Genomic DNA, 55,241 nt, shown 5'->3' on the forward strand with positions numbered 1-55,241 from the left:
GCGCCGGGACGATCGTCTCGCCCTCCTCGTACGCGAACGTCTCGCTCAGCACCGCCGCCAGCGGCACCGCGCCGGCGCCCTCGACCAGCGTCTTCGAGCGTTCGAGCAGGTAGGTGAGTGCCAGCGCGATCTCGTTGTCGGAGACGGTCACCACCTCGTCGACGCGCTCTTGGATGATCTCCCACGGCTTCTCGCCGACCGAGCGGGTGGCGATCCCGTCGGCGATCGTGTCGACGGCGTCGAGTTCGTGTCGCGTCCCTTTCTCCAGCGAACGAGCGACGCTCGAGGCGCCCTCGGCCTGCACGCCGATCACGCGAACGTCGTCGAGCGTGGCCTTCAGCGCGGTCGCGACCCCGGAGATCAGCCCGCCACCGCCGATCGGAACGACGACGGTGTCGACCTCGGGACACTGTTCGGCGATCTCGAGGCCGATCGTCCCCTGCCCGGCCATCACGTACTCGTCGTCGAACGCGTGGACGTACGTCCGGTCCTCGAGCTCCTCGATCTCGTGGGCGCGGGCCTGTGCCTCGTTGTAGTCGGCGCCGAAGAGGATCACCTCGCCGCCGTAGCTTTCGGTGGCGTCGACTTTCGCGATCGGCGCGTGCTCGGGCATCACGATCTTGGCGTCGACGCCCGCCCGGGACGCCGCGAGCGCGACGCCCTGTGCGTGGTTGCCGGCGCTGGCGGTGATCACGCCGGCCGCCTTCTCCGCCTCCGAGAGGGTCGCGATCCGGTTGGCCGCGCCGCGGATCTTGAACGAGCCGGTGCGCTGGAAGTTCTCGAGCTTCGGGCGTACGTCCGCGCCGGTCATCCGCGAGAAGCTGTGGGAGTACTCCAGCGGCGTCGTCCGCGCGACCTCGTCGACGCGGTCGCGTGCCGCCTCGATATCGGCGAGCGAGAGCATACCCTCGACGGTCCCACGGCTGGCGCTAAGGCGTTTCGATGCGGAAGGGGAAAGGGGGAAACGCACGCGTCACCTGCGTGCACTCACTCCTTGGACAGCCCCGGGCATAAGGCTACCCCGACCGCGGTGAAAGTGAAAACGGGCGCCGTGTGTCGGTCGGGGGCGAGTGTCACTGCGGCCGAACGTGCACGTCGTGTCGACGGACGTACGCGCGAACGCGGTCGGCGAACGCTCCGTGCTCGTCGGGCGCGGGCCACGTCACCTCGTCGCCGACGCCGAGTCGCTCGGGGTCGCCGACGTACACCGCCGCCGTGTCGGCCAGTCCCGACCCATCTTCGTCGGCGTCCCGTAAATCGGCGTGCTCGACCGGGACGGACACCCGGACGTAGAGGCCGTCACCCACGCCCTCGTAGGCGTCGAGGGCATCGATGTCGTCGGTCCGGAGCAGCCGCCCGCCGGTCTCGCCGCCGGGGGCGAGCGTGGGGTAGTCGCCCTGCACGGGGTGGAGCCCCGACAGCACCGCCGAGCCGAGGAAGGCGTAGGCGTCGACGACCGACGCGACCCGCTCGGGCTCGGTGAGGGTGCCGTAGACGAACACGTCCATACGATCCGTTCGGCGCGCTCGCTTAAGAAGGAGGGGCCGAGATGGGGTTTCGGAAAGCGGTCGGCGCGAAGCGGACGCGGCCCTGTGCCGCGTCTCAGCGCGAGGGACGACCGAGTGAACGCAGTGAACGAGGGAGTCGGTTGGGGAGGCGTGTGGGCTGTGCTGTCGGGGAGGACTGAAAGGGGCTGTCGTCTGGACGAACCCCGACGAAGCAAGGACCGCAACGAAGTGAGGACCGCAGCGAGTCGCGGGAGTCCAGACGACAGGGGCTTTCACGGTGTTACTGACAGACTACTCGACCACCACAAAACGAACACAGAGACCGAATCCCGAACACAATCGCTTTCCCCGTACCCCGACCACGCAGACCCATGCGCGTCAGCGAGGGCGACGTCGACGTCGAGGCGCCCGACCCGCGGGACGGCAGCAGCGAGGGCGCCGGCGAGGACGTGTTCTTCAACCCCGAGATGGAGCTGAACCGCGACCTCACCGTCGCGGTCCTGCGAGCCTACGCCGAGCGAACGGAGGCCGGCGCGGCGAACGTCAGCCGCGACGGGACGGAGGCCGGCGCGGCGAACGCCGAGCAGTCCGAGAACGCGGACGACGACCGGACGCTCTCCTACCTCGACGCGATGACCGCCACCGGCGTCCGCGCGGCCCGCGCGGCCGAGGCGGGGTACGACGTGACCGCCGCCGACGTGGATCCCGACGCGGTCGAACTCGCCCGCGAGAACCTCGCGCTGAACGACCTCCCCGGCGAGGCCGTCCAGTCCGACGCCAACGTCCTCATGCACTCCGAGCGGTTCGACGTGGTCGACCTCGACCCGTTCGGGACGCCGATGCCGTTCGCCGACGCCGCGGTCGCCGGCACCCGAAAGCTGCTCTGTGTGACCGCGACCGACACCGCGCCGCTGTGTGGCGCCCACTTCGACTCCGGCGTCCGGAAGTACGACACCGTCCCGCGAAACACCGACTTCCACCGCGAGATGGGGCTGCGGGTGCTGATCGGCGCGTTCGCTCGCGTCGCCGCCCGCCGGGACGTGGCGGTCGAGCCGATCGTCTCCCACGCGACCCGGCACTACGCCCGGACGTACCTCGACCTCACCCACAAGGCCACCGCCGCGGACGAGGCGCTGCAGTGGCTCGGCTTCGTCTACCACTGCGAGGACTGCCTCTACCGCGAGCACGAGTTCGGGCGGATCGCCCACCCGCCCGAGGACTGCCCGAACTGCGGTTCCGCACGCTGCTCGGCCGCCGGGCCGATCTGGCTCGGCCCGATCGCCGACGGCGAGTTCGTCGATTCGGTCGCCGACGAGGTGACGCCGAACATGGGCGAGTGGAAGCGCGTGAGCCGGCTGCTCGACACGCTCGGCGCGGAGTTGGACACGCCGACCCACTACGACCAGCACCGCCTCTGCAAGCAGTGGGGCGCGCCGGCGAACAAGCTGGAGACGTTCCTCGACGACCTCCGCGAGGCGGGCTACGACGCGAGTCCGGCCCACTACGGCGGAACCTGCTTCAAGACCGACGCCGACGTGGAAGAGATCCGCGAGGCGGCGGAGCCAGCCCCGGCGAGCGACCGGGAGTGACGACGGTCACGACCACGGAGCCCATGCCAGGGGTGTGGGAACCGACCATCGACACCGAGTAGCGCTCACTCCCGCGGATTGACGGTCTCGTGGATTCCCAGCACCACCGCCGGGACCACGAGCATGAACACGTGCTCCTCCAGCGGGATCCCCAGCAGTTCGATCCCGGTCCGCATCGGGATCGCGAACACGCCGACCTCCAGCGTGTACCAGTCCCAGACGTACGCGATGGGGTACAGCGCCGGGATCGTCCGGGCCGCCCGGCGCAGCGCACCGTCGCCGGCCCGGAGCAGCAGCGCCAGCGCGAGCGCGCCGAAGACGACCTCCGTCGCGAGGTACGTGTACGGCCCCAGCGCGGTGATGTCCGGCAGAGGGACGCCCGCGAGCGGTTCGAAAAAGACCGCGACCAGCAGGACTGCGAGGAACAGGTACGCGCCCCTGACGAGCAGCATCGTCGCCGTCGTGGGGTCGCGCCGGACCGCGACGGCGGCGACCGCGCCGAACACCAGACTCGCCGCGGGCGCGCTCGGCGGGAGAACGCGGGTGATCGACAGCGGGACCACCGCGAACAGCCCCGCCGCGAGCAGCGCGACCGCGAGCGAGCGCGACCGGGCGGGCCCGAGCGCGACCGCGACCGTTCGCTTGTCGATCGAGCGATCGTACTCGTAGTCCTGCGCGTCGTCGACGATCTTCACGCCCGCGAGGATCGTGACGAGCACCGCCGCGAGCGCGAGCGTTCGAGGTGCGAGCGTCCCCGTCTGGGCCGCGTACCCCGTGAGCAGACAGAGGCCGATTCCGACGGGGTAGCCCAGCGTCGTCGTCACGGGGTTGGTGTCGAACTGCGGCGCGTGGAGGTAGCCGATCGCCCACATCGGCGCCGCGAGCGCGACGGCGGCGGGGTGAGCGAGCAGCGCCAGTCCGAGAAGACAGCCGAGGAAGCCGACGGTCGACACCGCGAGCCCGAGCCGACAGCCCAGCACGGTCAGCGGATGGTCGTCGTCCTCGCCGCGGCGGTGGAAGTCGACGTAGCCGTCTTTCACGTGGGCGGTGTAGACGGCGAAAAAGGCGGCGCTGGCGCCGACCAGCGCGATCGTGGGATCGAACGGCCCGGCGAGCGCCGCACCGAACAGCGCCGTCGCCACCGGCGGCAGCATGAACACGGGATGGACCTGCGAGGCGTACGCGCCGAGGAGGGCGGCGGGACCGCTCCCGTGGCGAGCGATGGCCATGTGGTGTGTTGGACCGGACCACGCATAAGTGAAACGACGGGTCGTGACCGAAGGCGCCGCTCCCCCGGGGTTCTTGTGTCACCCTCGTGTATTCGGTGGCAGTGCTATCGCGCCTCCGTACCGCGTACGAGACGACCAAACGCGTCGCCGTCGTCGCGAAGGAGCAGGAGCTCACGTTCCTGGCCGCGGCGGTGGCGTACTACGCGTTCGTCTCGCTGATCCCCGCGGCGGTGCTGGCGCTGATCGTCGCCGCCACGTTCGGGGGCGAGCAGTTCGCCACGGTGCTGCTGGAGTCGACCAGCCAGTTCCTCACCGAAAGCGGGCAGGACGTGCTCACGACCGCGCTCACCGCCAGCGACGGGCGAGGGAGCGCGACCGTGCTGGGGCTTGCCTTCCTCCTCTGGGGGACGCTGAAAGTGTTCCGCGCGCTCGACACCGCCTTCGGCGACGTGTACGGCACGGAACAGCAGGACACGCTGCTCGATCAGGTGATCGACTCGTTCGTGGTGGTGCTCGGCATCGGCGCCTCGATGGCGCTGATGTTCGCGCTGGCCGGCGCGTTCGCGGCGTTCAACCTCGGCGTCGTCGTCGAGGCGCTGGGCGTGCTCACGCTGCCGATCCTGCTGACCGCGGCGTTCCTCCCGATCTACTACCGATTTCCGGACACGTCGGTCACGGTCCGGGAGGTGCTGCCCGGCGCCGTCGTCGCCGCCGTGGCGTGGACCGCGATGCAGGCGGGGTTCCAGCTGTACGCCAGCGTCGCGAGCACCTCCGCCTACGGCATCGTCGGCGGGGTGATCCTGCTCGTGACGTGGCTCTACCTCGCCGGCGCGGTCGTGATCCTCGGCGCCGTGATCAACGTCGTGCTCGCCGAGAACCGCGAGCCGGGGGCGGGCGCCGGCGCCGGGGGCCCGACGGCGGGCGACCGGCAGTTCCAAGGGGAACGGGAGCCAGCCTCGGAGTACATGGCAGAGCGCGAACCCCGCGGCGCGCCCGACGTCGCCGAACTCGCGGAGGAGGTCGACGAGCTCCGGTCCGAGCTCGACGGCTTCGAGGACGACGTCCAGCAACGGACCGTCGACAAGCCCCAGCTGGAAGAGGATCTCAAGGCGTACGTCCGGGCTCGGATGCGACAGGGGAAAGCCCGAGGCTGGGGGCCGTACCTGATCCTGCTGTACGGCGTCGCACTCAGCCTCGGCGCGTTCTACTGGCTCTCGGACTGGGCCGCGGTCGCGGCGATGCTGGTCGCCTTCACCTCGACGCTCGGCCTCTACGTGCTGTTCGTCCTGTTCGGCGGCGTCATCGGCGCCGCGAGAACCGCCGGCGGCATCGCCGAGCGCCTGCGATAGATGCACGGCTGGGGCGTCACGGAGGCGCTCGCCGGCCTCCCCGACTGGGTCGCACTCCTCTTTGCGCTACTGACCCAGCTCGCCGACGCGTGGTTCGTGTTCGGCGGGCTCGCCCTCCTCTACCTGCTCGCCGACGAGCGACTCGCGAGCGAGCCGCGGCGGGCCGGCGCGACGCTGATCGCGCTCGCGATCTGTGCGCTGGCCGCCACGGTCGCGTTCAAAACCGCCTTCGGCGTCCACCGCCCCGCCGGCGCGAGGACGGCGACGCCGCCGGGGTGGCTCCCCGCGCTGTTCGACGGCGTCTACGCCAGCATCGCGACCGGCGACGGGTTCGGCTTCCCCAGCGGCCACGCCACCTCGAGCAGCGTCGTCTACGGCGGCCTCGCGCTCGCGCTGGACCGGCTCTGGACCCGCCGGAAGCGGCTCGTCGCCGCCGCGGGCGTCGTCGCCGTCGTCGCGCTCTCCCGACTCGTAATCGGCGTCCACCACCTCCCCGACGTGCTGGCGGGGGTCGTCGCCGGCACCGCGGTGCTGCTCGCCGTGTGGCGGGTCGCCGACGGCCGGGCCGACCGGGCGTTCCTCGCCGCGGCGGCGATCGGCGCCGTCGCACTCGTCGCCGCGACGATCTTTGCACCGAACCACCCCGACGAGGCGCTGAAAGCCGGGATCGCCGTCGGCGGGGGTGTCGGCGCGGCCGTCGTGTGGCGCCGAGTCGGCGGCGAGTATCCGTCGCTCCCGGCTCGGGTCGCGCTCCCGGCCACGCTCGTGCTGGGCGCCGCGTGGGGCGGGATCTACGCCGGGGGGTTCCCGCCGCCGGCGGCGGTCGTCGGCTCGGCGCTGGTCGTCGGCGGTATCGTCGCGCTGCCGTGGGCGGTCGCTCGGCGCTAGTCGAGCGATTTCTCCATCACGACCTCGTCGTACTCGCGGAAGGAGAGCGGGTAGTCGTCGACGATCTCGTAGCCGTGGGCGTGGTAGAACTCGGGGAGGAACGGGTGTTCGCCGGGCGTCGTGAGCCGCATCGTCGCCGCGCCCGCCTCGCGGGCCGCCCGCTCGGCGCGTTCGAGGAGTCGGCTCCCGATCCCCTCCCCCTTCCAGCGCTCGCGAACGCCGAGGCGGCTCAGTTTCGCGACCGAGTCGTCGACTCGTTCGAGGCGGACGCCGCCGATCACCTCGCCCGCCTGCTCGGCGACGAACACGCGGTGCTCGCGGATCCACTCGGTGACCTGCTCGGGCGTGGCGGAGCCGGCTTTCGCGGGGAAGCCGAGTTCGCTGTTCGCCGCGTAGGCGTCGCGGTACGCCTCGGCCAGCGCGGCGGCGTCGACGTCGCCGACCGCCGCTTCACGGACCGTAACGTCGCCCATGCGTTAGAAGTTGGCTGGGCAGCACCCTGAATCCAGCGACGCGCTGGAAGGAAAGTGTCGTGCGTGGAGCATCCGCGAGCGAAGCGAGCGGTTCACCGCCGGAACGGGGTGAAACCCCGTGGAGGCGGGTTTTGGCATCAACGGGTTTTGCCGGGGTTCGACCGAGCGAAGCGAGGGAGGACCCCGGGAAAAGAGGTTGAGGTTTAGAACTTCTCGAGGTAGCGGTCCAGCTCCCAGTCGGAGACGTCGACGAGGTACTCCGCGAACTCCGCGTTCTTCGCCTCAACGAACTTCGGCCCGACGTGGGGGCCGAGCGCCTCGTAGATCGTCTCGTCGTCCTCGAGGGCGTCGACGGCCTCGCCGAGGTTGGTCGGCAGCGTCTCGATGCCGTACTCCTCACGCTTCTGCTCGTCGAACTCGTAGATGTTCTCGCGGATCGGGTCGGGACAGTCGAGCCCTTTCTCGACGCCGTCCAGCCCCGCGTGGATCAGCACCGCGAACGCGAGGTAGGGGTTACACGACGGGTCGGGGAAGCGCGCCTCGATGCGGGAGGAGGCGGGCACGCGCGCGGCCGGCTTGCGGATCAGCGCCGAGCGGTTGCGGTCGGACCACGCCACGTAGACGGGTGCCTCGTAGCCGGGGACGAGGCGCTTGTAGCTGTTCACGGTGGGGTTGGTGACCGCGGCGAGGGCGGGCGCGTGTTCGAGGATTCCCGCGGTGAACTGCTTCGCCGTCTCGCTCAGGTCGAACTCGTCGTCCTCGTCGTGGAACGCGTTCTCGCCGTCCGCGAACAGCGAGATGTGGGTGTGCATCCCCGAGCCGTTGATCTTCGGGATCGGCTTGGGCATGAACGTCGCGTGGAGGTCGTGCTGGGCGGCGATCGCGCGGACGACCGTGCGGAACGTCGCGACGTTGTCCGCCGTCGAGAGCGCGTCGTCGTACTCGAAGTTGATCTCGTGCTGGCCCTCGGCGACCTCGTGGTGGGACGCCTCGATGTCGAAGCCCATCTCCTCCAGCCCGTAGATGATGTCCCGGCGTACGTCGCTGGCGAGGTCCTTCGGCGCCACGTCGAAGTAGCCGCCGGCGTCGTTGGTCTTCGTCGTCGCGCGGCCCTCCTCGTCCTCCTCGAACAGGAAGAACTCCGGTTCGGGCGCGGCGTTGACCTCGTACCCCATCTCCTCGGCGCGCTCCAGCGCGTTCTTCAGCACCGCGCGCGGGTCGCCCTCGAACGGCTCGCCCGTCGACGTGTCGATCACGTCACAGATGAGTCGCGCGGAGGTGTCGCGCCACGGGAGGACCGCGAACGTGCTCGCGTCGGGCTTGAGGCGCATGTCCGACTCCTGAATGCGGACGAACCCCTCGATCGAGGAGCCGTCGAAGTAGATCCCCTCGGTGAACGCCTTCTCCGCCTGATCGGCGGGGACGGAGACGTTCTTCACCGTCCCGAGAATGTCCGTGAACTGGAGTCGCAGGAAATCGATGCCTTCGCGGTCGATGCGTTCGAGAACGTCGCGTTCCTCCTCGGTGAGGCCGCCATCAGGAGCCGGGTTTTCCGTCATGCTCTATCGGCTACTACGCCCCATACTACAAGAATATTCCCCTCCCACCAGAATACTGCCGAGGCCTTACTCAGATAATTGGATGTTCGTAAAGTTCTTCCCCGGTGCGGGCGGAGTGGAGTACCATGACGTACGAAAACCTCGATGCGCGCCTCATCAACTCCCTGCTGGGCAACGGTCGCGCGAGCCTCCGCAGTCTCGGCGAGGAGCTGGACGTGTCGGTCACGACAGTGTCGAACCACCTCCAGGATCTGGAGGATCAGGGCGTGATCGAGGGGTACAGTCCCGACGTGAACTATCAAGAGCTGGGGTACGACGTGACGGCGATCCTCCAGCTCAAAGTCGAGGGAACGGCGCTGCCGGAGATCACCGACCGGCTCGCGGATCTCCGCGGGATGGTGTCGGTGTACGAGGTGACCGGCGATCACGACGTCGTCGCCGTGGGGAAGTTCGAGGACACCGACGAGATGAACGACCGGATCAAGCGGGTTCTGACCGACGACGAGGTGCGGGAGTCGAACACGTCGGTCGTGTTGAACGCGGTCGTCGAGGACCAGCAGTTCGAGCTGGACGTCGACGAGGAGGAGTGAGTCAGTCGGTCCGGCCGTAGACCAGTTCCGTCCGCGTTTCGAGCGTCGCCGACCCACCGAGCCAGCCACCGCGGACCGGTGCCGACCCGGCCGTCCGGGCGAGCAGGTCGCCGTCGGCCGGCTCGGCAGGCATCGAGAGCGTGGACCGGAAGAACAGCGTCACGGCGTTCCCGCGGTTCCCCTGTCCGCGGTCGACGTGGACGGTCCAGCTCCGCTCGCCCGCTACCGACTCGCGTTCGAGCGTGAGCCAGCCGTCACGCTCCGTCGGAACGACGTTCGACCCCGTCGTCGCGATCTCGCTTCGCTCCGTTCGTGTCTCCCACGCGTGCGTGACGGCGATCCCGGCCTGTTTCCACCCCCGATCGGCACAGACGTTCTCGCCGGGCACGATGCGGTACCGCGAGGCGAGAACGAACTCGCGCCCGTTCTCAGTCGGGCGTTCGTGGACGCGCGATCGGGCCTGAACCACCCCCTTCGGGCACTCGTCGGCGGCGGACTCCGCCTCGTCGCGGGCGACGACCGGCGCCGAATCGGAGTCCGGAGTGTCGTACGCGTCGCCGTCCGTCGTCGCCGCGACGCCGGGCGGACCCGCGGAACAGCCCGCGAGGCCGGCGCCCGCAGCGACCGAGAGCGAAGCCAACAGTGAGCGTCTGGAGGGCATCGGCGGCTCTGCTCGCGCCGCCGGTAAAAGCAGTTCGTGTGGCTTCGAGGCGGTTTGCCTCGCCTTCGGCGAGTTTTCTCAGTCTCACATACTCGCGGGTCGCTTCGCTCCCCGCTCGTTTCGAGGCGGTTTGCCTCGCCTTCGGCGAGTTTTCCCGCCTCGCTACTCGAACCTGAACTCCCCGTCCTCCTGCACGACTTCGCCGTCGACCTCGATCACGGAGTCCTCGCTCATGTCGACGATCATGTCGACGTGCTCGGCGCTGTCGTTGACCTCGTTCTCCTCGCCGACACACTGCGGGTAGGCGCTCCCGACGGCCATGTGGACCGTCTCGCCCATCTTCTCGTCGAACAGCATGTTGTAGGTGAACTGGTCGATCGCGTCGTTCATCCCGATACCGAGTTCGCCGAGGTAGCGCGCTGCCTCGTCGGTGTCGAACACGCCCTGCAACACGCTTTCGTTGCGTTCCGCGGAGAACTCGGTCACTTTGCCGTCCTCGAACGTGAGGCGGACGCCCTCGACCTCGCGACCCTGCCGGTAGAGGGGCATGTCGAAGTACACCTCGCCCTCGACGCTGTACTTCTCGGGTGCGGTGAACACCTCGCCGCCGGGGAGGTTCGCCTCGCCGTAGTCGTTGGCCGCGGTGTTGCCCTCGATGGACATCGTGATGTCGGTCTCCTCGCCCGCGCGGATGCGGACCTCGCTGGCGTCGTCGAGGATCTCGACGAGGTTCGCCTGGAACTCCCGCTGGGCCTCCCAGTCGAGCGTGACGGCGTCGTAGACGAACTCCTCGTACGCTTCGGTGCTCATGCCCGCCAGCTGGGCGTAGCCCGGGCTGGGGTACTGCGTGAGACACCACGTCGTGTCGAGGCGGGCCTTCTTGATGGGGTCGTGGGCGCGGTTGTACGCGGCCGTGGTCTCGGGGTCCACGTCCGCCTTCTCGCTGGGGTTCGGGCCGCTGCGGGCGATGATGGTCGCGTCGGCGTTCTCGTACATCGCGAGCTCGTGGTCGGGCGTGTCGAACTCGTCGCTGCTGCGGAGGAACGCGCGGTCGGCGCGCTCGGAGTAGGTGAGCAGCAGGGGGTTGGCGCCTTTCTCGCCCAGCAGTTCGTGGAGCGCGACGGCGAGGTCCTCGGCGTCGCCGGGGACGTAGACGATCACGTCGTCGCCGGCCTCGATGCCGGTGGAGTGCTCGACGATGGTCTCGGCGTGCTCGCGGACTCGTGGATCCATAGCTGGGAGGTCGGGGCGAGCGAGCCATACCCCTTGCGGAGTCGAACTGGCGGCCCAGTCGCCGCGCTCGGGGGGCCAAGAATCGGGAGGCTTTTTGAGTGTCGGGCGGAACGAACGACCATGTTCAAGGCCATCGTGAGCGCGTCGACGCTCCGGGACTCCCTCGACGCCGTGAGCGTGCTGGTCGACGAGTGCAAGATCCGGCTGAACGAGGAGGAGCTGTCGATCCGCGCGGTCGACCCGGCCAACGTCGGCATGGTCGACCTCACCCTGGAGGCGGCGGCGTTCGAGTCCTACGAGGCCGACGGCGGCGTCATCGGCGTCAACCTCACGCGGCTTGAGGAGGTCGCCGGGATGGCCAACGCCGACGACCTGATCCACCTCGAACTGGACGAGGAGACGCGGAAGCTCCACATCGAGGTCGAGGGGCTCTCCTACACGCTGGCGCTGATCGACCCCGACTCGATCCGCAAGGAGCCGGACATCCCGGATCTGGACCTGCCGGCGGAGATCACGCTGGAGGGCGCCCAGCTCAACCGCGGGATCACCGCCGCCGACATGGTGAGCGACCACATCCGCCTGCGCGTCGACGAGACCGACGAGACGTTCCACATCGAGGCCGAGGGCGACACCGACGACGTGGACCTCCAGTTGGAGTCGGAGGACCTGATCGCGCTGACCGCCGGGCCCGCGGACTCGCTGTTCAGCCTCGACTACCTGAAAGACATGAACAAGGCGATCGCTTCCGACGCGGAGGTTCGGGTGGAACTGGGAGAGGAGTTCCCGGTGAAGCTTCACTACGAGTTCGCGGAGGGGCTGGGCAACGTGACGTTCATGCTCGCGCCGCGTATCCAGAGCGACTGATCGGTCTTTCTGCGGGTCGGTTTTCGTTCGGTTCTGAGTTCGTACGGCAACTTCTCCGATACTTGATAACGGAGACAGCAACCGCGACAGCAGCTCGATCGTTGACCACTTGCGACCGCAACCGCCCTGCACAGCCCTCAGACCTTCCCAGCCGACTCGCTCCCGTTGGTCGCTCGTCCCTCGCGCTTGCTCGTCCACAGAGGGACTCGCGTTTCGCGCCGACAGCCACTGCGGTGGACGCCGCGGGCCGGCAGTCGTCGCCGGCCCGCGGGGAGGGGTGGGGACTCGGCGCTGTGCCGGACCCTGTGTCCGGCACCCTGCGGTCACAAGTGGTCTAGCGTCGAGATGCTGTTGCTGTCGCAGTCGTCGACGGTCTGAGAGACGGATACGTCGTCTCTTCCGGAACCGTCTCACATACCACCCCGACTTTTCACCCACTAACACCACCGAGAACCATGCGCGCCGTCTACATCGACTGCGACGGGACCCTCCTCACGCTCGACTGCTCGTACGACGACCTGTTCGAACGCGCCTGCGACGCCGCCGGCGTCGACGCCACCGCCGACCTCCAAGCGACCTACGCCGAGGCGTTCTTCGAGGCGTTCGAGTCGTTCCACCCCGACCCGTACCGCGCCGGGATGGCCGCCGCCGTCGAGGCCGGAAATCTCGACGCCGACCCGGCCGACCTCGCGACAGCTTACGTCGACGCCGAGGTCGCTGCCGCCACACCCGCCGACGGCGCCCGCGAGGCGCTGGACGCGTTCGACGGCCCCGACACCGCGCTGGGCATCCTGACCAACGGCGTGACGACGGTCCAGCGCCGGAAACTGGAGTCGGCGGGGCTGTTCGACCGCTTCGACGCCTACCTCCCGAGCTACGCGATCGAGGCGCACAAGCCCGATCCCGCGATCTTCGCGGCCGCGAAGGACCGTCTCCCCGCCGACGAGTACGTCTACGTCGGCGACTCGCTGGAACACGACGCGCTGCCCGCGCGGGAGGCGGGGTTCCTCGCGGTTCACGTCGACACGGCGGCCGAGTCCGGGGTCCTGCGCGTCGACGGACTGGGGACGCTCGCGCGGCTCTGACTACGCCTCGTCCGTCGGGAACTGCACCTCGACGCGCGTGCCGCCGTCGGCGGGCGTGTCGATGTCGACGATCGCCCCCAGCAGCGTCGCGCCCCAGTGGACCGACCAGAGCCCGAGCCCGCTGCCGTGTTCGAGCGCCGTCTCGCCGCCGGACTCCAACACCGCCACCTCGTGATCGGGGATGCCCGGACCGGCGTCGGTCACGACGAGTCGGGCGACCCCGTCGTCGGCGGTCAGCGACACCGTCACCGGCTCGTCGCCGTGCTGGATCGCGTTCTCGGTGAGGTTCTCGACGACGGCCGTGAAGGCGCGGTCGACGCCGTGGACCGGCAGCGTGTCGGCGATGTCGGTCCGGACGGTCGCGTCGGGCGCCGCGTCGAGCACGTCCCTGAGCACCGAGCGAGTGAGGTCGGCGGCGTCGAACTCCGTCTCCTCGGCGTCGAGGAACGCCTCCACCTGCCGGGCGTTCTCCCCGAGGTCGGACAGCTGGCGGGCGTTCTCCTCGATGTGTCGGACCATCTCGCGGTCCTCGCCGTCGAGGCGGCCGGCGAGCGTCTCGGCGTAGCCGAGCACGACCGTGAGATCGTTCCGGAGGTTGTGTCTGAGCACGCGGTTCAGCACCTCGACGCGCTGGCGCTGGCGCTCCCGGACGGTCACGTCCGAGAGCACGACGGTGTAGCCCACGTGGGTCCCGCTGGGGTCGGTCAGCGGCGACGACGACACCGCGTACGTCCGGCGCCCCGTGCCGTCGCTGCTGTCGACCTCGACCGTCTCGTGGGCGGGGGCGTCCTCGCTTTCGCCGTCGTCGGCCGCCTCGTCGACGCCGACCGGAAGATCGAGGAACGCGTCGAGCGGGCGATCGTGTGCGGTCTCGGCGTCGACGCCCAGCACCCCCTCAGCCGCGGGGTTGAGCCGGACGACGTGCCGATCGAGCGAGAGGGCGATGATCGGGTCGGCGAGGTCGTCGATCGCGGTGCGCTCGGCGGCGCGGCTCGTCGGCGGGTTCCGCTCGAACATCTCCGCCCGGTCGAACGCGTAGGCGTCCAGCACGATGTGCGGGACGAACATCAGGGGGGCGAGCTGGAGTTGGGGCACGGGGCCGATCGCCAGCGCCCACGCGACGAGCGCGAACCCCGGCGGCAGCGAGCTCAGCGCGACGGCGGCGCTCTCTCGCCGGTACAGCGGGCCGTAGCTCAGCAGGGTGTCCACGAGCAGAAAGACCGCGCTGGCCACGAGCACGGACTCCACGGCGACGACGAGGTACGCCCACGGGCTGAACGCGTACGAGACCGTCGCGACGCCGAACGCGGCATCGATCTCGAACCCGGTCCAGAACCACCCGTGGATCGGATTGGTGGCGACCAGCGCGGTCGAGACGACCCCGAACCCGACGATCGCCGCGAACAGACGGCTCCGGATCACGTCGCTCCGGCCGGTGTACTCCAGCGCGAAGCCGAGGAAGGTGATCCCGGTCCAGACGATCCCGAGCCACATCGTCGCCTCCAGCGCCCCCCGGTACGGCGGATTCCACACGAGCAGGCCGAACCCGTAGGAGAGACACCACACCGTCTGCGCGGCGAACACGCCGAGGAACCAGTCGACGCCGGGTCGCCCCCGGTGGTCTCGGATCCGCCACGCGAGCGCGAGCGCCCCCGCGCCGCCGGCGATCGAGCCGACGGCGGGCCACGGCGGCAGGAGATCGAGCGCCATCTGTGGGCCACGACGGCGACCTGTGGGGTAAAGCTGTCGTGGGGTGTGGTCGTGACCGCTCGGCCCGTCGAACAGCCGGAGAACTCGGCCGCTCGGGACGGGAAGCAACGCGCGGGCAGGAGCCGCGCCGTCGAGGGCGGCGACCCGAGCCCGACTCGCTCACGCGTGGCGCTCGATGACGTGTTTCGCCGCCTGCGCCTTCTCCTTCCAGCCGTAGCCCGCCTCGTACACGTGGCGCTTGCTGTCGACCAGCTCCCGCGGCGAGGACTCCTCGAAGCCGCCGCGGGCCCACGTGCCGGACTCTTCCAGCCACTCCAGTACTTTCTCGCGGGTCTCGGGCCAAGTCAGCCCGACCATCTCGTACCACGCGATCATCGCGAAGATCGCGTTGTCGTGGCAGCCGGGGTAGGAGCCCCGCCGGTAGATGGTCCGCATCGGATCCGTCGTCGGCTCGGACACCTGTTCGCGGTACTCCTCGGCGGTCAGGAGTTCGAGGCGGCCGTTGGTGTCGGGCTGGACCCGGCCGCTCCGCCGGAGGTGTGAGAGCGCGGCCTGGTGGAGCGCGTCCCACTCCGGCGCCAGATCGCGGAGGTCGTCCTCCTCGCGGGCGCCGGCAGAGAGGGGCGCGAGCACGTCGGCGTAGGCGCGCTCGACGGTCTGCCACTCGGTCCCCTCGAAGCGACAGCCGGCGTCGTGGAGGCTGCTGGCGGCGTGGCAGTCGGGACAGGGGTAGTCGAACCGCGGCACGGCCCACCGTACCGGATCGCCCGCCTTAGAGTCCCCGGTCGGCGCTCACTGTTTGGGCTCGATGTAGATGGTCGAGACGCGGCTGTCGGCGGCCTCGAGGTCGGCCTCGATCTCGTGGATGGCGTCGTCGATCGCCTCGGCCGCGAGGTCGGAGTCGACGCTGATCTCGACGGCGACCATCGCGTTCTGCGGGCCGAAGAAGACGGTCCGGAACGAGTCGACGTGGACGACCGCCGCGTGGTCGGTGACGATACCTTGGAGCTCGCGCTCGACGTCCGCCGGGAGGCTCTCGCCCAGTAGCAGGCGCTTGTTCTCCCACGCCAGCGCGAGGGCAAAACCCATCAGGAGGAGGCCGATGATCGCCGCCGAGACGGCGTCGTAGATCCCGTTGCCCGTGTACCGCGAGAGCACGACGCCGACCAGCGCGATCGCCGCCCCCGCCAGCGCGATGGTGTCCTCGGTGAACGCCGTCAGCGTCGTCACGTCGCTGGTCTTGCCGAACGCCTCGCGGATCGACCCCCAGCCGAACTGCTCCATCTGGCTCTGGAGTTCGGCGTTGGCCTTCGCGAGCGCCCACGCCTCGAAGGCGATCGCCCCGGAGAGCACGACGACGTTGAGCCAGAACGTCTCGACCCGGGCGCCGACGAGGGGGACAGTGAACTTCCCGGCCTCGGCGTGGCCGGCGGTCTGGATCGCGTGGATCCCGTGGTTCAGGCTCTCCCAGCCCGCGATCCCGAACAGGAGCACGGAGACGAGGAAGGCGTAGAAGAACTGGGCCTTGCCGTAGCCGAAGGGGTGCTCGCGGCTGGACTCTTTCTTGGAGTAGCGGATGCCGATGAGGAGGAACACCTGATTGCCGGTGTCGGAGATGGAGTGGTACGTCTCGGAGAGCATCGACGGGCTCCCGGTCAGGAGGAAGCCGACGAACTTCATGATCGCGATGGCGCCGTTGGCGATCAACGCCGCCAGCACGACGCCAGTGCTGCTAGCCATGGTCGGGGCGTCACGAGACAGCGCCTTATCGGTGTCGCCCGGGACGGCCCGCACCGCTTTTCCCGGCCGGGTGCGGAGACCGGCGTATGCTGATCGTGCTCTCCGACACCCACCGGACCGAGGGAACCGGGCTCGTCGGTGCCGCCGAAGACGCCGTCGCCGACGCCGATCTGGTGCTCCACGCCGGCGACTTCACGGCCGAGGCCGTCCTCGACGCGTTCCACGAGGCTGCGGCCGATCTGCGCGCGGTGTACGGCAACCGCGACGGCGCCGCGGTGACCGACCGACTCCCCGAAGCGACGACGCTGTCCTACGCCGGCGTCCGGATCGCCGCCACCCACCGCCAGCGCGGCGGGGCGACCGGGCTGGCCATGTTCGGCCGGGAACGCGGCGCCGACCTCGTCGTCTCGGGGCACACGCACCGCCCCGTCGTCGACGGGGAGGGGAGCCTGACGCTGCTCAACCCCGGGAGTCACGCCGACCCCCGGGGGGCGAGGCAGTCGTTCGCCGTACTCGAACCGACGGCCGAGGGGCTGAGCGGCCGACTCACGACCGTCGACGGCGAGACGTTCGAGCGGTTCGAAGTCGAGAACGAGTAGCGCCCTGCGAGGCGTGTTGGAGGGCCGAAGCAGGGACGACTCCGAGTTGGAGTGGTTACTTCAAAGAGGTTAGGTAAACACAAAGAGCCGTTTTAGCGTTCGACCGAGACGGCTCAGAACTTCTCCAGCAGGTCCCGGTAGAAGCCGTTCTCGGCGTCGCCAGCGAGCTTCTCGACGATGAGTTCGGGGGTCGACCGCGCGAGGTGATCTTTCTTCGGCGAGCGATCGACGCGGAGCTCGCCGTCGACAAGTCCGACGGCCTCGATCCCGTCGACCGCCACCTCGAAGCTCGCCGCCTCGCGGATGCCGTCCGCGAGGTGGGAGACGAACACGGCGCTGGCGCCCTGCTCGTGGAGCTCCTCCAGGATCCCGGCGATGATCTTGGCGGAGGCGCCGGGCTCGGTGATCGACTCCAGTTCGTCGACGAGCACGAGCCGCCCGTCCGCGCCCTCCACGAGGTCGCCGAACTCCCGGAGCGTGCTCTCGAACGCGCCGGCGTCGAGGGTGCCCTGTGACTTGGCGTAGTAGTGCAGCTCCGACACTTGCCCGACGCGGGCGTCCTCGGCGGGGACGGGCAGCCCCATGTGCGCGAGCACGACGATCAGCCCCACGAGATCGAGCGTCGAGGTCTTCCCCCCGGAGTTCACGCCGGAGAGCAGCGTCACCCCCTCGACGCCGTAGTCGACGGGATCGACCGCCTCGAACGGGACGTCCAGTAAGGGCGAGCGCCCGCCCTCGATCTCGAACCCCTCGCCGCCGAGAGTGGGCATCGTGCAGTCGAAGTCGCGGGCGAACCGCGAAATCGCGAGTTCCACGTCGAGTTCCAGTGCCGCGTCGACCAGCGACTCGGCGGGCTCGCGGAGCTCCCGGAGCTCGGCCGCGAGCTCCGTCTCGAGCCGGTTCGCACGCCGGTCGCGGTCGGCGGTGAGTTCGGTTCGGAGCCGGGAGACCGCCTCCTCGTTGTGTTCCAGCGGGAACGAGGGCTCGCCGCCGAACACCCGCTCGACGAACTCCGCCTCGCCGGCGTCGAGGTCGAGGCTGTCGACGACGTGCTCGCGGGCGAGTTCGACCGCCCGATCGTAGTCGTCGGCCAGCTCACGGGAGAGCAGCGAGTCGACGCGGGCGCCCTGCTCGACCAGCGAGAGGAAGTCCGTTCCCTCGATGGTCACGTCGCGCTCGCCGATGGCGTCCCGCAGGTGGTCGTTGCCGACCGACTCCGCGGTGCTCACGGCGGCGTCGAGGTCGTCGACCGCCACCGAGAGCCGATCGAGCTCGTCGTCGCCGACGATGCCGCCGTCCTCGTCGACCCGTTCGAGCGCCGCGCGCAAGGAGTCGAGGTCGCACTCGGGCTCGGTGCCCGCGATCTCGTGGACCGCGGCGGCGGCGAGCAGTCGCTCGCGGTTGTCGGCGAAGAATGTGAGCGTCCGTTCCGGGACGAACTCCTCGGGGCGTTCGAGCGCGTCCGGGACCACGCGCACGTCCCCCTCCACGTCGATACCGGCGAACTCCGCGTCGAGTACGTACACCGTCGAGTACGAGCGCCCGAGTTCGCCGAGTTCGCGGCGGTCGTCGATCACCTCGACGGGCAGTTCGGGCAGCGCGTCCTTCGCCTCGGCGTAGCGTTCCGCGTCGGCCGTCGCGACACAGCGCTCCCGAACCCGAATCCCCTCGGCGGGTTCGAGCGGTTCGACGCCGGCCAGCGCGTCGAGCAGGTCGGGGTCGGGGTCGCGCTCCATCGCCCGCGTCGCGAACGCGCGGACCTCCTCGATCCGGGACTGCTCGGTGCTCGGGAAGAACGTCGCCAGTCGCTTCTCGCCGTAGGTCGTGACCGCGCGCTCCTGCAGCAGGCCGAGCGCGTCGTCGTAGATCTCCCGCGCCCGGTCGGTGGCGAGGAAGCCGCCGTCGTCGCCGTGCTCCCGGCGGATCGCGCCACGAGCGATCGCCGCGGCGCGACCTTCGGAGATGTCCGGCGAGCGCGCGATGGCGGCCACGTCGCCGCGCCGGAGCGCCCCCTCGGCGTCGTCGAGTTCGGCCAGCGAGGCGGCCGTCTTCTCACCCACCCCCGGGATGGCCGTGAACTCCATTCGGCCCGGGGTTCCGCGCCATCGGGCAAAAGCGTGTGGTTCGGCGAGGGTCGCGAGTCCCGGCGGTGTTAAGTGATCTCCCGCCGTCCCTTCGGTCGATATGGGGGAGCGACTCGTTCAGGCCGGCACCGCGTTCACCGGGTTCCTCGGCGTCGCGCTGCTGGTGTTCGGGGGGTACCGCGTGCGGTACGGCATCGGAACGGTGGAGGAGCTGCTGGCGCTCGCGTTTCTGGGTGTCGCCGTCGTCGCGGGCTACCGCTCGCTGGCGGTCCACTCCGGCCCGCGGATCAACGCCGTCGGCAACACCGCGCTGTTTCTCGGCGCTGCCGCGGCGTACGGTGGCGGGGTGAACCTCGGCGTCGACGCCGTCGCGACGGCGGGGCAGGCGCTGTTCGTGATCGCCGTCGCGTACTTCGTGGTCAGGCTGGACTAACCGGGGCTGACAGGCGGCGCGACTGCTCGCTGGTGGACCGCCGCACTTCCACTCCCCCACCAGCGTCGGTGCTCAGGTCACGCCGGGGCTGGTCGCGCTCTCCCACTTGAACTCTCGCTACCCCTCGATCCGCCGGAGCGTCGCCGCCACGTCGCTCGGCGTCGCGCCGGGGGCGTCCTCGACGCGGTGGTCGGGGACGAAGATCGGGACGGGGTTGGCTCGGAGCGCCGTTCTGACGGTCTGGGCGTCGTCCTCGTCGTCCGGATTCAGGTTGGCCATGTGGGCGACCTGCCGCGTGTTGCCGACCTCGCCGTAGGGAATCTGACAGACGGCGTCGAGCACCGCACGCTGGTCCGTCGGCACGGTGATCGCGACCGCCACGTCCTCGAACTCCTCGTCGTCGCCGTCGAGGTAGTCGAACACGCGGTCCAATATCGGGTGCTCGGGCTCGGCGTCGTCCGGAATGCGGTCGGGGAACGACACGTCGATCACCTGACTGCTGGCGACCGCGATCTGAACCGGACGGCCGAGGACCTCTGACTCCCGCGCGTAGATGCCGGCGTCTTCCATCGGTCGAACGGAGGGCGTTCGCGGCCTTGAACCCGACGGCAGCGCCGGGCACGGGCGACCGGGGTCGCAAGTCTTTTGAACAGTTCCGTACATTAGTGTACAAGTATGAACAGCAACGAGGTGGCGCCCGCGGTGCAGTCCATCCTCGACGCCGCCCGCGAGCGCCCCGGCGGGGACGAGCGCGTGGCCGTCGACGGCGCGCGATCGCTCCCGGCGGCGTTCGCGGCGGCCGAGGCCGCGGGGCGGACCCCGGTCGTCGCGGAAGTGAAGCCGACCAGCCCCACGACCGAGGGCGAGAGCGACCGCGACCCCGTCGAACTGGCCGAGGAGATGGTCACCGGCGGCGCCGCCGCGCTCTCGGTGCTCACCGAGCCCGACCATTTCGGCGGGTCGGTCGAGAACTACGAGCGCGTCCGCGCGGCCGTCGACGTGCCCGTCCTGCGCAAGGATTTCCTCCTCGAAGAGGCGCAGTTGGACGCGGTCGAGGCGGACGTGGTGCTGCTGATCGCGCGGTTCCTCGGCGACGATCTGGGGCCGATGATCGAGGCGGCACGAGAACGGGGGATGCAGGTGCTCGTCGAGGTACACACCCGCGAGGAAGTCGAACGAGCGATCGCGGCGGGCGCGGAGATAATCGGGATCAACAACCGCGATCTGGCGGCGCTGGACGTGGATCTCGGGACGTTCGAGGAGGTGGCGCCCACGGTGCCCGAGGACGCGACGCTGCTCGCGGAGTCCGGCATCTCGACGCCCGCCGAGGCGCGGCGGATGCGCCAGGCGGGCGCCGACGGCCTGCTGATCGGCACCGCTATCATGGACGGCGACCCACGGGAGAACACGAGCGAGTTCGTCAACGCATGAGTTCTGATTCATCTGCGGACGGGAAGTTCGGGGAGTACGGCGGTCAGTACGTGCCCGAGGCGCTGATGCCCGCGATCGAGGAGCTGCGGGACGCCTACGAGCGCTACGTGCTGGAGAACGAGGACGGCTTTATGGACGAGTTCCGCGAGCGCCTCCGGCAGTTCGGCGGGCGGCCGACGCCGCTGCAGCACGCCGAACACCTCTCGGACCGCTACGGCCGGGAGATCTACCTCAAACGCGAGGACCTGCTCCACGGCGGCGCCCACAAGCTCAACAACGCGCTCGGGCAGGTGCTGCTCGCGAAGTACATGGGCAAGGATCGCATCGTCGCCGAGACCGGCGCGGGCCAGCACGGCACCGCGACGGCGATGGCGGCGGCCCACCTCGACATGCCCTGCGAGATCTACATGGGCGAGACCGACATCGGGCGCCAGCGCCCCAACGTGTTCCGGATGCGGATCAACGGTGCCGAACTCAACCCCGTCACCGCGGGTCGCGGGACGCTGAAGGAGGCCATCAGCGAGACGATGCGGGACTGGGCGACCAACGTCGACGACACCCACTACGTCGTCGGCAGCGTCGTCGGCCCCGCGCCGTTCCCGGAGATGGTCCGGGAGTTCCAGTCGGTGATCAGCGAGGAAGCGAAGAAGCAGTCGCGAGAGCAGTTCGGCACGCTGCCCGATTCGGTCGTCGCCTGCGCGGGCGGCGGGTCGAACACGATGGGCGCGTTCGCGCGGTTCACCGAGAACGAGGACGTGACCCTCCTCGCCGTCGAGGCGGGCGGCTCTTCGCTCGCCGTCGACGAGGAGGAGGGGGTCGCCCCCAACTCCGCCTCGCTCTCGACGGGCGGGCAGGGCGTGCTCCACGGCGCCCGCACGAAGGTGCTACAGGACGAGTGGGGACAGATCGTCGAGTCCCACTCCGTCTCCGCGGGGCTGGACTACGCGGGCGTCGGGCCGGAACTCGCCCACCTCGTCGACGAGAACCGCGTGACTGCGGTCAACGTCGGCGACGACGCCGCGCTGGAGGCGTTCCACCGACTCTCGCAGGAGGAGGGGATCATCCCCGCGCTGGAGAGCTCCCACGCGCTGGCGTATCTGGAGGAGGTGTTGGGCCCCGACGCCGACGACGAGGCCGCGGACGCGCTCGGTGACCGCATCGTCGTGAACCTCTCCGGCCGGGGCGACAAGGACCTCGAGACCGTGATCGAGGAGACCGACAAGCGGTCGATTCCGAACGCGCCGGACATGAGCGAGTTCGCGGGGGGACTATGAGCCGGCTGCCCGAGGCGTTCGCCGACGACGAGCCGGCGTTCATCCCCTACCTCGCGGTCGGTGACCCCGACATCCCCTCGTCGAAGCAGTACGTCGAAGCGCTCGTCGAGGGGGGCGCCGACTGCGTCGAACTCGGTCTGCCGTTCTCCGAACCGATCGCGGAGGGGCCGACGATCCAGCAGGCGGTCGTCCGCTCACTCTCGGGCGGCATCACCCCCGAGGCGTACTTCGAGTTCGTCGACGACCTCGACGTGGACGTGCCGCTGGTCTGCATGACCTACTACAACCTCATCTTCCGCTACGGCGCCGAGTCCGGCACCGCGGCGGGGGAGGGCGATCATACCGCACCCGGGCCGCGGCCGTTCGTGAAGCGCGCTGCCGAGGTCGGCATCGACGGGTTCGTCGTGCCGGACCTGCCCGCCGAGGAGGCCGACGACCTCCGGGCGGCCTGCGACGAGTTCGGCCTCGACCTCGTGTTCATCGTCGCGCCGACGACCACCGACGACCGGCTCGAAACCATCCGCGAGCGCGTCTCGGGCTACGTGTACGTGCAGGCCCGACTGGGCGTCACGGGCGCACAGGCGGACGTGTCCGACCAGACCGCCGAGAGCCTCGCGCGGATTTCGGACTGGGACGTGCCCAAGGCCGTCGGCTTCGGCATCTCCTCGGGCGATCACGCCGCCCGGGTCGTTTCCGCGGGTGCCGACGGCATCATCGTCGGCTCCGCGCTCGTGGATATCGTTGCCGACGGCGTCGAGAACGACCGTCCGACCGCTGACGTGGCCGACGACCTCCGGGAGAAGGCCCACGAACTCAAGGAGGGCGCGCTCCGGGGCGCCCGAGAATCGCCGGAAACGGAAAGACAATAGGGAAGCGGGGAGCGGAACTCTCAAGCCCCCGCTTGCCACAGTGTACCACACTAGCAGCACCACGCAGTAACACACACTCATGCCACGACTCACACCCACCGACGCCGGCAGAGCAGCCCGACTTGACCGCCTCTCCACCGACGGGAACGTCCTCATGGTGCCGATGGATCACGGCATCACGATGGGCGCCGTGCAGGGGTTGGCCGAGATCGAATCGACGATCGACGCTGTGACTCGCGGCGGCGCCGACGCCGTGCTCACCCAGAAGGGGATCGCCCCCCGGGTCCACCCGAACAAGAACGGCGCGGGCTACGTGATCCACCTCAACGCCTCGACCACGATCGGCCCCGACGAGGACGACAAACGCGTCACGGGAACCGTGAAGGAGGCCGTGCAGGCCGGCGCCGACGCGGTGTCGCTCCACCTCAACGTCGGCAGCAAGTACGAGCCCAAACAGATCGAGCAGTTGGCGGACGTGACGGAGCAGGCCCGCGAGTTCGGGATGCCCGTACTGGCGATGACGTACGCCCGCGGCGAGGGCGTCGACAGCACCGACCCCGAGTCGCTGGGCCACGCGGTTCGGCTGGGCGAGGAGCTCGGTGCGGATCTCGTGAAGACGGGCTACTCCGGCGACGCGGAGAGCTTCGAGCGCGTCGTCGAGTCGACGGAGCTGCCCGTGCTGATCGCCGGCGGGAGCAAGGGGACGAACCGACAGACCGTCGAGATGGTTCGCGGGGCGATGGACGCCGGCGCCTCGGGGGTGTCGATGGGGCGGAGCATCTTCCAGCACGAGCAGCCCGAGCAGATCGCTCGTGCGGTGTCGGCGGTGATCCACGACGACGCAGGTGTGGATGCGGCGCTCGACGCCGGCGGATTCGAGTAACGAGTCGCTGTTTTCGACTCGCGTTCGTCATCCCCGCCAGCGACGGCTGTGCGGTGGCGCGAAACGGGCGAGCCCTCGTGGCTCGCCTCAGCGCGAGGGATGAGCGAACGAGCGAAGTGAGTGAGCGAATCGGTTGGGGAGGTGTGAGGGCTGTGCAGTCGGGTGGGACTGAAAGGGGCTGTCCGCTCGGCGAAGGACGCCGACGTAAGCACCGCAGCGGAGTGAGCGAAGCGAACGGAGCGAGGAGCACATCGAGGCGCCCGAGCCGAGCGGGCAGGGGCTTTCATCGTGTTGCTGGCGCCGTATCCGGAGAGTTTCGTCACCCTCCCCGACACAACAGTCAACCACTAACAACGAACACCGAGTCGACGACGCCAGCCAGATACTGACACAATTAAGGCCACGCCTTCAGAAACGCCCAGTCATGGAGACGCTGCTTCTCAACAGCGAGGACGTCCATCACAACACCTCGATGGCGGAGCTGATTCCGGCGATCGAGGAGGCCTTTGCCGCCTACGAGCACGGGAACGCGAAGATGCCCGCGAAGTCCTACATCGACCTGCCGCAGTACAACGGCGACTTCCGCTCGATGCCCGCCTACCTCGACACGGGCGAGTGGGACGCGGCCGGGATCAAGTGGGTCAACGTCCACACCGACAACGAGGAGCAGTTCGACCTGCCGACGGTGATGGGGACCATGATCTACTCCGAGCCGGAGAACGCGTTCCCGCTGTCGATCATGGACGGCACCGAGCTCACGATGCAGCGCACTGGCGCCGCCGCCGCCGTCGCGACCGACCACCTCGCCGTCGAGGACGCCAGCTCGATGGGGATCGTCGGCGCGGGCGTGCAGGCGTACAGCCAGCTCGAAGCCATCTCGGAGATCCGGGACATCGAGGAGGTCGTCATCTCCGACCTCGACGAGGCCCGCGTGGAGGCGTTCATCGAGGCGTTCGAGGACCGCTTCACGGTCCGTTCGGGCACGCCGAGCGACGCCGCCCACTGCGACGTGCTCTCGACGGTGACGCCCGTCCGGAACCCCATCATCGGTCCGGAGGACGTGGGCGAGCACACGCACATCAACGCGATGGGCGCCGACGCCGAGGGGAAACACGAGATCGAGGACGACGTGCTGCTGGACGCGAAGCTGGTGATCGATGACTACGCGCAGACGACTCACTCCGGCGAGATCAACGTCCCCTGGAGCGAGGGCGTGCTGGACGACGACGACCTCTACGGCGAGATCGGCGAGATCGTCGTCGGCGACAAGGCGGGTCGAACGGCCGAGGACGGCGTGACGGTGTTCGACTCGACGGGGCTGGCGATCCAGGACGTTGCGGCGGCGCACGTCGTGTACGAGCACGCCAACGAGCGGGACAACGGGACGAGCTTCGACCTGCTCGGCCTGGCCTGATTCTTCAGGTTCAGTCGTTTAGCAGAGTCTGTCTTTTCGGGCGTCGAGGTCTTCGTAGTGAGCACGAACAGCAGCGCGGCAGTCGGTGGTTCGACTGTGGACAGCGCCGTGGCGGTCGGTGGTTCGACTGCGACCACGACCGCGGATGAGCCTGACCACTTGTGACCGCAACCGCGCCGCACAGCCCTCACACCTCCCCAGCCGACTCGTTCACTCCCTTCGGTCGTTCACTCGTCCCTCGCGCTACGTCGCCGACGCAGCGGCGACGGGTTCGCGCCGACAGCCGCAGCGGTGGCGGTGGACGCCTCGCGCTCGCCGACGGTCGGCGAGCGCGGGGGGAGGGGTGGGGATTCTCGGTCAGCGCCGTTGACGAAAGCCGCAGGCTCTCGTCTGCCAATCAGAAATCTTCGATTTCTGATGACGGACCTCGTGTCCGGCGCACTGCGGTCGCAAGTGGTCAACGGTCGAGATGCTGTTGTGCTCTAAACGCAGACTGCGAGCGAACAACGTGAGCGAGCAGGCCGAGGAACCCCCAACGGGGGTGACGACGGCTTTTGGCCGAGCTTTTGCCAGGGAGCGAGTGAAAACGAGCGACCGCAGCAAAAGGTCGAGGGTCTACTCCAGATGGATCGCGGGACGGAACGGGATCGCGTTCCCCGCGCGATCCGCCGGGTCCACCACGTCCTCGTCGTCCTCGGCGTACACCTCGACCTCGGCGTCGAACTCGCGTTCGAGGAACGCCGCGGCGCTCTCGTAGGCGCCCCGCTCGTCCATGTCGAGCAGATCCGCCAGCTCCTCGTCGTCGTAGTCGCGGGCGAACTCCACCGCGTCCTGTGCGACCTCGTTGACCTCGTTGCCGCGTTCGCGCAGGTCGGGGTCGCTCATCACCTCGCTCATCACCGCGCCCACGTCGGCGCCGGCCTCGCGGACCGCCTCGAACACGGTGTGCTTCCAGTCGGCGGCGGCGTAGATCCGGATCGTCTCCGGGTCGGTGTCGGTCACGTCCGCGACCTCGTTGATGTCGTCGACCAGCGCCTGCACGCGCTCCTCCTGCAGTTCCAGCTCGGGCGCGCGCAGCGCCTCGTCGACCTCGGGCCACGGCGCGTCCTCGGCGGGCGTGCCCGTCAGGTCCTCGTGGAGTTCGTTCGCGAGGAACGGCGTGAACGGCGCCAGCAGGCGCAGGCGCGTCTCGAGGGCGTGTCGCAGCGTCCAGCGCGCGCCCGGCCGGTTGAGGTCGGCGCGGCGACGGTACCACTTCAGGTGCTCGTCGAAGCCGTAGAAGGCCGCCTGCGTGGCGGTCCGGGTCTCGGAGCGCTCCATCGCGTCGGTCGCCGTCTCGATCGTGGTCTGGAGCTTCGACAGCAGCCAGCGGTCCACGTCGGTGACGGCGTCGCGGTCGCCCGGCTCACCCGCGACCAGCTCCTGCCCGCGGTTGTAGAACCGCCGCAGCTGGTCGTGGGTGCTCTCGACGGCGTCCTCGCGCCAGTCGTAGTCCTGCCACGGCTCGGAGGCGTTCAGCAGGAAGAACCGAACGGTGTCGGCACCGAACTCCGAGATCGCCTCGCCCGGCAGCACGACGTGGCCCTTCGAGGAGGACATCTTCTGCCCCTCCAGCAGGCCCATCCCCATCACGACGATCCCCTGGGGCCACTTCGGCTCGGGGAAGAACTCGGCGTGGTGGTAGAGGTAGAACGTCAGGTGGTTCGTGATCAGGTCGTTGCCCGAGAAGCGGTAGTCGACGGGGTACCAGTAGTCCCACTCCTCGCCCAGCTCCAGCGCTTGCTCGTCCGGATCGTCGACGGCGTCCTCGCCGTAGAACATCGCGTCGAAAAAGTCCGGATCCAGATCCTCGACGGGCACGTCCTGGATGTGCGGAGCGACCGTGTAGTAGGACATGTACAGCGTCGAGTCCGACAGCGGCTCGATCACGAACTCGTCGTCCCACGGCAGCCGCGTGCCCAGCCCGTAGTTCCGGATGCAGGGCCACTCCTCCAGCCAGCCGACGGTGTGTTCGTACTCGCCGCGGGTGTTCTCCGGGATCGCGTCGAGGTTCCCGATCGCCCGCCGGGTCTTCTCCATCCACTCCTCGTCGTTGTATCGCAGGAACCACGTGTCCTGGTAGGCGACCTCCACGTCGCCGCCGCAGCGACAGACGACCTCCTCGCTGAACTCCTGCATCGTGTCGAACGCGTCGCCGGCGTGGTGCTCGCGGAACGCGTCGCGGACGTCCTCGACGACCTCGCCCGCGAACTCGCCGTACTCGTCGTTCAGGATCCCGGAGTGGAACTCCGCGTTGTACAGGTCGTTCGTCGCTTCCTCCAACGCGGGGTCGTTGCTCGACTCGATCCCGTACTCCTCGACGGCGGACTTCGCGGGAACGTCGCCGTACCCCTCGATTGTGAGGATCGGGATCGGTTCGATCCCGCGAACCGCCTCCGGGTTGATCCCGTACGCGGTCAGCTCGTCGGCCCGCCCCTTCAGCTCCTGCAGCGCGACGTAGTCGTCCGGCGAGTGGGCCGGCACCGACATCACGACGCCCGTCGCGTTGTCGGCGTCGACGAAGCCGGCGGGCAGGATCAGCACGTCGTCGCCCGTGACGGGGTTCTCGACGCTGGTGCCGACGATCTCGCTGCCCGCGAACTCGGCCTCGACCGCGACCTCGCGGTCCTGCAGGCGGAACTTCTCGGCGGCGTCTTCGGAGATCACCCACGTCTCGCCGTCGACGGTCGCGCGGACGTACGTCGCGTCGGGGTCGACGTAGGCGTTCGTGACGCCGCGAACCGTCTCGGGGCGGAGCGTGGCCATCGGGAAGACGGCGTCCCCGTTATCCGGCGAGTCTCCGCGGAACCGGATCAGCGTGTACTCCTGGAACTCGGCCTCCTCGCCCTCCAGCAGGTCGTGCGTGGTGACGGGCTGTTCCTCCTCGGTGCAGTAGTTCACCGGGTGGAGCCCCTTCTCCACGAGTCCCTTCTCCTTCAGGCGCTGGTACTGCCACTCGATGAACTTCGAGTAGCGCTCGTCGTTGGTCGTGAACTCCCGGCGCCAGTCGACCGACAGGCCCAGGGACTTCATCCCCTTCTTGTAGTGCTCCTCGATGAAGTACTCCGCGTACCCCATCGGCGTCTCCAGATCGCTCAGGTCCTCCTCGGGGACGTTGTACGTGTCCTGCAGCACCGAGAGCTGCTCCTCTTCGCCCTTCTTCAGACGTTCGACGGCGCCGATGATCGGCGTCCCGGTGACGTGCCACGCCATCGGGAACAGCACGTTGTCGCCCTGCTGGCGCCGGTAGCGCGCGTAGGCGTCCGGCACCGTGTACGTGCGGGCGTGGCCGATGTGCATCCCGCCGCTGGGGTAGGGGTAGGGAACCGTGACGAAGGTCGCATCCTCCCCCTCGGCATCGTCGGCGGGATCGGCCTCGTACCGGCCGTTCTCCCGCCAGCGCTGCCGCCAGCGCTCCTCGATCGCCTGCGGGTCGTAGTCCATACCCGTGTCTCCCGTCCCCGCGTAAAAATACCCATCAGTTCTGACTGGCGCGCCCGGCAGCGAACGGTCGCGCGCCAACACTCGTGTCTACCCGCGTGTCGACCGTTCACACGGGCGATTCCCGACCGAAGCCCTTTTGCTCGGAAGCCGCCCCTTCACGGACACGAATGACCAACGCCGGCAGCCCACACTCGACGGTCCGCGACGGCGCCGCCCTGCTGGCGTTCGGCCTCGGCCTCCTCTGTCTCCTCGCGATGGTGCCCGTCACGCTGGGCGCGCTCGCGGGGTATCTCACGCTCGGCGCCGCAGTGCCGGTGCTCGCGGTCGGCGCCGGCGTCGCCGTGCTCTCACTCGTGACGGCCTGAGCCGGCGAGTCCCAGCACCACCGCCGTCGTCACCGACAGCGTCAGGCAGCCGTACAGCGGCAGCGACGGCGGGCCGTTGCCGAGGAGCCAGCCCGCCGCCGTCGTCGCGAGAAACGGGAGCACGAGCAGCCCCGCGACCGCGGCGAGCCGGCGCCGGTGCGCCCGGCGGTGCCGGGACCAGTAGCCGTGTCGGAGCGCGGCGTCGCCGGCGCCCGCACCGACGACGGGGCCGATCACGATCGAGATCAGCAGCAGCGCCATCGAGCCGTTGCCGACGAGCTCGCCCAGCCAGAGCCAGCGCACCAGCGCGGCGATCCCGGAGAGCGTCCGCCAGACGGCGGTCGCCCCCAGCAGGCTCGCGACGACGCGCTGTGTGGCGGGGACTGACACGCCCGCGGCTTGGGCGATCGCCCGCAAAACGGTATCGGTGCCCTACGTCGTCTGGGCCTGCAGCGTCCGCTCCATCATCGCGACGAGCGTCGACGCGAAGCCGGAGCCGGCGCTCCAGTACGCCGTCTCGCGGCTGGTCCCCGGGAGCTCCTCCTCGCCCAGCACGCTGTGGAGCACGGTATCGTCGTCGATCAGGAGCATCCGGCCGGTGTGGTTGGCCTCCTCGTCGTGGATCTCCGGGGCGAACACCGTCACGTCCGCGACGTCGGCGAACCGCTCGCGAACGGCGGCGTCCGTGCTGAGTACGGTCACGTCCATGCCCGCCGCCGCACGCTCCGCGAGCGCTTCGCGGACTCCCTCTGTCAGCAGGTCGGTTGATTTGACGCCGAACACCACCCGGGCCTCGGCGTCCCGGACCAGTTGGGTGATCCGCTCGGTGACGGCCTCCCGGCCCCGAACTGTCCAGATGTCCTCGCGCTCCTCGCTCGGCCCCTCGCGCCGGCTTGCCGCCTCTTCGAGTCGGTCCGTGACCCGTTCGATGTCCCGCTCGAACCGCCGCGTGAGCAGCGACCCCGTCTCCTCGACGGTCACGGGCTGGAACTCGCGGGGGTTGGCGTGCTGGACGTTGACCAGCCCGCGGTTCTCCAGCGACTCGACCGCGCTGTACACCTGCGGCCGCGACACGTCGGCGGCCTGACTCACCTCGCGGGCGGTCGCGGTGCCGAGCTCGTGGAGCGCGACGAGCACCTCGGCCTCGTTGGTGCCGAACCCCAGCCGGCCCATCGCGTCGAACGCCTCGTCGTCGCCGCTACGCATCGGTGCCTCGACGTGCCGAGCGGCCGGGCTGCGGTCGTCGCCGGGAGCCGTCGTGGTACATCTGTTCTGACGGCGGTTACAGTCCTGTTGTAATATTCCTTCCGAAAGGTATAATGTCGTCTCAGCGGGAGTGGAGTACATGTTCGAGACTGGAAACGAATCGGCCGCCGGGACGGCGACGCGGCGGAGGTCGCCGTGAGCCGGCGATCGCTCGGCGTCGCGGCGATGGTCGTGCTGTCGGTCGTCGCCGGGGTCGCGATCCCAGCCGCGGCGGCGAACACCGACGTGGCGATCGAGTCGGTGGATCTCTCGGTCGACCAGCCCGCGCCCGGGGAGTCGTTCACGCTGACGACGACGATCGCGAACCTCGAGTCGAGCGCCGGCCCGGTCGAGGTGACCGACATCTACGTTCGCGAGTCCGGCAGTGGCCGCGATCTCGCGCGCATCGAGGACGTGGGATCGATCGCGAGCGGCGACACGCGCGCGATCCCGCTGACGATGTCGATCGACGAGCCGGGCGAGAAGAAACTGGTCGTCAACGCCGTCGTGCGCGACGCCGACGGCGACTTCCAGTCCGTGAGCTACCCGCTGTACGTCGACGTGCAGGAGCCCGACGAGGCCGTGATCTCCTTCGCGGGGCTGGACTCGGTCGCCGGCGAGGAGAGCCGAGTCGACGTGACCGTCTCCAACGGCGACGACGGCCCGCTCTCGAACGTCCGGCTGGAGCTGACCGGGGCGGCCGACGTAGAGAACCCCGAGCGCGTCTCCGCGTCGATCGCGTCGGGGACCCAGACCACCCACACGTTCGCCGCGACGTTCGACGAGCCGGGCAGCCGGACGCTGACTGCGACGCTGACGTACAAGACCGACGAGGGCGTCACGCGGACGGTGACGCGTAACGTCACCGCCGACGTGGAGGCCGCGACCCTCGACCCGCAGTTGACCGCGACGGGGACGACCGCGAACGGCTCGTCGGTCGTGCGGGCGACGCTGTCGGAGTTCGGCAACGTCGAACTCCGCGACGTGCAGCTCCGCGCGGTGGTCGACGGCGAGACCGTCACCAGAACGCGGCTCGCGGACGTGCCCGCGGGGGAGAGCCGAACCGCCACGCTCGACGGGAGCGCGATCCCGCCGGGCGAGGTGACGGTGATCGCCGAGTACACCGCCGCCGGGGAGACGGCGACCAGCGAGACGACGCTGTCGTACGCCCCGGCGCCGACCAGGGGCGTGACCGTCACGGGCGTCGACGCGAGCCGGAGCGGCGGCGTGGTGACGATCAGCGGCGACGCCGCGAACGTCGGCAGCCTCGACGCGAGTTCGGTCGTGATGCGCGTCGTCGCCGCCGAGGGCGTGACGCCGGTCAGCCCCAACAAGGAGTACTTCGTCGGCGCGGTCGACTCCAGCGAGTTCGCGACGTTCCAGCTCACCGCCAACGTCTCGGCGTCGGTGACCGAGGTGCCGGTCCGGATCGAGTACACCGTCGACGGCGAACGGCTCTCGCGGGTGGTCGAACTCGACGTGAGCGACGCCGCGCCGTCGGGCGGTGGACAGGGCTCCGGCGGCTCGGGGGGGTCGCTGCTGCTCGGCGCGCTGGTCGTGCTCCTCGCGGTCGGCCTCGGGGCCGCGCTCACGATCGCGTACCGTCGATACAGGGGCTGATGCACGTCATCGAACTCGCCGACGTGGTGAAGCGCTACCAGAGCGGCGAGGAGACCATCGAGGCGCTGAAAGGCGTCGACTTCCACGCCGACCGCGGCGAGATGGTGACGATCATCGGCCCCTCGGGCTCGGGCAAGTCGACGATGCTCAACATGATCGGGCTGCTCGACACGCCCACGGAGGGGAGCGTGAAGCTCGAAGGGCGTGACGTGACCAACTTCACGGAGGACGAGCTCACCGAGGAGCGACGCAACGGGATCGGCTTCGTGTTTCAGGACTTCCACCTGCTGCCGATGCTGACCGCGGTCGAGAACGTCGAACTGCCGTCGATGTGGGACACCGGCGTCGACCGCCACGATCGCGCGATCGACCTGCTGAAACGGGTCGGGCTCGGCGAGCGGCTCGACCACACGCCCCGACAGCTCTCCGGCGGGCAGCAACAGCGCGTCGCGATCGCGCGGGCGCTGGTGAACGAGCCCGACATCGTACTGGCCGACGAGCCGACCGGGAACCTCGATCAGGACACCGGCCGGACGATCCTCGACGAACTCACCCGGCTGAAGGAGGAGGAGAACATCGCGATCGTCTCGGTCACCCACGACGAGCAGTTGGTGGAGTACTCAGATCGCGTCGTGAACCTCGTCGACGGGGTGATCCAGGAGTGAGCGTCGAAGCGTGGCTCTGGCGGTTCCCCAGCGCGCTGATGGCGTGGCGCAACCTCGGCCGCAACCGCGCGCGGACGGCGCTTGCGGCGCTGGGGATCGTGATCGGCGTCGTCGCGATCGCGTCGCTGGGGATGGCCGGCGCCTCGATCCAGTACAGCACGAACCAGGAACTGGGCGGGCTCGCGAACCAAGTCACCGTCACCGCCGGCGAGGACAACCCCGAGCCCGCGCTCACGGAGTCGCAGGTCCGGAACATCGAACGGCTGGTCGCCGACGCGGACGTGATCGCCCAGAAGACCGGGACGACGACGATCGACGCCGGCGGCGAGCCCCAGCGCGTGAGCGTCACGGGGCTCACACAGGCCGGCGCGCTGTACGACGCCCAAGAGGGGGAGGTGCCCGACCGCCTGCGCTCGGGCGCGCTGGTGAGCAACAGCGTCGCCGAAGAGTTCGGCCTCGAACTCGGCGACCCGATCGAGTACGACGGGCAGCTCTACCGGATTCGGGGGATCCTCGAACCCCAGCAGGGGTTCGGCGGCGGCGCGTCGGTCGTGCTGCCGGTCTCGGCGATGACGGATCGGGAGTACTACTCGACGGTCACGATCGTCGCCGAGGACGGCGCGGCCGCGGAGGCGGTCGCCGATCGTGTGGAGCGGGGGATGAACGGCCGCGAGGAGATCGTGAGCGTCACGACGCTCGCGGCGGTGCAGGAGAGCATCGACTCGCTGACGAACACGCTCAACCTCGCGCTGATCGGGATCGGCTCGATCTCGCTGGTCGTCGCGGCGGTCAGCATCCTCAACGTGATGCTGATGAGCACGATCGAGCGTCGGGGCGAGATCGGCGTGCTGCGGGCAGTCGGGATCCGGCGCGGCGAGGTGCTGCGGATGATCTTGACCGAGGCAGGGCTACTGGGGGTGATCGGCGGCGCCGTGGGCGCGATCGTGGCGCTCGGCGTGGGCCTGCTGCTGAATCAGGTGCTGTTCGGCGATCCGACGCTCGTGTTCGAGTGGGCGAGCATGCGCTACCTGCTGTTCGGCTTCGTCTTCGCCGTCGTCGCGAGCCTGCTCAGCGGGCTGTACCCGGCGTGGAAGGCGGCGAACGAGCGGCCCGTGGAGACGCTCCGGGGGTAACCGGGAGCTTCTTCGGGCCGAGCGACCCAGTGACGGTATGGAGATCGCCGGGAAGTCGCTCCGTCGACGGGTCGTGACCGCGGTCGTGGTGTTCGTCGCGCTGGTGGCGTACGACTACGCTACGGGCTCGGCGGTGAGTTGGGCGATCAACGCGGTCGTGCCGGTGCTGTTTTTCGCCGTCTCGATCGCGACCGATACGGCGATGCAGGGGTGGCTTGACGGCCGGGAGTGAGGTTCCGGGGTGGATCGGTTAACGACTGTTTGTGCGGGATGTCCATTCTGAGAACGCTTTGGTAGGGTCGTGAACGGCACCGCAACCGCGAACAGCGCCGCGGAGCGAGCCTGACCACTTGCGACCGCAACCGCTCCGCACAGCCCTCAGACCTCCCCAGCCGACTCACTCCCTGCGGTCGTTCGTCCCTCGCGCGCTCGTTCGCGCACGGAGGCGCTCACGTCGCACGCCACCGCCGGCTGCGGTGGCGGTGGACGCCTCGCGCTCGCCAGCGGTCGGCGAGCGCGGGGGGAGGGGTGGGGACTCGGCGCAGCGCCGGGCCTCGTGCCCGGCGCTCTGCGGTCGCAAGTGGTCTACGACCGAGATGCGGTTGCTGTGGCGGGTGCTGTCTCAGTTGCCAACGGTCGAGATGCTGTTGCTGTCGCGGTAACGAACCGAAACGTCGCGATCGCCGCTACCACCGAACAGAACCACCACGAAAACCCAGAAGAACCGATCTAACTCACTTCGATATCGATCCCGTCGTCGCCGTCGGCCTTCGGCAGTTCGACCGTCAGCACCCCGTTCTCGTAGCTCGCCGACGCCGCGTGCTCGTCGACGGCCGTCGGGAGCGTCACGGTGCGGCTGACCGCCCGCCGGGTGCGCTCGCGGCGGTAGTACTGGGTGTCGTCGTCGGTTTCGGACTCGCTGCCGCGCTCCGCCGAGATGGTGAGCTGGCGGTCGCTGACCGACACGTCGATGTCGTCGGGCTCGTACCCCGGCACGTCCGCGACGACGACGATCTCGTCGTCCGCGTCGGCCACGTCGACGTGGATCCCGCCGCCGACGGCGCCCTCGAACTCCCCGGTCAGGTCGGCAAAGCCGGAGTTCAGCTGCTCGAACAGTTCCTCGATCTCGTCGAACGGGTCACGGCGGCCACTCATACCCGAAAAGTGGGTCCACGGAGGGTTAAGGGTTACCGCCGGCCCGCCGAGCCCGATGCCCTCGGTGGGTTCTGATCGCTACCCGACGACGTGCGTCGTGTCGTAGGAGCCGAGCCGTTTGACCCAGCCGTCCGCACAGACGGCCTCGATCTCCGCCAACGCCGCCTGCGTGCGGGCCTCGTACAGCCCCGCCTCGATGTCGACGTGGAAGCAGTAGTCCCCGAGTCGGCGGCCGCTGGGGCGGGACTCGATCCGGGTGAGGTTGATGTCCCGATCGGCGAACGACTCCAGCAGTTCGAGCAGCAGGCCGGGGTAGTTCGCGCCGGGGTAGGCGACGATGCTGGTCTTCCCGCCCGCGTCGGAGCGCTCGCTCTCGGGGGCGACGACGAGGAAGCGGGTGGCGTTGGAGTCGTGGTCCTGAATGTTCTCGGCGATGCGCTGGAGCGTGTCGTCGCTGTTTGCAGGGTGGCCGATCGCCGCCACGCTCGCGTCCTCGCGAGCGCGCTCGACCCCGCGGGCGGTCGACGCCACCGCCTCCTGACTCACGTCGGGGTAGTGCTCCGCGAGGTACTCCCGGCACTGAGCCAGCGCCTGCGGGTGAGAGGCGACGGTCGAGAACGCCGGCCCCTGTGCGAGGAGGGCGTGGCGGATCGGGGAGACGACCTCCTGTACGACGCTCACCTCGCGGTCGGCCAGCGCGTCGAGACTCTCGTCGACGGAGCCCTCGATGCTGTTCTCGACGGGGACGACGCCGCGGTCGAACTCCCCGTCCGCGACCGCCGCGACGATCTCCGTCACCGACTCCCGGAAGCTGACGCCGTCGTCGGCGATCGACCCCGCCGCGCGATGGGAGTACGTCCCCGCCGGACCCAGCGTGACGACTTGCATACCCCCGCGTTCACGAGGGGCGGAGAAAAGCGCGTCGGCGGGTCGACTACAGGCCGACGATATCGTCCAGTTCCACGTCGTCGGTTCGCCCACCACAGACCGCACACTCCTCGACGTGTGACGGGGCAGCGCCGCCCTCCATGTGGAGGTTACCGCACTCGGTACACACTTCGAAATCAGCGTCGAGCATGCGCGAGGCGGTACTGGTGTGTGATAAGAGAACTTTGTGGCGGCTGAGACAGTTCTTCGCGGTCACCGATTACCGCGGTGTCGATTCCACGACTGCGCTTGCCAGTTACCGCGGTGTCGCTTCCACCACCGCGGTCGGCAGTTACCGCGGTGTCGCGCGGGTCGCCGTCGCTTTGAACGACGCCACCACCGCGCGGCCGGGTTCGAGTCCGAGCCGGTCGCGGCTCTCCTCAGTCACCAGCGCCACGAGCGGGGCGTCGGCGCCCACGTCGACCGAGACCTGACAGATCGACTCCCCGCGGTCGACCGCGACGACCTCACCCGAGAAGCGGTTCCGCGCGCTCGTCGCGTCACCGGTCGGCGTGTCGGCGGGGTCGTGCAGGGTCACGGCGTCGGCCCGCAACACCACCTCGACCGACTCCGCCTCGGGCGGGACCAGCGCCCGGACCGTCCCCGCGGCAGTCTCGACGGTACCGAGCTCCCCGTCGCGCTCGGTCACGTCGCCCTCGAAGACCGTCTCCGTCGTCTCCGCGATCGCACTGTAGCCCGCGCGCAGGCGCTCGAACGCCGCCAACAGCTCCCGAGCACGCTCGGTGAGGACGCTCCCCCCGCCGCCGCTGCCGCCGCGCTGGCGCTCGACCAGCGAGCCGAACGCGTCCTCCAGATCCGTCAACCGACCGTGGGCTCTGGAGTACGACCGCCCCAGCCTCGACGCCGCCGCGTTGAGCGACCCCGCCTCGTCGACGGCCCGAAGCAACTCGGCGTCGCGCTCGCCGAAGGCAACGTCGTCGGCCCGGAGCGTCGCGTCGAACCCTGCGTCCATACCGGGACTCGGGTCCGCCGGGGCAAAACGGTTCCCACTACCGGGAGGTTTTGATTTGTCTAAAAATAGGATGCGAGGAGAACAACTATGTAGTTGGGCGGTTCATGGTACGACAAGAAGACCCATGCACGACGCACACATTGGACCGCCACGGGCGGTCCGAAACGGTGGTTCCCCGTGATCCCGCTGCAGGTGCCGCCCGACCTGTTCGGTCCCGGGGTCCGGACGGCGCTCGATATCCTGATCGGCTCCTGGCGCGAGGGGTTCGTGCAGGTGTCCGGCTTCGTCGGCGCGACCGTTCTCCTGTTCAGTCTGGTCCAGTACCGGTTCGACGGGAAGCTGACCGAACTGCTGCAGGAACACGAGCGCGCGCAGCCGCTGGTCGGCGGACTGCTCGGGGTGACGCCGGGCTGTGGCGGCGCCATCATCGCGATGCCGCTGTACATCCGCGGCACCGTCAGCTTCGGCACCGTCGTCGCCGCGCTCGGCGCGACCGCGGGCGACTCGGCGTTCATCATCCTCGCGCTGGCGCCCGAGGCGGCGATCTACGCGTACGGGCTCGCGTTCGTCGCCGCGGTTGCGTTCGGCTACTCGATCGACCTCTGGGGGCTCGGCGTGGGCCACGTCGACCGCGCGGTCGAGCGGATGAGCCGCCCCGTCACCGACGGCGGCTTCGCCACCAGCAGCGTCGCCGAGGGCGGCCCGAGCGTCCCGGAGTACGAGCGGCCCGATCGCGAGGGCGGCAGGAGTCTGCCTGGATACCTCCCCGACACCGCGCTACTCGAACGGGTCAGCCACGGCGTTCACGTGCTCTGGTGGGTGACGCTCGTGGGCGCGCTCGTCGCCGGGACGATGTACCTCGCGAAGGGAGCGGTGGAGCCGGCGTGGGAGGTCGGCCTCAGCTACGACGGCCTGTTCACGGTCGCCGGCCTGCTCGGGACGACGCTCTCCTTTTACCTCTACTTCGTCGGCCGGCACTACATCGGAACGGGCGACGTCGGCCGGAGCCGGGACAGCTTCGGCACGCTGTACAAGACGTTCCAACACGCCGCGATGGAGACCGCGATGGTGACCGTCTGGGTGATCGCGGGCTACCTGCTCTACGAGTACGGGATGGCGATCTTCGCGTTCGACATCCAAGCGCTCGCGAACTCCGCGGGCGTGCTGACGCCGGTGTTCGGTGCGCTGCTGGGGCTGATCCCCGGCTGTGCGGCCCACATCGTGTTCGCCCAGCTGTACGCCATCGAGGAGGCGGTGCCGTTCTCGGCGCTGACCGCCAACGCGATCAGTCAGGACGGCGACGCGCTGTTCCCGCTGCTGGCGATCGATGCGAAGGCCGCGCTCATCGCGACGATCTACACCACGGTGCCGGCGGTGCTCGTCGGCGTCGGCCTCTACCACTTCTGGCCGTACGCCCAGTACGGCTTCGGCGTGGTGGGCTGACCGACCGCGAACGTTCGTCGGTCACAGGTCGTGGTACCACGACCCTCGGAAGGGTTATCCCGTGACGGGGCATACGTTTGTTTGCAATGGCAAACGGTAAGGTTGATTTCTTCAACGACACGGGCGGCTACGGTTTCATTTCCACTGAGGACGCGGACGACGACGTTTTCTTCCACATGGAAGATGTCGGCGGCGACGACCTCGAGGAAGGGCAGGAAGTTGAGTTCGACATCGAACAGGCCGACAAGGGCCCCCGCGCGACGAACCTCGTCCGCAACTAACGGTTTCTTCGTCGCCCCTACGGCGACAGTCCGTTTTCACGCCGACCAGCGATAGCGTCGGCACGGTTTCGGTCCACGTATCGACGGGTCGATACCGAATCCCGACACCCAGCCGGAGGCTTTTCTCCTCACCGAACGCAGGCCCACCCGTGAGCGAGAACGCGTTCGCAGCGCTGGGGAGCGAGCACCGGGTCGAGATCCTGCGGACGCTCGTCGTCGCCGTCGAGGAGGGGGCGCCGGGGCTCCCGTTCACCGAACTCTACGACCGGACGGGGATCGACAGCAGCTCGCAGTTCTCCTACCACCTCGATCGGTTGACGGCGGAGTTCGTTCGCGAGGTCGACGGCAACTATCGCCCCACGAGCGCGGGCGAACGGGTGGTTCGATCGATCCGGGCGGGGATGTACACCGGGACGCCGTCGTTCGACCCCGTGACCGTCGAGGGGCTCTGTCCGGCGTGTGAATCGACGACGCTCCGGGCCGAGTACGACGATCCGCACCTCCAAGTCGCGTGCGGCGACTGCGGGGAGACTGTGGTGACGTACGATCTCTCGCCCGCCGAAGCCGAGGGGCGGGACGCGATGGAGACGCTCCGAGCCTGCAACCGCCGGGCGCTTCGGGAGTACCGCACCGCGATCGCGGGCTCCTGTCCGACCTGCTACGGGCTGACGACGGTGGCGATCGAGGCGGGGCCCGACGACGGGTACGCCTGCGTCGCGACGTGTTCCCAGTGTGATCTCCGGCTGTTCGCGCCGGTCGAACTGCCGCTGTTCGGCCACCCGGCGGTCGTCTCGTTCTACTGGGAGCACGGCGTCGACGTGACCGAACTGCCGCTCTGGCGGCTCCCCGAGTTCATCGGCGACGCCGATCGCCGGGTACGCGACCGGGAGCCGCTCGCGCTCGATATCACGCTCCACCACGGCGAGTCGTCCCTGGCCGCACGGATCGACGCCGACGGCACGGTCTCGGTCGACGACCGCTCGCTCAAGGACGTTTGAGTAACGCGGCTGTCAAAACATCAAATTATTGATAAACTATAACCGCCAGGGGCGCCAGAGCCCGGTATGGAGCGACCAGACGCGGCGGAGCGGCCGAGCGGACGGGGTGGGCGGTGATGGCAGCGATCGAGGCGCGGGGGCTGACCAAGCGCTACGGAGCGGACGTCTACGCCGTCGACGACCTGGATCTGACCGTGGAGACGGGCGAGGTGTTCGGCTTCCTCGGCCCCAACGGCGCGGGGAAGTCGACGACCATCGACGTGCTGCTGGACTACGTCCGGCCGACCGCCGGCACGGCGACGGTGCTGGGCTACGACGCCCAGTCCGAGGCCGACGCGGTTCACGAACGGGTGGGCGTGCTCCCCGACGGGTACAGCCTCTACGACCGGCTCTCCGGGCGGGAGCATCTGGCGTACGCGATCGACCTCAAGGACGCCGACGACGATCCGGACGAGCTGCTCCGGCGCGTCGGACTGGACGAGACGGCCGGCCAGCGGCGGGCGGGCGCCTACTCGAAGGGGATGCGCCAGCGCCTCGCGCTCGGGATCGCGCTCGTTGGCGACCCGGAGCTGCTGATCCTCGACGAGCCGTCCTCGGGACTGGACCCCGACGGGATCCGGGACATCCGGGAGATCACGCGGGATCACGCTGAGTCGGGCGGCACGGTGTTCTTCTCGAGTCACGTGTTGAGTCAGGTGGAGGCGGTCTGTGACCGTGTAGGTATTCTGCGCCGCGGTCGGCTGGTCGCGACCGACACGATCGACGGGCTCCGGGAGACGCTGGGCACCGGCGCGACGCTCAGCGTCACCGTCGACGCGCCGCCCGCCGACCTCGACGTGAGCGCGATCGTGGGGGTCTCCGCGGTGACCGTCGAGGGGAACACGATCACCGCGACCTGTTCCGAGCCGGCGGCGAAACTCCGGGTACTCGACGCGATCCGGGACAGCGACGCCGAACTGCTCGACTTCGAGGCCCGCGAGGCGTCGCTGGAGGACCTGTTCCGGGCGTACGTCCACCCCGAGGTGTCGCGATGAACGCGCTCGTGATCGCCCGGAAGGAGTTCGACGACGCAGTGCGCTCGCGGCTGCTCTGGGCGCTCGTCGGGTTCGTCGCGCTGTTCGTCGCCGCCACGATGGGCGTGCCGCTGCTGGTGCCGGCGCTGGGTGCCGACCCGCTGCAGGGGTTGGGCGCCGCCAGCGAGTTCGCGGCGATCCTCGTGCCGATCGTCGCGTTGGTCGCCGCCTACCTCGCGCTCGCCGGCGAGCGGGAGTCGGGGAGCCTCCGGATCCTGCTCGGGCTGGAGCCCGACCGACGGACGATCGTGCTCGGGAAGTTCCTCGGCCGCGGGGCCGTCGTCGCGCTTGGTGTCGGCGCCGGGTTCCTGCTCGCCGGCGCGGTCGGGCGGGCGCTGTACGGCGGCCTCCCGGCGGTCGCGTTCCTCGCGGTGACGGCGCTGACGGCCGGCCTCGGCGTCGCCTTCGTCGGGATCGCGGTCGGGATCTCGGCGGCGACGCCGACGCGGTCGCGGGCGATGACCGTCGGGATCGCCGCGTATCTCGGCCTGACGCTGCTCTGGGACCTGCTGCCACAGGGGGTCCACCTCGCGATCGTGGGTGGAACGCCGGGAGCCTCGGTGCCGGGGTGGTTCGTGTTCCTGCAGGGACTCAGCCCGCCCGGCGCCTACAGCGCGCTCGTGATGGCGGCCATCTCCGTGACGAGCGGGGAGTACCCGGGGATCGCCGCGAACGTCGCGCCGCCGGTCCCGGTGTACGTCGAGTGGTGGGCGTTCGCCGCGATCCTGCTCGCGTGGACGGTCGTGCCGTTGGTGGTCGGCGGCGCGCTGTTCGTCCGGGCGGATCTGAACTGACTGCCCGGAGCCACGACGCCGAGCCCGGATCAGGCGCCGGCGGTCGAGCGCGATCGCCCCCGACGGCGGGCGAGCCAGCCGCCGACGCGCGCTGCCGCCTCGGCGAGGAGAATCGAGAGCGCCAGCCCGAGGCTCGCGAAGACGACGCTCATGCCGACCGCGGCGGCGAGGAACCACCACGGCCCGGTGAGTTCGGGCACCAGCAGCAGCATCTCCGCGACGATCCAGAACACCGCCAGCCCGCCGACGAACCCGGTCCGGGCGCCGACGCGGTCGTCGTCGATCAGGTAGCCGGCGACCAATCCCGCGATCACGACCGGCCAGAGCGACATCGTCGAGTCGGACTGCAGGTAGCTCACGATCGAGAACGGGATCGACGCGCCGCCGAGCAGCAGCGGGGCGCGCCACTTCCGGGGGATGGAGGAGCCGATGGGGGACACGGCGGGCGTTCGTGTCGGGGAACCATAACGCTCCCGCAGCGTTTCAGATCCTGAAACGCCTCAGCAGAGGTCGACGAAGTTCTTCAGGATCGTCAGCCCCGTCTCGCCGCTCTTCTCGGGGTGGAACTGGGTGCCGAACACCGTCCCGTCGTCGTTCGCGACGATCGCGGGGAACGTCACGCCGTAGTCGGTCTCGGCGACGACCGCGTGGTCGTCCTCCGGGTCGGCGTAGTAGGAGTGGACGAAGTAAGCGTGCTCGCCGTCGACGGAGCCGCCGCGGCCGCCCTCGACGCCGGTGACGAGCGGGTGCTCGCGGGTCACGTCGAGTTCGTTCCAGCCCATGTGCGGGACTTTCTGGTCGCCGCGGAAGCGAACGTTCGTCCCGGGGACGAAGCCGAGCCCCTCGACGGCGCCCTGTCCCTCGTGGTCGGCCTCCTCGCTCTCGGAGAGCAGCATCTGCATCCCCAGACAGATGCCGAACAGCGGGCGGTCCGAGGCCGCGACGTCTTCGAGCGCGTCCCGGTACGGGTCGGCGTTCTCCATCCCCTCGCGGAACGCGCCGACGCCGGGCAGCACCACGCCGTCGGCGTCGTCGAACCGCTCGGGGTCGTCCGAGATCGTGACCGACGCGCCCGCCCGCTCCAGCCCTTTCGTGACGCTGCGAAGGTTGCCGAGGCCGTAGTCGACGACGACCACGTCGGCGTGGGAGTCCATACGCGAGCCTGCGGTTCGGGCGCTCAAGTGACTTTCCGTCGCGGCGCTCGGTACGTTACTGTGTCACACTGTCGCAGAATTCCTTTGCCGATCCCGCTCCGACGACGGCCCATGTCGGACCCCTTCGGTCGGGCGATCCGCGACCACCACCGCGGCGAGCGGGCCGAGCCGCTGATCGACCGCGACGGCGACGAGCGCCGCGAACACGCCATCGAGGCGTTCTACTTCGGCGATCACCGACCCGACGAGTGGTTCGAACCGCGCGTCGACGGCCCGCTGCTGGACATGGGCGCCGGCGCGGGCCGGGACGCGCTGTACTTCCAAGAGCGCGTCGAGACCGTCGCGATCGACCCCAGCGCGCATCTGGTCGAGACGATGCGCGAGCGCGGGGTCGAGGACGCCCGCGTCGGCGACATGTTCGCGCTCCGGGAGCAGTTCGGTCGGGGCCGCTTCGACGCGGTGCTGTCGATCGGCTCGCAGCTCCAGCTCGCCCCGAGCCAGCACGCGCTGCGGGCGTTCCTCGCGGATCTCGCACACGTCACGACGCCGGACGCGACGGCGATGCTCGACGGCTACGACCCCGAGCGCGCGGTCGAATCCGACCTGTTCGCCGTCCGTGACGACCCGGAACCGGGGCTGGCTCGCCGCGTCTTCCACAGCGAGTACGAGGGCGACGTGGGGGAGACGCTGCTGTTCCGGCTGTTCTCCGTCGGGCGGCTGCGGGACGCGACCGTCGGCACGCCGTGGACGGTCGTCGACAGCGTCGATGGCCACCCCGCCAGCGACGAGGAGTCGGTGATGTGGCGCGCGCTGCTGGAGAAGTCGGAGTAGCGACGGGGATTCTGGCCCGCTCCTGTCGTCAGTAGTCGCCGAGCCGCGACTGCCCGCTCTCGCCGTCGGCCACGCCGGCGAGTTCGGCCGCGCGGGCGATCGCGTCGGCGAACGTGTCCCGCTGGGAGGCGTCGTACAGCGTCGCCGCCGGGTGGACCGAAATCAGCACGCGCTGGGAACGGTCGCCGACCCGAGCGTCGGTCACGTCGCCCGCCTCCTTCGTCACCGCCACGTCGCGGTCGAGCAGGTGCTCGCTGGGGACTTTGCCGAGCGTGACGACCAGTTCGGGGTCGACGGCTTCGATCTCGCGTTCGAGGTAGCTCCGGCAGTTCGCAAGCTCCTCCTTGTGGGGATCGCGGTTCTCCGGCGGCCGGCAGCGCACGCAGTTGGTGATGCGGACGTCCGAGCGCGCGAGCCCGGCATCGCGCAGCGCCTCGTCGAGCACGTCGCCCGACCGGCCGATGAACGGCTCGCCGCCCTCGTCCTCCTGCTGGCCGGGCGCCTCGCCGAGGAAGAGGAGGTCGGCGTCGGCGGGCCCGACGCCGTCGACGATGCGACTTCGTGACTCGACGAGCGCGGGACAGCGCTCGCAGGACTCCACACAGAGGCCGTCGCTCATACCGGATGGGAGGCGGCGACTGGCTTGAAGGGTGGCGCTTCGTTCCGGCAACCGCGGGGGGTGCCGGAAGCTCGAAGTCGGGGCGGCCGGAGGAACGAGGCGTGCTCCCCATCATCGACGGCCACAACGACACGCTGCTCGCCGCGACCAGCGACCGCGCTGGCGGCGACTTCCTCGCCGAGCGCGACGACCCCGATGGCCACCTCGATCTCGCCCGTGCGGAGGAAGCCGGCCTCGCGGCCGGGATATTCGCCGCGTTCGTCCCGAACGAGGGAGAGCAGGAGGACTGGAGCGAGCTCCCGCCGGCGGTCGATCACGAGCGCGCCCGCCGGATCGTCGACGAGCAGTTCGAGACGCTCCACGACTGGGCCGACGCGACCGACCGCTTCCGCGTGATCGGCGATATCGACGATCTCGACGCCTGTCTCGACGGCGACGCGGTGGGCGGGATCCCCCACATCGAGGGCGCGGGCGCCGTCGATCCGGAGCTCGTAAATCTCGATTCGCTATACGAAACCGGCCTGCGGTCGCTCGGGCTCGTCTGGTCGCGCCCCAACGCCTTCGCTCACGGGGTTCCCTTCGAGCACGACGCGACGCCGGACATCGGGCCGGGGCTGACCGACGCGGGTTTCGACTTGGTCGAGGCCTGCGAGGATCGGGGGATCGTCGTCGACCTCGCCCACCTGAACGCCGCGGGGTTCTGGGACGTGGCCGAGACTGTCGACGCACCGTTGGTGGTCTCTCACGCCGGCGCCCACGGCGTCTCGCCGGCGTCGCGGAACCTCACCGACGAGCAGTTGGACGCCGTCGCCGACAGCGGCGGGATCGTCGGCTGTACGTTCGGCACGGCCCACCTCCGGCCGGACGGGGAGCGCGGGAAGGACACCGAACTGTCGACGCTGCTGGACCACATCGAGTACTTCGCCGACCGGATGGGCGTCGAGCACGTCGGCCTGGGGTCGGACTTCGACGGCGCGTCAGTGCCCGAGGCCGTCGGCGACGTGACCGGGCTGCGTGACGTGCTCGACGGGCTCGAAGAGCGAGGGTTCGACCGCGCGGACCGGGAAGCGATCGCGTACGGGAACTGGCGGCGGGTGCTCGGGGAGTGGTGGCGGTAGTCGGTTCGTCTCGCCTCACGCCGTCGAAGGGGTCGAGGTGGGAGTCGGGGTTTCAGTCGGCGAGTCGCTCCCGTTTCCGGTGTCGATCTCCGTGACCCACGGCGGCGCCGCGGGCCGCTCGACGTCCGACTCCACGCGGTACCTGACCGTCATGCCGCTCCCCGAGCCGGTCAGCGCGTCCCACCACGTCTCGGCGTCGACGACCGTCGCCTCGACATCGGCGTGCAGCACGCGGCCGTCGTCGGGGGCGACGAGCACCTCCCCGTTCGTCGTGCGGACCCACGTCGCCCGGCGATCGCCGAGCAGGCCGTACGCCCGAGTCACCCAGCCTGGTTCCGGGACGTAGCGGGCCACTTCTCGACCGTCGTACTCGGTCGTGCCGCGCTGCTCGTACGGCACCTGCGCGAGCATCGACAGCGGGACGTCGGTGCCGAAGACGCCGCCGACGCTCACGCCGTCCGGATCGGCGGTGTACACCGTCCGCGTCGCGTCGACTGCGCGGACGAACTCCTCGGTGTCGCGGGCGGCATCCCGGAAGCTCCGGTAGTCGGCGGCGTTCCGCCAGCTCTGTCGCGTGTAGCTCCCGTTGCGCTCGTAGCGGACGACCGTCGTCCGGCCGTCCGGGCCGCTGTAGCTCCACCGGAGGAGCGTCACGGACGGGTCGCCCGGCACGAACGTCCGGGTGCCCGTAATCGAGTACGTCTCCCCGTCGACGGTCGTGTGAAGGCGGGCGACGACGCGGTAGGAGTCCTCGACCGGGAACGTCGCGTCCGCCGCCTCGAACGGGAGTTCGTTCGGGGTCTGGGGCGCCGGCTGGTGGACGAACAGCCCCCACCACCCGCCGGCCGAGACGGCGAGAACGAGGAGGACGGCCGCCTGCACGCGTCGATCGCGGGCGAGTGCAACGACCTCGTCGCGATCGCGCGGGACCACACTCGCGAACGAGCGAACGAACGCGCGAGCCGGCGCGGGGAGCACCGGCGGCTCGCTCGGTTCTGTCTCGTGCGCCGCCGGTGAATCGGGATCCTCGGCATCCTTTTCGGCGTCGTCGACCGGTGCCGTCCCCTCGATCGAGCGCTCCTCGGCGGACTCCGGTTCGGCGGTCTTGGTCGGGGCGTCGCCGGCCGGTGAGTCCTCGGTCAGGTCCGACCAGTCGTCGTCGATCGGCCGCCCGAAGTGCTCCTCGAAGACGGCCGCCGCACGGTCGCGGTCGAGGCCGTAGAGGAGTATCTCGTGCAGCGTTGCGGCACCGATCGCGTCGGCGTCGTGGGCGACCGAGTCTGCCACCACGAGTCGGCCGTCGTCGGGCGGTTCCGCGTCGGACTCCTGCACGGGAAGAAACAGCTCGCCGTCGACGAGCAGTCGGTCGTCCTCGCGTTCGACCGACTTCCCCTGTGCCGCCCAGAGATCCGCGACGAAGGCGGCGAACGTCGACCGCGAGCAGTCGGCGAGCAGTGCGCGGAACGCCGGTTCGGGGACCGCTGGCATGGGATCCCCTCAGACCGCCCCCCGAGCGCTGTCGGGCAGAGCCGAGCCATTGGGCCGACGTGGGTCGTCCATACGGAACGATACTGTGGCGAGCCAACAAAAAACGCTATCGCCGCCTGCAGGGCGGCCGGGACTCAGAACACCGAAGGGGTGCCCTCGACGACGCGGACCGAGACGCGCTCGCCGCGTTCGACCCCGCCTTCGCGGCCCTGCACGACGACCTGGACGTTGTCGAGGTCGCCGTCGGGGTCGACGATGTAGTTGGTCTGGTCCCCCTGGAAGTAGCGTTCGACGACCTCGCCCGCGAAGTCGCCCTCGCCGTCGGTGAACTCGAAGTCCTCCGGCCGGACCGAGACGCTCACGTGGCCGGACTTCCCGCCGGAAGGGACCGTGAACCCCTCGCTGCCGCCGATCTGGACGACGGTCTCACCGTCCCGCTCGACGACTTCGCCGTCGAAGAGGTTGGTGTCGCCGATGAAGTCCGCGACGAACTCGGTCGCGGGGTTCCGGTAGATCTCTTCGGGCGCGCCGATCTGCTCGATGTGCCCGTCTTTCATCACCGCGATGCGGTCGCTGAGCGTCATCGCGACCTCCTGATTGTGGGTCACGTAGAAGAACGACCCCTGGGTCTTCTCGTGGATCGCCCGGAGTTCGACCTGCATCTGCTTGCGGAGCTTCCGGTCGAGGCTGGCCAGCGGCTCGTCAAGCAGCAGCATCGACGGCTCGTTGACAAGCGCCCGCGCCACCGCGACGCGCTGCTGCTGCCCGCCGGAGAGCTCCGTCGGGTTGCGCTCCTCGAACCCGCCGAGGTCGACCAGTTCGAGATACTCCGAGATCCGGTCGTCCCGGGTCGACCCGTCGACGCCCGCTTTGTCCAGCCCGTAGCCGACGTTCTCCGCGACGCTCATGTGCGGGAACAGCGCCAGATGCTGAAACACGAGGTTGGTGTCCCGAGCGTTCGGCGGGACGCCGGAGACGTCGATGCCGTCGATGTAGACGGTCCCCGCCGTCGGCGTCTCGAACCCGCTGATCATCCGGAGCGTCGTCGTCTTCCCACAGCCCGAGGGGCCGACGAGCGAGAAGAACTCGCCGCGACGGATCTCGAAATCGAGTCCGTCGACGGCCGTAACGTCGCCGTACTCCTTCCGGACCCCATCGAGTTCGACGAGCGCCTCGCCGGGGGAGCCGTCCGGTTCGGTCACCGACTCCTGGTCTGCGGCCATGCACATGTGTAGCAGGACCCGTGGTTAAGAACCTAGCGACACAGTGGCACGGTACACCATGCCTTCCGAGGAACGGGCGCGATGGCCGTTTTCCGTCCGATTCACGGCGACCGGGATGTTTGGCCGTGCGAGAGTCTTTCAAGGATACAGTAGTTTTATCCGGGGGGATTCTTAAGGTGTGAATCGATGGCACACGACAACGAGGAACACACGAGTCGTAACGACAGTTCTGATCGGACGGTCGACCGCCGGACGTACCTGGCGGCGGCGGGCGCCGCCGGGCTGACTGCGACCGCCGGCTGTATCGGGCCGTTCGGCGGCAGCGGCGGTGGCGGTCCGCTGAACATCATCGTCTGGAACGACTACACCGAGGTGCAGGACCAACTCGAAGAGCGAGTCGGCCGGACGATCAACATGACCGCCATGACGAGTTCCACGAAGATGTTCAGCAAGTGGAACGCGGGCGGGGCCGACCAGTTCGACATGGCGCTGCCGAACAACAACCTGGTGAACAAGTTCTACCAGGCGGATCTCCTCCAGAGCATCAACACTGACGGGATCAGCAACTGGGGAGACATGTACGGGTCGTTCCAAGACCTGGCGAACCAACAGTTCCAGTACGACGGGTCGATGTACGGCGTCCCGATCCGGTTCGGCTGGTACGGCATCTCCTACGACAAAGAGCAGGTGTCCGAGTCCGGCCGGAAGACGACCGAGACGCTGTGGAACGACGAGTACGAAGGGAAGATCGCGGTCTACGACAACCACTTCAAAGCGCTTGGGATGGCGGCGCTTCACCTCGGGTTCCAAGACGCTTTCGAGGGCGACACCGTGTCGCTGTCCGACTCCCAGCTCGAGGAGTGCAAGCAGGCGCTGATCGACCAGAAGCCGCTGCTGTTCGGCTACCTCGCCGGCAACCCATCGTGGGTGAAGGCGTACCAGCAGGAGAACGTCTACGCGGGCTGGAGCGGTCGCAACGAGATCGTCCAGCTCCAGCAGGACGGCGTCTCCCGCGCGGGGACGACCGTCGCCGAGGAGGGTGGCCTCGCGTGGTACGAGGCGGCCATCATCTCCCAACAGTCCGAGAACAAGGAAGCCGTGCAGGATCTGATCAACGCCATGCTCGACCCCGAGATCGGGGCTCAGCTGGCGGAGGCCGGGGGGGCACCGACCACCAACCCCGGCATCGAGGAGCACCTCACCGAGGAACAGCAGAACATGTTCATGGTCGATCCCTCGCGGATGGAGAGCCTGATCCCATTCAAGCCGATGGAGGACGAACAGGCCTGGATCTCCGCGTGGGAGGAAGTCAAGGACGCCTGAGTCACACTGACTCATGCGCGTTCTCTCTATCGTCGATCGGGAGACCCGGGAGCGGCTCATGTCGCGGCTCCGCTCGGAGAAGCGGAAGCTCGCAGTCACAACCGGGCCGAGCCTGGTGTGGCTCGCGCTGTTCCTGCTGGCCCCGGTCGCGCTGATGACGGCGCTGAGTTTCGCCCGCGTGAACCCGACGACGTTTCAGGTGATCTGGGAGCCGAACCTCCAGTCCTACCGTGGGCTGTTCGAGGGCGGGACGTTCACGTCGGTCGTCCTGCTCTCGTTCAAGATCGCTGTCGTCACCACGATCATCACCATGTCGCTCGCGTTCCCCGTCGCCTACGCGCTGGTGACGCGGCTCGAACGGAGCTTCGGGCTGGTGATCTTCCTCGTACTGCTCCCGTTCTTCACGATGTACATCGTCCGGGCGTACTCGTGGCTGCTGCTGTTCGGCGACGGGGGGATCCTCAACGCCGTGCTCCGGCGGCTGGGGTTGATCGCGGGGTCGACCAACCTGTTCCCCTACGGCGAGGCCGCGGTCGTGGTCGGGCTGGTCCACGCCTACTTCCCGTACATGCTGTTGTCGCTGTACGCCAGCCTCGACGGCGTCGACTTCGAGCTGGTCGAGGCCGCCCGCGACCTCGGCGCCAGCCGGGTCGAGACGTTCGTCGACGTGATCTTCCCGCTCGTGCTGCCGGGGATGATCGCGGGGTCGCTGTTCGTGTTCGTCCCGAGCTTGGGGGCGTTCATCACGCCCCGGTTCCTCGGGCAGGGGAAGATCCTGATGCTCGGGATGTACATCGAGCAGCGCGTCGGCGCGCTGTACCAGGTCGACTACGCCAGCGCCGCGAGTATGATCATCGTGGTCACTATCCTGATCCTGTTCGGGCTGAGCTTCAGGTACATCGATATCGAGGATCTGGGGGGGATCTGAGATGCGTCAACGCACCATCTCGCGGCTCCTGTACGCCGTGACCGTGCTGACGCTGGTGTTCCTCTGGCTACCGCTGACGGTGATGATCTTCCTCTCGGTCGCGGAGAACGCCTCGACGGTGTTCCCGTTCCAGGGGTTCACGCTGAGCCACATGGTGGCGGCGCTGAACGACGGCCTCATCATGAGATCCGTGCTCAACAGCGCGTTCGTCGCCACCGTCGCCGCGAGCATCGCGACGGTGATCGGCGTGCTGGCGAGCTTCGCGCTGGCGCGCTACGACTTCCCCTGGAAGGACACCTATCGGACGCTGCTGATCACGCCGATGATCGTCCCCGGTATCGTTCTCGGGCTGGGGCTGTTGGTGTTCTTCAACACCGTTCTGGGGATGAGCCTCTCGCTGTTCACGATCATCCTCACCCACAGCCTCTACGGGCTGCCGTTCGTCGTGCTCATCGTCTCCTCACGACTGTACGCGTTCGACTCGAGCGTCGAGGAGGCGGCCCGCGACCTGGGCGCCGACCAGTGGGAGACGTTCTGGGAGGTCACGTTCCCGATCATCCGCCCGGCGGTGATGGCCGGCGCCGTGTTCGCGTGGATTCGGTCGTTCGAGGACTTCATCCGCGCGTTCATGGTTCAGGGCACCGAGAACGTCCTGACCGTCACGATGTACGGGCTGATCAAGTACAACTCGACGGCGAAGATGAACGCCATCTCGACGCTCATCATCGTCCTCATCGCGGTCCTGCTGGCGATCGGGATGAACCTCGGGAGCGTCACCGAGTACGTCGTCGACGCGGAGGGCGAGTGACCGCATGAGCGACGAGCCTCGCGGGCCAGGGTCTGCCGGCACCGGGGAGCCCCCGGACGACGGCCGATCGGCCGCCGGCGAGATCGTCGAACGCGCCCGGAGCGTCGTCCCGGGCGGCGCCCAGACGGGGCTGCGCGCGCAGGCGTTCGACCTCGGCGACGTGGCCTTCGAGGCCGCAGACGGGGCGACGATCCGGACCGTCGACGGCGAAACGTACACCGACTACCACCTCGGGTTCGGCCCGGTCGTGCTCGGCCACAACGACGAGCGAGTCGACCGGGCGGTCCGCGAGGAGCTCGACCGCGGGGTGCTGTACGGCGCCGGAACCACGCCGCTGGAAGTCGACGTGGCCGAGCGACTCGTGGACCGCCTGCCCAGCGTCGAGCGCGTCAACTTCTGCAACAGCGGCACCGAAGCGACCTACCACGCGATCCGGCTCGCCCGCGCCCACACGGGCAACCGGAAGGTGCTGAAGTTCGAGGGGTGTTACCACGGCTGGCACGACTACGTCGACGTGTCGGTGTACCCGCCGGCCGACCGCCTCGGCGAGCGCCACCCCGAGTCCGAGGGGATGCTCCCCGAGGCCGTCGCGGCGACGCTGGTCGAGCCGTTCAACGACGCCGACGCGGCCGCGGCGACGATCCGCGAGCACGCCGACGATCTGGCGGCAGTGATCCTCGAACCGATCCCGCACTCGGTAGGCTGTCTCCACCCCCGAGAGTCGTTCCTCCGGACGCTCCGGGAGGTCACCGAGAGCCACGATATCCCCCTCGTGTTCGACGAGGTGATCACCGCGTTCCGTCACGCGCCGAACGGCGTCCAGTCCGAGCTCGGCGTGACGCCGGATCTCACCTGCGTCGCGAAGGCGCTGGGCAACGGCTACCCGGTCGCGGCGGTCGGGGGGCGCGAAGACGTGATGGCCCGGGCCGGCGGCGACCACGAGTCGGGCGTCGTCGTCAGCGGCACCTACTCGGGGCACCCCTCGGGGCTGGCGGCCGCGCGGGCGACGCTCGACGTACTCGACGGGGGCGAAATCCACGACCACCTCACCGAACTCGGCGATCGGTACCGGGAGGGGCTGGCGGACCTGCTCGACGATCACGGCATCGAGGGGCGTGTCGTCGGCCACCGGAGCATCTTCGCCCCCCAGTTCGGCGTCACGGGCGAGCCGCGCTCCTACGCCGACGTCGTCGGCCTCGACGGCGAGCGGTTCCGCGCGTTCGCCCAGGGGATGTTCGATCGCGGCCACTTCTTCACGCCGAACCCCTACAAGCGTCACCACCTGTCGGCCGCCCACGACGAGGCGACCCTCGAACAGTATCTCGACGACGCCGACGAGGTGCTGGCAGAACTGTAACGACCGGAGGGAGAAATTTTTAATCCGGAGGGGAGTAGAACTACCGCATGGTCGAAGCGTTGGCGGTCGCGAGCGGCAAGGGCGGGGTGGGGAAGACCACCAGCACGCTCGCGCTGGGGATGGCGCTCGCCGACGACCACGACGTGACTGTCGTCGACGCCGACACGGGGATGGCGAACCTCTGTTTCCACACCGGGCTCGCGGACGCCGACACCACGCTACAGGACCTGCTGCTGGCCGACGCCGACGCGGCGGTCGAGGACGCCGTGTACGAGCGGTTCGGGCTCTCACTCGTTCCCTGTGGCACCTCACTCGCCGCGTTCCGCGACGCCGACCCGACGCGACTCCGGGAGGTGGTCGCCGAACTGGCGACCGACACCGACGTGCTCCTGTTCGACTCCGCGGCGGCGCTGGGCTCGCAGTCGGCGGTACTCCCGCTCGTCCTCGCGGACCGCACGGTGGTCGTGCTCCAGCCGACGATCCCGTCGCTCTCGGACGGGCTGAAAGTGCAGGAGTACGCCCGCTCCTACGGCACCGAGACCGCCGGCGTGCTGTTCAACCGCGTGCAGGACGACGAGGCGATCGACCGCGTCGCCGCGCAGGCCGAGCAGTACTTCGGCGGCCCGACGCTGGCGACGGTGCCCGAGAGCGACGCCGCGCGGGCGGCCCGGCGGGCGGGCGAGCCCCTGCTCGCGTACGCGCCCGAATCCGCGGCGGCGGCGGCCTACAGGCGGGCGGCGGATCGACTCAATCTGCAGGACGGCGACGGGGGAGCGGTCGCCGAACGGTTCCGCTCGGCAGTGATCCCCGAGCCCCCATGAACGGGGGCGACGCCGAACTGGCGATCCCCGAGGGGCGGCTCGTCCGCTCGCGGGTCGGCGTCGCGAGCGCGCTCGAAGCCGCGCTCGCCCGCGATCTGACGGGGTACGCCCGGATCGATCCGGACTCGCTGCTGGCCGACGGCGAGCCCGGAGTTCTCACGTTCGCGGAGGGGGTCCCGCGTGCCGCCTACTGCGAGCGGGGCGACAGCCGCGGGACCCAGCGCGGCGACGGCAGGGGAAACGAGCGCGACGACAGCCGCGGCGTCGACGCCCTCGCCGCGCTGGCCGGGCCCGGCCCCTGTTCTGTCGAGCTGTACGAGCTCCCGCCCGACGCGCTGACGGCCGTTCACGACGCCGCCGCGTTCTCGGTGCCGCCCGGCGCGCCCGCCGAGGAGCTGGCCGACGATCCGGCGCTGGCCGAGCGAGCTCGGGACCGCGCGCCCGAGGACGCCGGCGACACCGACGCGAGCGCCCTCGAGTCGTTCCTGGAGGACGAGGAGCGCATCGCCGCGATCCAAGAGGAGGCTCGTGCGGAGGCCGAGCGCCGTGCCGAGGAGTGGGGGCTCGACGGGGAGTTGGAGGAGTAGCGCCGCCGGCCACAACGTCAAAAACGCTCGACTGCGTAGGGACTTCCGAGCGATGAGCACGAACACCGACTACCGCGAGCACGGATCGTTCGCGAGGCGACACGATCTCCTGCTGGCGCTACTCCCGCTGCCGTTGCTCCTCGGCGCCGTCGTCGGCGCGACGACCGCGGTGTCGCTGACGACCGGGCTCTGGGCCGGGAGTCTGCTCTCGCTGCCGGTGTTGTGCTACGCGGTGTTCGTCGATCCGCCGGCGCCGGCGCTCATCGAGGGGTAAAACCGAAGTCCCTGCCCGCCGCGTGGGGAGCCATGCAGTGGCCCCGCGAGGCGGAACGCCAGCGCGTCGTCTGGTGGCTGGTCGGCCTGTTCCTGCTGCTCGTCGTCGGTCGGTTCGCGCTCCACTTCGTGGGGACGTTCGTGTTCGGCCTGTTCGTCTACTACGGCGCGCGGCCGATCCACGAACGGGTCGAGGACGCCGTCGGTCACCGCGGCGCCGCGGCGACGCTGACGTTGCTGGCGATCGTCGTCCCGGGGTTGGCGCTGCTGGGCTACGTCGGGCTGGTGGCGATCCGGGAGCTAACGATCGCGCTCGACCCCGGCCTGCTCGCGGCGGTGGGCGAGCGATCGTCGACGCCCGACGCCGTCCGGCGACTGATTCGAGATCCGAGGGGGTATCTCACCAGCCTCGACAACTTCGGCGCCATCCGGGAGCAGCTGACCGCCGGCCTCCGGCAGCTGGGCGTCCTCACCAACGGGCTCGTCCACCTCACGCTCGCGCTCTCGATGAGCTTCTTCCTCCTGCGGGACGGCGACCGGATCGACGCGTGGTTTCGCGAGGAGATCGGCGGCGACGGGAGCGTCCCCCACGCCTACGTCTCGGCGGTCGACGCGGACCTCCAGACGGTGTACTTCGGCAACGTGATCACCGTCTCGCTGGTGACGGTGCTGGCGGTCGTCGTCTACAACGGCTACAACGCGGTCGTTCCCTCGGCGGTCGCGATCCCGTTCCCGACGCTGCTGGCGCTGCTGACCGGCGTCGCGACGTTCGTCCCGCTGGTCGTCGGCAAGCTCGTCTACGTCCCGGTGACGGGGTATCTGGTGTGGCTCGCCTCGCAGGACGGCGCCGGGCTGCTCTGGGCGCCGCTGTCGTTCCTCGTCGTCGCGTTCGTCTTCCTCGACCTGCTGCCGCAGGCGGTGCTCCGGCCGATCATCTCCGGGCGCTCGCTCCACACGGGGCTGGTGCTGTTCGCGTACGTGCTCGGCGCGGCGTACTTCGGCTGGTACGGCCTCTTCCTCGGGCCGCTGCTGGTCGTGCTGGCGGTGCAGTTCCTCAACGTCGTCGTGCCGGAGCTGATCCACGGTGAGCC

57 protein-coding genes (2 of these 57 running past the window's edge) are annotated in these 55,241 nt (G+C 69.4%); 33 read left to right on the forward strand and 24 right to left on the reverse strand.

The features are described 5' to 3' along the window. On the reverse strand, positions 1-904 hold the 5' portion of the coding sequence (ilvA, locus tag ACQUSM_RS13425) for a threonine ammonia-lyase (protein ID WP_435119360.1). 308 nt of this gene lie to the left of the window's left edge; only the first 904 of its 1,212 coding nucleotides appear in the window; its start codon is at positions 902-904; its stop codon lies beyond the left edge, outside the window. Between the two features lie 169 nt (positions 905-1,073). Further along, positions 1,074-1,508 (reverse strand): gamma-glutamylcyclotransferase family protein, encoded by a 435-nt coding sequence (locus tag ACQUSM_RS13430; RefSeq protein ID WP_435119362.1) that lies wholly within the window; start codon positions 1,506-1,508, stop codon positions 1,074-1,076. Positions 1,509-1,879: 371 nt separating this feature from the next. Here ACQUSM_RS13430 and ACQUSM_RS13435 point away from each other — a divergent pair, with 371 nt between their 5' ends. Then, positions 1,880-3,097: a tRNA (guanine(26)-N(2))-dimethyltransferase gene (locus ACQUSM_RS13435; RefSeq protein WP_435119364.1), complete on the forward strand. Its 1,218-nt coding sequence runs from the start codon at positions 1,880-1,882 to the stop codon at positions 3,095-3,097. A 65-nt stretch (positions 3,098-3,162) separates the two neighbouring features. On the opposite strand, the gene ACQUSM_RS13440 is transcribed toward ACQUSM_RS13435, so the two are convergent. Next, entirely contained in the window at positions 3,163-4,326 is a 1,164-nt protein-coding gene (locus ACQUSM_RS13440; protein WP_435119366.1) for a lycopene cyclase domain-containing protein, read from the reverse strand. 95 nt (positions 4,327-4,421) lie between these two features. Here ACQUSM_RS13440 and ACQUSM_RS13445 point away from each other — a divergent pair, with 95 nt between their 5' ends. Together ACQUSM_RS13445 and ACQUSM_RS13450 are read left to right on the forward strand one after the other, a co-directional pair. Next, positions 4,422-5,675, forward strand: coding sequence for a YihY/virulence factor BrkB family protein (locus ACQUSM_RS13445; protein ID WP_435119368.1), 1,254 nt, complete (start codon positions 4,422-4,424; stop codon positions 5,673-5,675). Further along, the gene (locus tag ACQUSM_RS13450; RefSeq protein WP_435119370.1) at positions 5,676-6,563 is read left to right on the forward strand and encodes a phosphatase PAP2 family protein; all 888 of its coding nucleotides are present in this window, start codon (positions 5,676-5,678) and stop codon (positions 6,561-6,563) included. On the opposite strand, the gene ACQUSM_RS13455 is transcribed toward ACQUSM_RS13450, so the two are convergent. Further along, positions 6,560-7,036 carry a GNAT family N-acetyltransferase gene (locus tag ACQUSM_RS13455; RefSeq protein WP_435119372.1) on the reverse strand — a complete coding sequence of 159 codons (477 nt, stop codon included), beginning with the start codon at positions 7,034-7,036 and terminating at the stop codon, positions 6,560-6,562. The genes ACQUSM_RS13450 and ACQUSM_RS13455 overlap by 4 nt on opposite strands. Positions 7,037-7,239: 203 nt before the next feature. Further along, positions 7,240-8,595, reverse strand: coding sequence for a type I glutamate--ammonia ligase (gene glnA, locus ACQUSM_RS13460; RefSeq protein WP_435119374.1), 1,356 nt, complete (start codon positions 8,593-8,595; stop codon positions 7,240-7,242). A 125-nt stretch (positions 8,596-8,720) separates the two neighbouring features. Between glnA and lrp the strand changes: the two genes are divergently transcribed. Then, complete coding sequence (lrp, locus tag ACQUSM_RS13465; RefSeq protein WP_435119376.1) at positions 8,721-9,185, forward strand: HTH-type transcriptional regulator Lrp; 465 nt, start codon at positions 8,721-8,723, stop codon at positions 9,183-9,185. A 1-nt stretch (position 9,186) separates the two neighbouring features. Here the strand turns inward: lrp and ACQUSM_RS13470 are convergent, their stop codons facing one another. Together ACQUSM_RS13470 and ACQUSM_RS13475 are read right to left on the reverse strand one after the other, a co-directional pair. After that, positions 9,187-9,846, reverse strand: a complete 660-nt coding sequence (locus ACQUSM_RS13470) for a hypothetical protein (RefSeq protein ID WP_435119378.1) — start codon at positions 9,844-9,846, stop codon at positions 9,187-9,189. Positions 9,847-10,008: 162 nt separating this feature from the next. After that, the gene (locus ACQUSM_RS13475) at positions 10,009-11,079 is read right to left on the reverse strand and encodes an aminopeptidase (RefSeq protein ID WP_435119380.1); all 1,071 of its coding nucleotides are present in this window, start codon (positions 11,077-11,079) and stop codon (positions 10,009-10,011) included. A 120-nt stretch (positions 11,080-11,199) separates the two neighbouring features. On the opposite strand from ACQUSM_RS13475, the gene ACQUSM_RS13480 reads away from it, so the two are divergent. Beyond that, a complete protein-coding gene (locus tag ACQUSM_RS13480; protein WP_435119382.1) occupies positions 11,200-11,943 on the forward strand; it encodes a DNA polymerase sliding clamp in 744 nt (247 codons plus the stop codon). A gap of 455 nt (positions 11,944-12,398) precedes the next feature. Beyond that, a complete protein-coding gene (locus ACQUSM_RS13485; RefSeq protein ID WP_435119384.1) occupies positions 12,399-13,028 on the forward strand; it encodes an HAD family hydrolase in 630 nt (209 codons plus the stop codon). On the opposite strand, the gene ACQUSM_RS13490 is transcribed toward ACQUSM_RS13485, so the two are convergent. The 3 genes from ACQUSM_RS13490 to ACQUSM_RS13500 all read right to left on the reverse strand — a co-directional run bounded on the left by ACQUSM_RS13490 (position 13,029) and on the right by ACQUSM_RS13500 (position 16,478). Beyond that, the gene (locus tag ACQUSM_RS13490; protein ID WP_435119386.1) at positions 13,029-14,738 is read right to left on the reverse strand and encodes a histidine kinase N-terminal 7TM domain-containing protein; all 1,710 of its coding nucleotides are present in this window, start codon (positions 14,736-14,738) and stop codon (positions 13,029-13,031) included. Positions 14,739-14,897: 159 nt separating this feature from the next. After that, positions 14,898-15,485: a DUF7474 family protein gene (locus ACQUSM_RS13495; protein WP_435119387.1), complete on the reverse strand. Its 588-nt coding sequence runs from the start codon at positions 15,483-15,485 to the stop codon at positions 14,898-14,900. A gap of 45 nt (positions 15,486-15,530) precedes the next feature. Beyond that, complete coding sequence (locus tag ACQUSM_RS13500) at positions 15,531-16,478, reverse strand: cation diffusion facilitator family transporter (protein WP_435119388.1); 948 nt, start codon at positions 16,476-16,478, stop codon at positions 15,531-15,533. An 86-nt stretch (positions 16,479-16,564) separates the two neighbouring features. On the opposite strand from ACQUSM_RS13500, the gene ACQUSM_RS13505 reads away from it, so the two are divergent. Continuing rightward, entirely contained in the window at positions 16,565-17,077 is a 513-nt protein-coding gene (locus ACQUSM_RS13505) for a metallophosphoesterase (RefSeq protein ID WP_435119390.1), read from the forward strand. 113 nt (positions 17,078-17,190) lie between these two features. Here the strand turns inward: ACQUSM_RS13505 and ACQUSM_RS13510 are convergent, their stop codons facing one another. Next, entirely contained in the window at positions 17,191-19,161 is a 1,971-nt protein-coding gene (locus ACQUSM_RS13510) for a MutS-related protein (protein ID WP_435119391.1), read from the reverse strand. A gap of 100 nt (positions 19,162-19,261) precedes the next feature. On the opposite strand from ACQUSM_RS13510, the gene ACQUSM_RS13515 reads away from it, so the two are divergent. Beyond that, complete coding sequence (locus tag ACQUSM_RS13515; RefSeq protein ID WP_435119392.1) at positions 19,262-19,594, forward strand: hypothetical protein; 333 nt, start codon at positions 19,262-19,264, stop codon at positions 19,592-19,594. Positions 19,595-19,711: 117 nt separating this feature from the next. Here ACQUSM_RS13515 and ACQUSM_RS13520 read toward each other — a convergent pair whose 3' ends face one another. Beyond that, entirely contained in the window at positions 19,712-20,164 is a 453-nt protein-coding gene (locus ACQUSM_RS13520) for an MGMT family protein (RefSeq protein ID WP_435119394.1), read from the reverse strand. A gap of 132 nt (positions 20,165-20,296) precedes the next feature. On the opposite strand from ACQUSM_RS13520, the gene trpC reads away from it, so the two are divergent. The 5 genes from trpC (at position 20,297) to ACQUSM_RS13545 (ending at position 25,465) form a co-directional block, all read left to right on the forward strand. Then, the gene (gene trpC, locus ACQUSM_RS13525; protein ID WP_435119722.1) at positions 20,297-21,025 is read left to right on the forward strand and encodes an indole-3-glycerol phosphate synthase; all 729 of its coding nucleotides are present in this window, start codon (positions 20,297-20,299) and stop codon (positions 21,023-21,025) included. Continuing rightward, positions 21,022-22,299, forward strand: a complete 1,278-nt coding sequence (trpB, locus tag ACQUSM_RS13530; RefSeq protein ID WP_435119396.1) for a tryptophan synthase subunit beta — start codon at positions 21,022-21,024, stop codon at positions 22,297-22,299. The genes trpC and trpB overlap by 4 nt, the downstream gene beginning before the upstream one ends. Continuing rightward, the gene (gene trpA, locus ACQUSM_RS13535) at positions 22,296-23,168 is read left to right on the forward strand and encodes a tryptophan synthase subunit alpha (protein WP_435119398.1); all 873 of its coding nucleotides are present in this window, start codon (positions 22,296-22,298) and stop codon (positions 23,166-23,168) included. Before trpB ends, trpA begins: the two co-directional genes overlap by 4 nt. A 79-nt stretch (positions 23,169-23,247) precedes the next feature. Then, positions 23,248-24,051, forward strand: coding sequence for a 2-amino-3,7-dideoxy-D-threo-hept-6-ulosonate synthase (locus tag ACQUSM_RS13540; protein WP_435119400.1), 804 nt, complete (start codon positions 23,248-23,250; stop codon positions 24,049-24,051). Positions 24,052-24,475: 424 nt separating this feature from the next. Beyond that, on the forward strand, positions 24,476-25,465 hold the full coding sequence (locus ACQUSM_RS13545) for an ornithine cyclodeaminase family protein (protein WP_435119402.1): 990 nt from the start codon (positions 24,476-24,478) through the stop codon (positions 25,463-25,465). A 615-nt stretch (positions 25,466-26,080) separates the two neighbouring features. On the opposite strand, the gene leuS is transcribed toward ACQUSM_RS13545, so the two are convergent. Further along, positions 26,081-28,948, reverse strand: a complete 2,868-nt coding sequence (gene leuS / locus ACQUSM_RS13550; protein WP_435119404.1) for a leucine--tRNA ligase — start codon at positions 28,946-28,948, stop codon at positions 26,081-26,083. A 167-nt stretch (positions 28,949-29,115) separates the two neighbouring features. On the opposite strand from leuS, the gene ACQUSM_RS13555 reads away from it, so the two are divergent. Further along, the gene (locus ACQUSM_RS13555) at positions 29,116-29,313 is read left to right on the forward strand and encodes a hypothetical protein (RefSeq protein ID WP_435119406.1); all 198 of its coding nucleotides are present in this window, start codon (positions 29,116-29,118) and stop codon (positions 29,311-29,313) included. Here ACQUSM_RS13555 and ACQUSM_RS13560 read toward each other — a convergent pair. Both ACQUSM_RS13560 and ACQUSM_RS13565 read right to left on the reverse strand, forming a co-directional pair. Further along, the gene (locus ACQUSM_RS13560) at positions 29,296-29,703 is read right to left on the reverse strand and encodes a hypothetical protein (protein WP_435119407.1); all 408 of its coding nucleotides are present in this window, start codon (positions 29,701-29,703) and stop codon (positions 29,296-29,298) included. The two genes, ACQUSM_RS13555 and ACQUSM_RS13560, sit on opposite strands and share 18 nt — an antisense overlap. Positions 29,704-29,745: 42 nt before the next feature. After that, positions 29,746-30,519, reverse strand: coding sequence for a TrmB family transcriptional regulator (locus tag ACQUSM_RS13565; protein ID WP_435119409.1), 774 nt, complete (start codon positions 30,517-30,519; stop codon positions 29,746-29,748). A 195-nt stretch (positions 30,520-30,714) separates the two neighbouring features. Here ACQUSM_RS13565 and ACQUSM_RS13570 point away from each other — a divergent pair, with 195 nt between their 5' ends. From ACQUSM_RS13570 to ACQUSM_RS13585, 4 genes are read left to right on the forward strand one after another with little or no spacing between them, the layout of a single operon-like run. Beyond that, a complete protein-coding gene (locus ACQUSM_RS13570; RefSeq protein WP_435119411.1) occupies positions 30,715-32,178 on the forward strand; it encodes a hypothetical protein in 1,464 nt (487 codons plus the stop codon). After that, positions 32,178-32,843, forward strand: coding sequence for an ABC transporter ATP-binding protein (locus ACQUSM_RS13575; RefSeq protein ID WP_435119413.1), 666 nt, complete (start codon positions 32,178-32,180; stop codon positions 32,841-32,843). The genes ACQUSM_RS13570 and ACQUSM_RS13575 overlap by 1 nt, the downstream gene beginning before the upstream one ends. Further along, entirely contained in the window at positions 32,840-33,976 is a 1,137-nt protein-coding gene (locus tag ACQUSM_RS13580) for an ABC transporter permease (RefSeq protein WP_435119414.1), read from the forward strand. The genes ACQUSM_RS13575 and ACQUSM_RS13580 overlap by 4 nt, the downstream gene beginning before the upstream one ends. A 37-nt stretch (positions 33,977-34,013) precedes the next feature. Continuing rightward, on the forward strand, positions 34,014-34,208 hold the full coding sequence (locus ACQUSM_RS13585) for a hypothetical protein (RefSeq protein WP_435119416.1): 195 nt from the start codon (positions 34,014-34,016) through the stop codon (positions 34,206-34,208). A 497-nt stretch (positions 34,209-34,705) separates the two neighbouring features. On the opposite strand, the gene ACQUSM_RS13590 is transcribed toward ACQUSM_RS13585, so the two are convergent. From ACQUSM_RS13590 to ACQUSM_RS13605, 4 genes are all read right to left on the reverse strand, one after another. Continuing rightward, positions 34,706-35,131, reverse strand: a complete 426-nt coding sequence (locus ACQUSM_RS13590; protein WP_435119418.1) for an Hsp20/alpha crystallin family protein — start codon at positions 35,129-35,131, stop codon at positions 34,706-34,708. 78 nt (positions 35,132-35,209) lie between these two features. After that, the gene (gene pheA / locus ACQUSM_RS13595; RefSeq protein WP_435119420.1) at positions 35,210-36,019 is read right to left on the reverse strand and encodes a prephenate dehydratase; all 810 of its coding nucleotides are present in this window, start codon (positions 36,017-36,019) and stop codon (positions 35,210-35,212) included. A 46-nt stretch (positions 36,020-36,065) separates the two neighbouring features. Next, positions 36,066-36,209: a hypothetical protein gene (locus tag ACQUSM_RS13600; RefSeq protein ID WP_202594697.1), complete on the reverse strand. Its 144-nt coding sequence runs from the start codon at positions 36,207-36,209 to the stop codon at positions 36,066-36,068. Between the two features lie 141 nt (positions 36,210-36,350). Next, positions 36,351-37,031, reverse strand: coding sequence for a TOBE domain-containing protein (locus tag ACQUSM_RS13605; RefSeq protein WP_435119422.1), 681 nt, complete (start codon positions 37,029-37,031; stop codon positions 36,351-36,353). 177 nt (positions 37,032-37,208) lie between these two features. Between ACQUSM_RS13605 and ACQUSM_RS13610 the strand changes: the two genes are divergently transcribed. From ACQUSM_RS13610 to ACQUSM_RS13630, 5 genes are all read left to right on the forward strand, one after another. Then, positions 37,209-38,474, forward strand: coding sequence for a putative manganese transporter (locus tag ACQUSM_RS13610; RefSeq protein ID WP_435119424.1), 1,266 nt, complete (start codon positions 37,209-37,211; stop codon positions 38,472-38,474). 86 nt (positions 38,475-38,560) lie between these two features. Beyond that, positions 38,561-38,755 (forward strand): cold-shock protein, encoded by a 195-nt coding sequence (locus ACQUSM_RS13615; protein ID WP_053949249.1) that lies wholly within the window; start codon positions 38,561-38,563, stop codon positions 38,753-38,755. Between the two features lie 149 nt (positions 38,756-38,904). Beyond that, positions 38,905-39,753, forward strand: coding sequence for a DUF7351 domain-containing protein (locus tag ACQUSM_RS13620; RefSeq protein ID WP_435119425.1), 849 nt, complete (start codon positions 38,905-38,907; stop codon positions 39,751-39,753). A gap of 116 nt (positions 39,754-39,869) precedes the next feature. Further along, positions 39,870-40,787: an ATP-binding cassette domain-containing protein gene (locus ACQUSM_RS13625; RefSeq protein WP_435119428.1), complete on the forward strand. Its 918-nt coding sequence runs from the start codon at positions 39,870-39,872 to the stop codon at positions 40,785-40,787. Next, positions 40,784-41,620, forward strand: coding sequence for an ABC transporter permease subunit (locus ACQUSM_RS13630; RefSeq protein ID WP_435119429.1), 837 nt, complete (start codon positions 40,784-40,786; stop codon positions 41,618-41,620). Before ACQUSM_RS13625 ends, ACQUSM_RS13630 begins: the two co-directional genes overlap by 4 nt. Before the next feature lie 29 nt (positions 41,621-41,649). Here the strand turns inward: ACQUSM_RS13630 and ACQUSM_RS13635 are convergent, their stop codons facing one another. Continuing rightward, entirely contained in the window at positions 41,650-42,060 is a 411-nt protein-coding gene (locus ACQUSM_RS13635; protein ID WP_435119430.1) for a DUF5518 domain-containing protein, read from the reverse strand. Positions 42,061-42,120: 60 nt separating this feature from the next. Beyond that, positions 42,121-42,774, reverse strand: coding sequence for an imidazole glycerol phosphate synthase subunit HisH (gene hisH / locus ACQUSM_RS13640; RefSeq protein ID WP_435119431.1), 654 nt, complete (start codon positions 42,772-42,774; stop codon positions 42,121-42,123). A gap of 111 nt (positions 42,775-42,885) precedes the next feature. Between hisH and ACQUSM_RS13645 the strand changes: the two genes are divergently transcribed. Beyond that, positions 42,886-43,605 carry a class I SAM-dependent methyltransferase gene (locus ACQUSM_RS13645; protein WP_435119433.1) on the forward strand — a complete coding sequence of 240 codons (720 nt, stop codon included), beginning with the start codon at positions 42,886-42,888 and terminating at the stop codon, positions 43,603-43,605. A 28-nt stretch (positions 43,606-43,633) separates the two neighbouring features. Here the strand turns inward: ACQUSM_RS13645 and ACQUSM_RS13650 are convergent, their stop codons facing one another. Then, positions 43,634-44,224: a uracil-DNA glycosylase gene (locus tag ACQUSM_RS13650; RefSeq protein ID WP_435119435.1), complete on the reverse strand. Its 591-nt coding sequence runs from the start codon at positions 44,222-44,224 to the stop codon at positions 43,634-43,636. Between the two features lie 101 nt (positions 44,225-44,325). On the opposite strand from ACQUSM_RS13650, the gene ACQUSM_RS13655 reads away from it, so the two are divergent. Continuing rightward, positions 44,326-45,342 carry a dipeptidase gene (locus ACQUSM_RS13655; protein WP_435119437.1) on the forward strand — a complete coding sequence of 339 codons (1,017 nt, stop codon included), beginning with the start codon at positions 44,326-44,328 and terminating at the stop codon, positions 45,340-45,342. Positions 45,343-45,357: 15 nt separating this feature from the next. Here the strand turns inward: ACQUSM_RS13655 and ACQUSM_RS13660 are convergent, their stop codons facing one another. Together ACQUSM_RS13660 and ACQUSM_RS13665 are read right to left on the reverse strand one after the other, a co-directional pair. Further along, a complete protein-coding gene (locus ACQUSM_RS13660) occupies positions 45,358-46,830 on the reverse strand; it encodes a hypothetical protein (RefSeq protein ID WP_435119439.1) in 1,473 nt (490 codons plus the stop codon). A gap of 134 nt (positions 46,831-46,964) precedes the next feature. After that, the gene (locus tag ACQUSM_RS13665; protein WP_435119441.1) at positions 46,965-48,053 is read right to left on the reverse strand and encodes an ABC transporter ATP-binding protein; all 1,089 of its coding nucleotides are present in this window, start codon (positions 48,051-48,053) and stop codon (positions 46,965-46,967) included. Positions 48,054-48,239: 186 nt separating this feature from the next. Here ACQUSM_RS13665 and ACQUSM_RS13670 point away from each other — a divergent pair, with 186 nt between their 5' ends. The 8 genes in view from ACQUSM_RS13670 to ACQUSM_RS13705 are tightly spaced (at most 52 nt apart) and all read left to right on the forward strand, a layout consistent with a single transcriptional unit that may run on beyond the window. Continuing rightward, entirely contained in the window at positions 48,240-49,376 is a 1,137-nt protein-coding gene (locus ACQUSM_RS13670) for an ABC transporter substrate-binding protein (protein WP_435119443.1), read from the forward strand. A 13-nt stretch (positions 49,377-49,389) separates the two neighbouring features. Then, positions 49,390-50,304: an ABC transporter permease gene (locus ACQUSM_RS13675; protein ID WP_435119445.1), complete on the forward strand. Its 915-nt coding sequence runs from the start codon at positions 49,390-49,392 to the stop codon at positions 50,302-50,304. A gap of 1 nt (position 50,305) precedes the next feature. Further along, on the forward strand, positions 50,306-51,112 hold the full coding sequence (locus ACQUSM_RS13680) for an ABC transporter permease (protein ID WP_435119446.1): 807 nt from the start codon (positions 50,306-50,308) through the stop codon (positions 51,110-51,112). Between the two features lie 4 nt (positions 51,113-51,116). Further along, positions 51,117-52,469: an aspartate aminotransferase family protein gene (locus ACQUSM_RS13685; protein WP_435119448.1), complete on the forward strand. Its 1,353-nt coding sequence runs from the start codon at positions 51,117-51,119 to the stop codon at positions 52,467-52,469. Positions 52,470-52,516: 47 nt separating this feature from the next. Next, positions 52,517-53,290 carry an AAA family ATPase gene (locus ACQUSM_RS13690; RefSeq protein WP_435119450.1) on the forward strand — a complete coding sequence of 258 codons (774 nt, stop codon included), beginning with the start codon at positions 52,517-52,519 and terminating at the stop codon, positions 53,288-53,290. Beyond that, positions 53,287-53,877: a hypothetical protein gene (locus tag ACQUSM_RS13695; protein ID WP_435119452.1), complete on the forward strand. Its 591-nt coding sequence runs from the start codon at positions 53,287-53,289 to the stop codon at positions 53,875-53,877. Before ACQUSM_RS13690 ends, ACQUSM_RS13695 begins: the two co-directional genes overlap by 4 nt. Positions 53,878-53,929: 52 nt before the next feature. Then, positions 53,930-54,151, forward strand: coding sequence for a hypothetical protein (locus tag ACQUSM_RS13700; RefSeq protein WP_435119454.1), 222 nt, complete (start codon positions 53,930-53,932; stop codon positions 54,149-54,151). 32 nt (positions 54,152-54,183) lie between these two features. Further along, on the forward strand, positions 54,184-55,241 hold the 5' portion of the coding sequence (locus tag ACQUSM_RS13705; protein WP_435119455.1) for an AI-2E family transporter. The gene runs 124 nt beyond the window's last position; the window shows 1,058 of its 1,182 coding nt (coding positions 1-1,058); it begins with the start codon at positions 54,184-54,186; its stop codon lies off the right edge, out of view.

It is taken from the genome of Halolamina sp. C58 (assembly GCF_051195095.1).
Taxonomy (GTDB): Archaea; Halobacteriota; Halobacteria; order Halobacteriales; family Haloferacaceae; genus Halolamina.

Bases quoted from the DNA above. Each gene is read 5' to 3' on its own strand.
- ACQUSM_RS13430 (WP_435119362.1), bottom strand. From the start codon at position 1,508: ATGGACGTGTTCGTCTACGGCACCCTCACCGAGCCCGAGCGGGTCGCG.
- ACQUSM_RS13435 (WP_435119364.1), top strand. From the start codon at position 1,880: ATGCGCGTCAGCGAGGGCGACGTCGACGTCGAGGCGCCCGACCCGCGG.
- ACQUSM_RS13440 (WP_435119366.1), bottom strand. From the start codon at position 4,326: ATGGCCATCGCTCGCCACGGGAGCGGTCCCGCCGCCCTCCTCGGCGCG.
- ACQUSM_RS13450 (WP_435119370.1), top strand. From the start codon at position 5,676: ATGCACGGCTGGGGCGTCACGGAGGCGCTCGCCGGCCTCCCCGACTGG.
- ACQUSM_RS13455 (WP_435119372.1), bottom strand. From the start codon at position 7,036: ATGGGCGACGTTACGGTCCGTGAAGCGGCGGTCGGCGACGTCGACGCC.
- glnA (WP_435119374.1), bottom strand. From the start codon at position 8,595: ATGACGGAAAACCCGGCTCCTGATGGCGGCCTCACCGAGGAGGAACGC.
- lrp (WP_435119376.1), top strand. From the start codon at position 8,721: ATGACGTACGAAAACCTCGATGCGCGCCTCATCAACTCCCTGCTGGGC.
- ACQUSM_RS13470 (WP_435119378.1), bottom strand. From the start codon at position 9,846: ATGCCCTCCAGACGCTCACTGTTGGCTTCGCTCTCGGTCGCTGCGGGC.
- ACQUSM_RS13475 (WP_435119380.1), bottom strand. From the start codon at position 11,079: ATGGATCCACGAGTCCGCGAGCACGCCGAGACCATCGTCGAGCACTCC.
- ACQUSM_RS13480 (WP_435119382.1), top strand. From the start codon at position 11,200: ATGTTCAAGGCCATCGTGAGCGCGTCGACGCTCCGGGACTCCCTCGAC.
- ACQUSM_RS13485 (WP_435119384.1), top strand. From the start codon at position 12,399: ATGCGCGCCGTCTACATCGACTGCGACGGGACCCTCCTCACGCTCGAC.
- ACQUSM_RS13490 (WP_435119386.1), bottom strand. From the start codon at position 14,738: ATGGCGCTCGATCTCCTGCCGCCGTGGCCCGCCGTCGGCTCGATCGCC.
- ACQUSM_RS13500 (WP_435119388.1), bottom strand. From the start codon at position 16,478: ATGGCTAGCAGCACTGGCGTCGTGCTGGCGGCGTTGATCGCCAACGGC.
- ACQUSM_RS13505 (WP_435119390.1), top strand. From the start codon at position 16,565: ATGCTGATCGTGCTCTCCGACACCCACCGGACCGAGGGAACCGGGCTC.
- ACQUSM_RS13510 (WP_435119391.1), bottom strand. From the start codon at position 19,161: ATGGAGTTCACGGCCATCCCGGGGGTGGGTGAGAAGACGGCCGCCTCG.
- ACQUSM_RS13515 (WP_435119392.1), top strand. From the start codon at position 19,262: ATGGGGGAGCGACTCGTTCAGGCCGGCACCGCGTTCACCGGGTTCCTC.
- ACQUSM_RS13520 (WP_435119394.1), bottom strand. From the start codon at position 20,164: ATGGAAGACGCCGGCATCTACGCGCGGGAGTCAGAGGTCCTCGGCCGT.
- trpB (WP_435119396.1), top strand. From the start codon at position 21,022: ATGAGTTCTGATTCATCTGCGGACGGGAAGTTCGGGGAGTACGGCGGT.
- trpA (WP_435119398.1), top strand. From the start codon at position 22,296: ATGAGCCGGCTGCCCGAGGCGTTCGCCGACGACGAGCCGGCGTTCATC.
- ACQUSM_RS13540 (WP_435119400.1), top strand. From the start codon at position 23,248: ATGCCACGACTCACACCCACCGACGCCGGCAGAGCAGCCCGACTTGAC.
- ACQUSM_RS13545 (WP_435119402.1), top strand. From the start codon at position 24,476: ATGGAGACGCTGCTTCTCAACAGCGAGGACGTCCATCACAACACCTCG.
- leuS (WP_435119404.1), bottom strand. From the start codon at position 28,948: ATGGACTACGACCCGCAGGCGATCGAGGAGCGCTGGCGGCAGCGCTGG.
- ACQUSM_RS13555 (WP_435119406.1), top strand. From the start codon at position 29,116: ATGACCAACGCCGGCAGCCCACACTCGACGGTCCGCGACGGCGCCGCC.
- ACQUSM_RS13565 (WP_435119409.1), bottom strand. From the start codon at position 30,519: ATGCGTAGCGGCGACGACGAGGCGTTCGACGCGATGGGCCGGCTGGGG.
- ACQUSM_RS13575 (WP_435119413.1), top strand. From the start codon at position 32,178: ATGCACGTCATCGAACTCGCCGACGTGGTGAAGCGCTACCAGAGCGGC.
- ACQUSM_RS13585 (WP_435119416.1), top strand. From the start codon at position 34,014: ATGGAGATCGCCGGGAAGTCGCTCCGTCGACGGGTCGTGACCGCGGTC.
- ACQUSM_RS13590 (WP_435119418.1), bottom strand. From the start codon at position 35,131: ATGAGTGGCCGCCGTGACCCGTTCGACGAGATCGAGGAACTGTTCGAG.
- pheA (WP_435119420.1), bottom strand. From the start codon at position 36,019: ATGCAAGTCGTCACGCTGGGTCCGGCGGGGACGTACTCCCATCGCGCG.
- ACQUSM_RS13600 (WP_202594697.1), bottom strand. From the start codon at position 36,209: ATGCTCGACGCTGATTTCGAAGTGTGTACCGAGTGCGGTAACCTCCAC.
- ACQUSM_RS13605 (WP_435119422.1), bottom strand. From the start codon at position 37,031: ATGGACGCAGGGTTCGACGCGACGCTCCGGGCCGACGACGTTGCCTTC.
- ACQUSM_RS13615 (WP_053949249.1), top strand. From the start codon at position 38,561: ATGGCAAACGGTAAGGTTGATTTCTTCAACGACACGGGCGGCTACGGT.
- ACQUSM_RS13625 (WP_435119428.1), top strand. From the start codon at position 39,870: ATGGCAGCGATCGAGGCGCGGGGGCTGACCAAGCGCTACGGAGCGGAC.
- ACQUSM_RS13630 (WP_435119429.1), top strand. From the start codon at position 40,784: ATGAACGCGCTCGTGATCGCCCGGAAGGAGTTCGACGACGCAGTGCGC.
- hisH (WP_435119431.1), bottom strand. From the start codon at position 42,774: ATGGACTCCCACGCCGACGTGGTCGTCGTCGACTACGGCCTCGGCAAC.
- ACQUSM_RS13645 (WP_435119433.1), top strand. From the start codon at position 42,886: ATGTCGGACCCCTTCGGTCGGGCGATCCGCGACCACCACCGCGGCGAG.
- ACQUSM_RS13650 (WP_435119435.1), bottom strand. From the start codon at position 44,224: ATGAGCGACGGCCTCTGTGTGGAGTCCTGCGAGCGCTGTCCCGCGCTC.
- ACQUSM_RS13660 (WP_435119439.1), bottom strand. From the start codon at position 46,830: ATGCCAGCGGTCCCCGAACCGGCGTTCCGCGCACTGCTCGCCGACTGC.
- ACQUSM_RS13665 (WP_435119441.1), bottom strand. From the start codon at position 48,053: ATGGCCGCAGACCAGGAGTCGGTGACCGAACCGGACGGCTCCCCCGGC.
- ACQUSM_RS13670 (WP_435119443.1), top strand. From the start codon at position 48,240: ATGGCACACGACAACGAGGAACACACGAGTCGTAACGACAGTTCTGAT.
- ACQUSM_RS13675 (WP_435119445.1), top strand. From the start codon at position 49,390: ATGCGCGTTCTCTCTATCGTCGATCGGGAGACCCGGGAGCGGCTCATG.
- ACQUSM_RS13680 (WP_435119446.1), top strand. From the start codon at position 50,306: ATGCGTCAACGCACCATCTCGCGGCTCCTGTACGCCGTGACCGTGCTG.
- ACQUSM_RS13685 (WP_435119448.1), top strand. From the start codon at position 51,117: ATGAGCGACGAGCCTCGCGGGCCAGGGTCTGCCGGCACCGGGGAGCCC.
- ACQUSM_RS13690 (WP_435119450.1), top strand. From the start codon at position 52,517: ATGGTCGAAGCGTTGGCGGTCGCGAGCGGCAAGGGCGGGGTGGGGAAG.
- ACQUSM_RS13695 (WP_435119452.1), top strand. From the start codon at position 53,287: ATGAACGGGGGCGACGCCGAACTGGCGATCCCCGAGGGGCGGCTCGTC.
- ACQUSM_RS13700 (WP_435119454.1), top strand. From the start codon at position 53,930: ATGAGCACGAACACCGACTACCGCGAGCACGGATCGTTCGCGAGGCGA.